At 69.9% G+C, this 55,385-nt stretch carries 59 protein-coding genes and 1 riboswitch (1 of these 60 running past the window's edge); of the genes, 28 read left to right on the plus strand and 31 right to left on the minus strand.

Annotated elements, in window-relative coordinates:
* A protein-coding gene (locus ACIBVP_RS11210; RefSeq protein ID WP_396105928.1) for a hypothetical protein crosses the window boundary here: on the plus strand, positions 1-37 show its end. 530 nt of this gene lie to the left of the window's left edge; 37 of the gene's 567 nt are visible here — the last part of the coding sequence; the start codon falls outside the window, past its left edge; it ends in the stop codon at positions 35-37.
* A 48-nt stretch (positions 38-85) separates the two neighbouring features.
* Here the strand turns inward: ACIBVP_RS11210 and thrC are convergent, their stop codons facing one another.
* The gene (gene thrC / locus ACIBVP_RS11215) at positions 86-1,345 is read right to left on the minus strand and encodes a threonine synthase (RefSeq protein ID WP_396105929.1); all 1,260 of its coding nucleotides are present in this window, start codon (positions 1,343-1,345) and stop codon (positions 86-88) included.
* An 11-nt stretch (positions 1,346-1,356) separates the two neighbouring features.
* Positions 1,357-1,488: riboswitch (SAM riboswitch) on the minus strand.
* Between the two features lie 146 nt (positions 1,489-1,634).
* Here thrC and holA point away from each other — a divergent pair.
* On the plus strand, positions 1,635-2,612 hold the full coding sequence (holA, locus tag ACIBVP_RS11220; protein ID WP_396105930.1) for a DNA polymerase III subunit delta: 978 nt from the start codon (positions 1,635-1,637) through the stop codon (positions 2,610-2,612).
* Positions 2,613-2,701: 89 nt separating this feature from the next.
* On the opposite strand, the gene rpsT is transcribed toward holA, so the two are convergent.
* From rpsT to ACIBVP_RS11240, 4 genes are all read right to left on the minus strand, one after another.
* Positions 2,702-2,962, minus strand: coding sequence for a 30S ribosomal protein S20 (rpsT, locus tag ACIBVP_RS11225; RefSeq protein ID WP_396105931.1), 261 nt, complete (start codon positions 2,960-2,962; stop codon positions 2,702-2,704).
* A gap of 128 nt (positions 2,963-3,090) precedes the next feature.
* Positions 3,091-4,467, minus strand: a complete 1,377-nt coding sequence (locus ACIBVP_RS11230; RefSeq protein ID WP_396105932.1) for an AAA family ATPase — start codon at positions 4,465-4,467, stop codon at positions 3,091-3,093.
* Positions 4,464-4,727, minus strand: coding sequence for a hypothetical protein (locus ACIBVP_RS11235; protein ID WP_396105933.1), 264 nt, complete (start codon positions 4,725-4,727; stop codon positions 4,464-4,466). Before ACIBVP_RS11235 ends, ACIBVP_RS11230 begins: the two co-directional genes overlap by 4 nt.
* Before the next feature lie 4 nt (positions 4,728-4,731).
* Positions 4,732-5,679 (minus strand): SPFH domain-containing protein, encoded by a 948-nt coding sequence (locus ACIBVP_RS11240; RefSeq protein WP_396105934.1) that lies wholly within the window; start codon positions 5,677-5,679, stop codon positions 4,732-4,734.
* 193 nt (positions 5,680-5,872) lie between these two features.
* Between ACIBVP_RS11240 and ACIBVP_RS11245 the strand changes: the two genes are divergently transcribed.
* The 7 genes from ACIBVP_RS11245 (at position 5,873) to ACIBVP_RS11275 (ending at position 12,255) form a co-directional block, all read left to right on the plus strand.
* On the plus strand, positions 5,873-6,727 hold the full coding sequence (locus tag ACIBVP_RS11245; RefSeq protein ID WP_396105935.1) for a formate/nitrite transporter family protein: 855 nt from the start codon (positions 5,873-5,875) through the stop codon (positions 6,725-6,727).
* Between the two features lie 15 nt (positions 6,728-6,742).
* The gene (locus tag ACIBVP_RS11250; RefSeq protein WP_396105936.1) at positions 6,743-7,579 is read left to right on the plus strand and encodes an EamA family transporter; all 837 of its coding nucleotides are present in this window, start codon (positions 6,743-6,745) and stop codon (positions 7,577-7,579) included.
* Between the two features lie 13 nt (positions 7,580-7,592).
* Positions 7,593-9,218, plus strand: a complete 1,626-nt coding sequence (locus ACIBVP_RS11255; RefSeq protein ID WP_396105937.1) for a circularly permuted type 2 ATP-grasp protein — start codon at positions 7,593-7,595, stop codon at positions 9,216-9,218.
* Positions 9,205-10,152, plus strand: a complete 948-nt coding sequence (locus ACIBVP_RS11260) for an alpha-E domain-containing protein (protein WP_396105938.1) — start codon at positions 9,205-9,207, stop codon at positions 10,150-10,152. Before ACIBVP_RS11255 ends, ACIBVP_RS11260 begins: the two co-directional genes overlap by 14 nt.
* Complete coding sequence (locus ACIBVP_RS11265; protein WP_396105939.1) at positions 10,149-10,991, plus strand: transglutaminase N-terminal domain-containing protein; 843 nt, start codon at positions 10,149-10,151, stop codon at positions 10,989-10,991. The genes ACIBVP_RS11260 and ACIBVP_RS11265 overlap by 4 nt, the downstream gene beginning before the upstream one ends.
* A 106-nt stretch (positions 10,992-11,097) precedes the next feature.
* Positions 11,098-11,637 carry a hypothetical protein gene (locus ACIBVP_RS11270; RefSeq protein WP_396105941.1) on the plus strand — a complete coding sequence of 180 codons (540 nt, stop codon included), beginning with the start codon at positions 11,098-11,100 and terminating at the stop codon, positions 11,635-11,637.
* 105 nt (positions 11,638-11,742) lie between these two features.
* Positions 11,743-12,255: a hypothetical protein gene (locus ACIBVP_RS11275; protein WP_396105942.1), complete on the plus strand. Its 513-nt coding sequence runs from the start codon at positions 11,743-11,745 to the stop codon at positions 12,253-12,255.
* A gap of 86 nt (positions 12,256-12,341) precedes the next feature.
* On the opposite strand, the gene ACIBVP_RS11280 is transcribed toward ACIBVP_RS11275, so the two are convergent.
* From ACIBVP_RS11280 to ACIBVP_RS11290, 3 genes are read right to left on the minus strand one after another with little or no spacing between them, the layout of a single operon-like run.
* Positions 12,342-13,265: a TAXI family TRAP transporter solute-binding subunit gene (locus ACIBVP_RS11280; RefSeq protein WP_396105943.1), complete on the minus strand. Its 924-nt coding sequence runs from the start codon at positions 13,263-13,265 to the stop codon at positions 12,342-12,344.
* A 53-nt stretch (positions 13,266-13,318) separates the two neighbouring features.
* The gene (locus ACIBVP_RS11285) at positions 13,319-14,665 is read right to left on the minus strand and encodes a sensor histidine kinase (protein WP_396105944.1); all 1,347 of its coding nucleotides are present in this window, start codon (positions 14,663-14,665) and stop codon (positions 13,319-13,321) included.
* Complete coding sequence (locus ACIBVP_RS11290; protein WP_396105945.1) at positions 14,665-15,318, minus strand: response regulator transcription factor; 654 nt, start codon at positions 15,316-15,318, stop codon at positions 14,665-14,667. The genes ACIBVP_RS11285 and ACIBVP_RS11290 overlap by 1 nt, the downstream gene beginning before the upstream one ends.
* 71 nt (positions 15,319-15,389) lie before the next feature.
* Here ACIBVP_RS11290 and ACIBVP_RS11295 point away from each other — a divergent pair, with 71 nt between their 5' ends.
* A complete protein-coding gene (locus ACIBVP_RS11295; protein WP_396105946.1) occupies positions 15,390-16,667 on the plus strand; it encodes an Nramp family divalent metal transporter in 1,278 nt (425 codons plus the stop codon).
* 88 nt (positions 16,668-16,755) lie between these two features.
* A complete protein-coding gene (locus tag ACIBVP_RS11300; protein WP_396105947.1) occupies positions 16,756-17,394 on the plus strand; it encodes a class I SAM-dependent methyltransferase in 639 nt (212 codons plus the stop codon).
* 22 nt (positions 17,395-17,416) lie between these two features.
* On the opposite strand, the gene ACIBVP_RS11305 is transcribed toward ACIBVP_RS11300, so the two are convergent.
* Positions 17,417-18,874, minus strand: a complete 1,458-nt coding sequence (locus tag ACIBVP_RS11305; RefSeq protein WP_396105948.1) for a phosphatidylserine/phosphatidylglycerophosphate/cardiolipin synthase family protein — start codon at positions 18,872-18,874, stop codon at positions 17,417-17,419.
* 107 nt (positions 18,875-18,981) lie between these two features.
* Between ACIBVP_RS11305 and lepA the strand changes: the two genes are divergently transcribed.
* Positions 18,982-20,826, plus strand: coding sequence for a translation elongation factor 4 (gene lepA / locus ACIBVP_RS11310; RefSeq protein WP_396105949.1), 1,845 nt, complete (start codon positions 18,982-18,984; stop codon positions 20,824-20,826).
* A 48-nt stretch (positions 20,827-20,874) separates the two neighbouring features.
* On the opposite strand, the gene ACIBVP_RS11315 is transcribed toward lepA, so the two are convergent.
* Genes ACIBVP_RS11315 through ACIBVP_RS11325 form a run of 3 tightly spaced genes read right to left on the minus strand, consistent with a single transcriptional unit; the run spans position 20,875 to position 22,102 of the window.
* The gene (locus ACIBVP_RS11315; protein WP_396105950.1) at positions 20,875-21,066 is read right to left on the minus strand and encodes a hypothetical protein; all 192 of its coding nucleotides are present in this window, start codon (positions 21,064-21,066) and stop codon (positions 20,875-20,877) included.
* The gene (locus tag ACIBVP_RS11320; RefSeq protein ID WP_396105951.1) at positions 21,063-21,590 is read right to left on the minus strand and encodes an RNA polymerase sigma factor; all 528 of its coding nucleotides are present in this window, start codon (positions 21,588-21,590) and stop codon (positions 21,063-21,065) included. The genes ACIBVP_RS11315 and ACIBVP_RS11320 overlap by 4 nt, the downstream gene beginning before the upstream one ends.
* Before the next feature lie 59 nt (positions 21,591-21,649).
* Entirely contained in the window at positions 21,650-22,102 is a 453-nt protein-coding gene (locus ACIBVP_RS11325; protein WP_396105952.1) for an NUDIX domain-containing protein, read from the minus strand.
* Between the two features lie 23 nt (positions 22,103-22,125).
* Between ACIBVP_RS11325 and ACIBVP_RS11330 the strand changes: the two genes are divergently transcribed.
* Both ACIBVP_RS11330 and ACIBVP_RS11335 read left to right on the plus strand, forming a co-directional pair.
* Positions 22,126-22,662, plus strand: a complete 537-nt coding sequence (locus ACIBVP_RS11330; protein ID WP_396105953.1) for a Uma2 family endonuclease — start codon at positions 22,126-22,128, stop codon at positions 22,660-22,662.
* A gap of 287 nt (positions 22,663-22,949) precedes the next feature.
* Positions 22,950-23,297: an MmcQ/YjbR family DNA-binding protein gene (locus tag ACIBVP_RS11335; protein ID WP_396105954.1), complete on the plus strand. Its 348-nt coding sequence runs from the start codon at positions 22,950-22,952 to the stop codon at positions 23,295-23,297.
* Here ACIBVP_RS11335 and ACIBVP_RS11340 read toward each other — a convergent pair.
* Both ACIBVP_RS11340 and ACIBVP_RS11345 read right to left on the minus strand, forming a co-directional pair.
* The gene (locus ACIBVP_RS11340) at positions 23,271-23,702 is read right to left on the minus strand and encodes an HD domain-containing protein (RefSeq protein WP_396105955.1); all 432 of its coding nucleotides are present in this window, start codon (positions 23,700-23,702) and stop codon (positions 23,271-23,273) included. The two genes, ACIBVP_RS11335 and ACIBVP_RS11340, sit on opposite strands and share 27 nt — an antisense overlap.
* Positions 23,699-24,661 (minus strand): zinc-binding dehydrogenase, encoded by a 963-nt coding sequence (locus tag ACIBVP_RS11345; RefSeq protein WP_396105956.1) that lies wholly within the window; start codon positions 24,659-24,661, stop codon positions 23,699-23,701. Before ACIBVP_RS11345 ends, ACIBVP_RS11340 begins: the two co-directional genes overlap by 4 nt.
* 69 nt (positions 24,662-24,730) lie before the next feature.
* Here ACIBVP_RS11345 and ACIBVP_RS11350 point away from each other — a divergent pair, with 69 nt between their 5' ends.
* Both ACIBVP_RS11350 and ACIBVP_RS11355 read left to right on the plus strand, forming a co-directional pair.
* Positions 24,731-24,973: a hypothetical protein gene (locus ACIBVP_RS11350; protein ID WP_396105957.1), complete on the plus strand. Its 243-nt coding sequence runs from the start codon at positions 24,731-24,733 to the stop codon at positions 24,971-24,973.
* Between the two features lie 18 nt (positions 24,974-24,991).
* A complete protein-coding gene (locus tag ACIBVP_RS11355) occupies positions 24,992-25,390 on the plus strand; it encodes a ribonuclease domain-containing protein (RefSeq protein ID WP_396105958.1) in 399 nt (132 codons plus the stop codon).
* Here the strand turns inward: ACIBVP_RS11355 and ACIBVP_RS11360 are convergent.
* From ACIBVP_RS11360 to ACIBVP_RS11425, 14 genes are all read right to left on the minus strand, one after another.
* Positions 25,380-26,153 carry an enoyl-CoA hydratase-related protein gene (locus ACIBVP_RS11360; RefSeq protein WP_396105959.1) on the minus strand — a complete coding sequence of 258 codons (774 nt, stop codon included), beginning with the start codon at positions 26,151-26,153 and terminating at the stop codon, positions 25,380-25,382. The two genes, ACIBVP_RS11355 and ACIBVP_RS11360, sit on opposite strands and share 11 nt — an antisense overlap.
* 19 nt (positions 26,154-26,172) lie before the next feature.
* Positions 26,173-29,358: a helicase HerA domain-containing protein gene (locus tag ACIBVP_RS11365; RefSeq protein ID WP_396105960.1), complete on the minus strand. Its 3,186-nt coding sequence runs from the start codon at positions 29,356-29,358 to the stop codon at positions 26,173-26,175.
* The gene (locus tag ACIBVP_RS11370; protein WP_396105961.1) at positions 29,355-29,984 is read right to left on the minus strand and encodes a hypothetical protein; all 630 of its coding nucleotides are present in this window, start codon (positions 29,982-29,984) and stop codon (positions 29,355-29,357) included. Before ACIBVP_RS11370 ends, ACIBVP_RS11365 begins: the two co-directional genes overlap by 4 nt.
* Positions 29,981-31,609 (minus strand): CATRA system-associated protein, encoded by a 1,629-nt coding sequence (locus tag ACIBVP_RS11375; protein ID WP_396105962.1) that lies wholly within the window; start codon positions 31,607-31,609, stop codon positions 29,981-29,983. The genes ACIBVP_RS11370 and ACIBVP_RS11375 overlap by 4 nt, the downstream gene beginning before the upstream one ends.
* Before the next feature lies 1 nt (position 31,610).
* Positions 31,611-32,180 (minus strand): TIR domain-containing protein, encoded by a 570-nt coding sequence (locus ACIBVP_RS11380; protein WP_396105963.1) that lies wholly within the window; start codon positions 32,178-32,180, stop codon positions 31,611-31,613.
* A 93-nt stretch (positions 32,181-32,273) separates the two neighbouring features.
* Positions 32,274-32,813, minus strand: coding sequence for a hypothetical protein (locus ACIBVP_RS11385; RefSeq protein ID WP_396105964.1), 540 nt, complete (start codon positions 32,811-32,813; stop codon positions 32,274-32,276).
* 70 nt (positions 32,814-32,883) lie between these two features.
* Positions 32,884-33,510 (minus strand): cyclase, encoded by a 627-nt coding sequence (locus ACIBVP_RS11390; RefSeq protein ID WP_396105965.1) that lies wholly within the window; start codon positions 33,508-33,510, stop codon positions 32,884-32,886.
* A 185-nt stretch (positions 33,511-33,695) separates the two neighbouring features.
* Complete coding sequence (locus tag ACIBVP_RS11395) at positions 33,696-34,463, minus strand: sirohydrochlorin chelatase (RefSeq protein WP_396105966.1); 768 nt, start codon at positions 34,461-34,463, stop codon at positions 33,696-33,698.
* Positions 34,460-35,740, minus strand: coding sequence for a sulfate adenylyltransferase subunit 1 (locus tag ACIBVP_RS11400; protein ID WP_396105967.1), 1,281 nt, complete (start codon positions 35,738-35,740; stop codon positions 34,460-34,462). The genes ACIBVP_RS11395 and ACIBVP_RS11400 overlap by 4 nt, the downstream gene beginning before the upstream one ends.
* Positions 35,740-36,651 carry a sulfate adenylyltransferase subunit CysD gene (gene cysD / locus ACIBVP_RS11405; RefSeq protein WP_396105968.1) on the minus strand — a complete coding sequence of 304 codons (912 nt, stop codon included), beginning with the start codon at positions 36,649-36,651 and terminating at the stop codon, positions 35,740-35,742. The genes ACIBVP_RS11400 and cysD overlap by 1 nt, the downstream gene beginning before the upstream one ends.
* On the minus strand, positions 36,648-37,340 hold the full coding sequence (locus ACIBVP_RS11410) for a phosphoadenylyl-sulfate reductase (protein ID WP_396105969.1): 693 nt from the start codon (positions 37,338-37,340) through the stop codon (positions 36,648-36,650). Before ACIBVP_RS11410 ends, cysD begins: the two co-directional genes overlap by 4 nt.
* Entirely contained in the window at positions 37,337-37,498 is a 162-nt protein-coding gene (locus ACIBVP_RS11415; RefSeq protein ID WP_396105970.1) for an Insertion element protein, read from the minus strand. Before ACIBVP_RS11415 ends, ACIBVP_RS11410 begins: the two co-directional genes overlap by 4 nt.
* Positions 37,495-39,168 carry a nitrite/sulfite reductase gene (locus ACIBVP_RS11420; protein WP_396105971.1) on the minus strand — a complete coding sequence of 558 codons (1,674 nt, stop codon included), beginning with the start codon at positions 39,166-39,168 and terminating at the stop codon, positions 37,495-37,497. Before ACIBVP_RS11420 ends, ACIBVP_RS11415 begins: the two co-directional genes overlap by 4 nt.
* A 105-nt stretch (positions 39,169-39,273) precedes the next feature.
* Complete coding sequence (locus ACIBVP_RS11425; RefSeq protein ID WP_396105972.1) at positions 39,274-39,405, minus strand: putative leader peptide; 132 nt, start codon at positions 39,403-39,405, stop codon at positions 39,274-39,276.
* Between the two features lie 84 nt (positions 39,406-39,489).
* Here ACIBVP_RS11425 and ACIBVP_RS11430 point away from each other — a divergent pair, with 84 nt between their 5' ends.
* Both ACIBVP_RS11430 and ACIBVP_RS11435 read left to right on the plus strand, forming a co-directional pair.
* Entirely contained in the window at positions 39,490-40,086 is a 597-nt protein-coding gene (locus tag ACIBVP_RS11430; protein WP_396105973.1) for a dihydrofolate reductase family protein, read from the plus strand.
* 118 nt (positions 40,087-40,204) lie between these two features.
* Entirely contained in the window at positions 40,205-41,083 is an 879-nt protein-coding gene (locus ACIBVP_RS11435; protein WP_396105974.1) for a hypothetical protein, read from the plus strand.
* 91 nt (positions 41,084-41,174) lie between these two features.
* Here the strand turns inward: ACIBVP_RS11435 and ilvD are convergent, their stop codons facing one another.
* Positions 41,175-43,019, minus strand: coding sequence for a dihydroxy-acid dehydratase (ilvD, locus tag ACIBVP_RS11440; RefSeq protein WP_396105975.1), 1,845 nt, complete (start codon positions 43,017-43,019; stop codon positions 41,175-41,177).
* Positions 43,020-43,033: 14 nt separating this feature from the next.
* The gene (locus ACIBVP_RS11445) at positions 43,034-43,480 is read right to left on the minus strand and encodes a PH domain-containing protein (protein ID WP_396105976.1); all 447 of its coding nucleotides are present in this window, start codon (positions 43,478-43,480) and stop codon (positions 43,034-43,036) included.
* A gap of 282 nt (positions 43,481-43,762) precedes the next feature.
* Here ACIBVP_RS11445 and ACIBVP_RS11450 point away from each other — a divergent pair, with 282 nt between their 5' ends.
* The 9 genes from ACIBVP_RS11450 (at position 43,763) to cimA (ending at position 53,728) form a co-directional block, all read left to right on the plus strand.
* Positions 43,763-45,604: an acetolactate synthase large subunit gene (locus ACIBVP_RS11450; protein WP_396105977.1), complete on the plus strand. Its 1,842-nt coding sequence runs from the start codon at positions 43,763-43,765 to the stop codon at positions 45,602-45,604.
* A gap of 7 nt (positions 45,605-45,611) precedes the next feature.
* Positions 45,612-46,118, plus strand: a complete 507-nt coding sequence (ilvN, locus tag ACIBVP_RS11455; RefSeq protein ID WP_396105978.1) for an acetolactate synthase small subunit — start codon at positions 45,612-45,614, stop codon at positions 46,116-46,118.
* A 39-nt stretch (positions 46,119-46,157) separates the two neighbouring features.
* Entirely contained in the window at positions 46,158-47,171 is a 1,014-nt protein-coding gene (gene ilvC / locus ACIBVP_RS11460; RefSeq protein WP_396105979.1) for a ketol-acid reductoisomerase, read from the plus strand.
* Between the two features lie 54 nt (positions 47,172-47,225).
* Positions 47,226-47,522 (plus strand): DUF397 domain-containing protein, encoded by a 297-nt coding sequence (locus ACIBVP_RS11465; protein ID WP_396105980.1) that lies wholly within the window; start codon positions 47,226-47,228, stop codon positions 47,520-47,522.
* 30 nt (positions 47,523-47,552) lie between these two features.
* Positions 47,553-48,230 (plus strand): hypothetical protein, encoded by a 678-nt coding sequence (locus ACIBVP_RS11470; protein ID WP_396105981.1) that lies wholly within the window; start codon positions 47,553-47,555, stop codon positions 48,228-48,230.
* Positions 48,231-48,488: 258 nt separating this feature from the next.
* Positions 48,489-50,087 (plus strand): phosphoglycerate dehydrogenase, encoded by a 1,599-nt coding sequence (gene serA, locus ACIBVP_RS11475; protein WP_396105982.1) that lies wholly within the window; start codon positions 48,489-48,491, stop codon positions 50,085-50,087.
* Positions 50,088-50,194: 107 nt separating this feature from the next.
* On the plus strand, positions 50,195-51,244 hold the full coding sequence (locus ACIBVP_RS11480) for a 3-isopropylmalate dehydrogenase (RefSeq protein WP_396105983.1): 1,050 nt from the start codon (positions 50,195-50,197) through the stop codon (positions 51,242-51,244).
* A 497-nt stretch (positions 51,245-51,741) separates the two neighbouring features.
* The gene (locus ACIBVP_RS11485) at positions 51,742-51,864 is read left to right on the plus strand and encodes a hypothetical protein (RefSeq protein WP_396105984.1); all 123 of its coding nucleotides are present in this window, start codon (positions 51,742-51,744) and stop codon (positions 51,862-51,864) included.
* A gap of 214 nt (positions 51,865-52,078) precedes the next feature.
* Positions 52,079-53,728 (plus strand): citramalate synthase, encoded by a 1,650-nt coding sequence (gene cimA, locus ACIBVP_RS11490; protein WP_396105985.1) that lies wholly within the window; start codon positions 52,079-52,081, stop codon positions 53,726-53,728.
* Here the strand turns inward: cimA and ACIBVP_RS11495 are convergent.
* Positions 53,701-54,357, minus strand: a complete 657-nt coding sequence (locus ACIBVP_RS11495) for a S1 family peptidase (protein ID WP_396105987.1) — start codon at positions 54,355-54,357, stop codon at positions 53,701-53,703. The two genes, cimA and ACIBVP_RS11495, sit on opposite strands and share 28 nt — an antisense overlap.
* Positions 54,358-54,460: 103 nt before the next feature.
* Between ACIBVP_RS11495 and ACIBVP_RS11500 the strand changes: the two genes are divergently transcribed.
* Entirely contained in the window at positions 54,461-55,231 is a 771-nt protein-coding gene (locus tag ACIBVP_RS11500) for a fumarylacetoacetate hydrolase family protein (RefSeq protein WP_396105988.1), read from the plus strand.
* Positions 55,232-55,385: the final 154 nt, after the last annotated feature.

The following is a 55,385-nucleotide window of genomic DNA, read 5'->3' on the forward strand; positions in this document are numbered from 1 at the left end:
GCCTGGGTTTCTGCGGAACCTGCTCGACGGGCTCTGACCACGCGTCTGGCCGGAGCCCGTCGAAGCAGGGTGTCGAGGGTGGGGCTCAGTCGGCCAGTGCCTGGCGGACGGCGTCCGCGGACGGCGGCACCGTCGCACGCGGGCCTACCTGGTCCTGTACAGCGTCGAGGGTCTTGAGGCCGTCACCGGTGATGAGGAGGACGGTCTCGGCGTCGGGGTCGAGCTGGCCGGTCTCGATGAGCTTCTTGGCCGTGGCCACGGTGACGCCACCGGCGGTCTCGGCGAAGATGCCCTCGGTCCTGGCCAGCAGTCGGATGCCCGCGACGACCTCCTCGTCGGACACGTTCTCGACCGCGCCGCCCGTGCGGCGGACGACGTCGAGGACGTACGGGCCGTCGGCCGGGGCGCCGATCGCGAGGGAACGGGCGATGGTGTCCGGCTTCACCGGCCTCACCACGTCGTGGCCCGCCTTGTACGCGGCGGCGACCGGTGAGCAGCCCGTGGCCTGCGCGCCGAACACGCGGTAGGACTTGTCGTCGACGAGGCCGAGGCCCGCCAGCTCGCGGAAACCCTTGTCCACCTTGGTGAGCTGCGAACCCGACGCGACCGGCACGACCACCTGGTCGGGGAGGCGCCAACCGAGCTGCTCGGCGACCTCGTAGCCGAGGGTCTTCGAGCCCTCCGCGTAGTACGGCCGGACATTGACGTTCACGAACGCCCAGTCCTCGTGCTCGGCGGCGAGTTCGGTGGCGAGACGGTTCACGTCGTCGTAGTTGCCGTCGACGGCGATCAGTGCGCCGTCGTACACCGCCGTCGTCAGCACCTTCGCCCGTTCGAGGGAGGACGGGATCAGCACGACCGACTCCCATCCCGCGCGGGCGGCGGCCGCGGCGACCGCGTTCGCGAGGTTGCCGGTCGACGGGCACGCGAGCACCCGGAAACCGAGCTGTCGCGCGGCGGCGAGTGCGACGCCGACGACGCGGTCCTTGAAGGAGTGGGTCGGGTTGCCGGTGTCGTCCTTGACCCACAACGACTTCACACCGAGTGCGGCAGCGAGTCGGTCGGCCTTGACGAGCCGGGTGAGGCCGGGCTCGGTGTTGGGGTGTGTGTCCACATCGGACGGAACGGGCAGGAGCCCGCGGTAGCGCCAGATGGACTTGGGGCCCGCCTCGATCTCCGCTCGGGTGACGTCACCGAACTCGTAGGAGACCTCCAGCGGGCCGAAACACTCGGCACACGCGAACTCCGCGGCGAGCGGGATCTGGTTGCCGCACTCGCGGCAGGTCAGGGCACGGGCGGGCCCGAGGTCGAGCGTGGTGGTGCCGGCGTCGGCGGTGATCGTCATCGCGAGGTCTCTCCTCATCTGTCCCGCGTGCGGGTCGGAATTGGCACCGTGGTCGTCGCCGTCCTCGCGGATGCGAATCGATGTGGCTGACGCCGGTTGCCGGGGCTTCTTCGGGCCGTTCCCTCTGCCCCTCTGGATGAGCGGTATGAAGTTGTCTTCCGGACACGTTACGGCACGACACCGTGACTCGGCCAATGTGAGGTCCATCATTCGAGAGCGGTTTCATCCGTTCTCGACGTCGTGGCGTGCCCGCCGACCCGGCAGCGGCGGGTGATGCGAGGATGGCGGTGTGAAGGCGCCCGCCGTGACCCCGTCCGCCCTGCAGCTCGTGCTCGGCGACGAGGAACTGCTGGTCGAACGGGCTGTCCACGCGGCGGCCGAGGCAGCGCGGCTCGCCGACCCGACGGCCGAGACGACCCGTGTGAAGGTGACCGACCTGACGGGGCCGGAACTCGCCGAGCTCGTCAGCCCGTCGCTGTTCGCCGAACGCCGGGTGATCGTGCTGGAGGGGGCGCAGGAGGCGGGCAAGGACATCGCCGCCTCGATCGCCGCCTACGTGAAGGAGCCCGCGGACGGGGTGCAGCTCGTGGTGCTGCACAACGGCGGCGGGCGGAAACCGGGCAAGGACCTGATCGCCGCGCTGAAGTCGGCGAACGCCCAGGTCGTCGAGTGTCCGAAGATCACCAAGCCGGGTGACCGGGAGGCGTTCGTCCGCAACGAGGTCCGTCGTGCCGGAGGCAAGACGGACATGGATGCGGTCCGCGAGCTGATCGAGTCCGTCGGGTCCGATCTCCGGGAGCTGGCGGCGGCGGCCGCACAGCTGGTCGCGGACACGAACGGGCAGGTCACCGTCGAGGCGATCCGCCGCTACCACCGTGGCCGCGCGGACGTGACGGGGTTCGCGGTCGCGGAGAAGGCCGTCACCGGCGACGTGACCGGCGCGCTGGAGATGCTGCGCTGGGCGATGCAGCTGGGCGTGCCGCACGTGCTCGTGGCCGACGCGCTGGCGGACGCGGTGCGCACGGTGGCCAAGGTGGCGGGCGCGGGACGTGCGGACCCGTTCCGGCTGTCGAGCGAGCTGGGAATGCCCGCCTGGAAGGTGCGCAAGGCGCTGGCCCAGTCACGTGGCTGGCACCCGGCCGGCCTGGTCATGGCCATGCAGGTGGTGGCGGACGTCAACGCGGACGTGAAGGGTGTCGCGGTCGACGCGGGCTACGCCCTGGAGCGGGCCGTGCTGAGGCTGGCGGAGGCCCGCCGCCGGGCCTGAACCGGGCGTTTGTGCAGGTCAAGCGCCGACGACTCGGTGCACGAAAAAGGGCGCGCCGGCCGGTGCCGACGCGCCCTTCGTGCTCTGGGTCAGAGCGCGTTCGCGCGCTTCGCCATGGCGGACTTCTTGTTCGCCGCCTGGTTGGTGTGGATCACGCCCTTGCTGGCCGCCTTGTCGAGCTTGCGGCTGGCATCCTGCAGGAGCTCCGCGGCCTTCGCCTTGTCACCGGCGTCGGCGGCCTCGCGGAACTTGCGGATCGCGGTCTTCACCGAGGACTTGACGGACTTGTTGCGCTGACGCGCCTTCTCGTTCGTCTTGATCCGCTTGATCTGGGACTTGATGTTGGCCATAGGGGACTGCTCCTCGATGTCGATCACGGAAGTCGTGGCCGCATCTGCGGTGACCCCACCTGTGACGGCGGGCTTCCTCCTGGGCGGAATGCCACACGGGCACGACCCCGTGAGACTACCAGGGGCCCTCAGTGGCCTCCCAGGATGCTCCTGGTCAGCGCCTGCCGCTCGTCCATCAGCCCCGCCAGCGCCGTGCTCAGCGTCGCCTCCGTCATCTCCTCGCTGCCCGCCTCGACCTGCTCGAGGACCGCTCGGCGGACCAGTTCCTTGATGAAGCTCGCCGTCACGCCCTCGGTCGCCGCGACGACCTCGTCCGCGCGGGGCAGGTTCAGCGTCGTCGCCCGCGCGTACAGGCGGAGCAGGCGTTCCCGGCACTCGGCGTCCGGCTTCGGGACCTCGACAGCCAGGTCGATGCGGCCCGGCCGCTCCGTGAGGGCCCGCTCCATCGCCTCCACGCGGTTGGTGGTCAGGACGAAGGTCACATCCGCTTCCGAGCCGATGCCGTCCATCTCGTTCAGCAGCTCGAACAGGACCGGGTTGCCGTCCATCGACATCGTGCGGTCCTTGGCGATCAGGTCCACGTCCTCGACCACCACGATGGACGGGGCCAGCCTCCTCGCCAGCGACGTGGTGGCGCGCAGGAAGCGGATCATCGCGGCGCCGCTCAGCACGAACACCGTGCTCTCCGGCGCCCGGCTGAGCAGGTAGCGGACCGTGTGGGTCTTGCCCGTGCCGGGCGGGCCGTAGAGGAGCAACCCTCGTTTGAGGTGCTGGCCGTGGGCCTTCAGCGCCTCGGTCTGCTCCTCGCCGCGGACCACGTGGCGCTCGATGGAGCTGAGCACCCCGTCCGGCAGGACCACGTCCTCGGCGTCCAGCTCCGGTCGCGGCAGGAACGTCAGCAGCTGGTTGTGGCGGTGTTCGCTCGTGCCGAAGGCGAGCACCTTGCCGCGGAAGAGGTCCCGCTCCCGCATCAGGCGCTCGACCTCCTCGCGGACCGTTGCCGCCGTGGCGCGGTCGGCGGCCAGGAGCTGCAGGTGGCAGCGCTCCTCGCCGCGGTCCTCCTGCGCTCCCTGTACCGCCAGGACGACCGGTGTGCCGTCCGGCGCCGTCGTGCAGACCAGGCCGAGCTGGACGGCCTCCGTCGACGTCTCCGGGCCGGTCGCGACCGTGGTGTAGTCGACCGCACCGAGCTGGTACATCCGGCCCGCCGACGCGTCGGCCAGCATGTCGATCACTGTGTTGAAGCGTCTGTTGCCCGCGATCCCGAACCAGGTCGTCTCGGGGGTGTGTGCCGCGAGATAGGCGTCCACGCCGCGCTGCAGGTTCACGTGCTCGAACGCCGGTAAGTGCAGGGCGACGTTGGGGATCTCGGTCAGCGGGCAACCAAGGTGGTCGGTGATCTTCCTGATCAGCGGCGGGTCGGCGGCACCGTCGAGAGCGTGCTGCGCCGACTCGAACACCGCCTTCACGGACAAGGCCAGTTCACGTGCGTCGGTGACGTTCACGTCCCCACAGTGCCCTGGCCACCGCCCTCGCCGCTTCCGGGAACTTCACCCGTTTCGGCCAGGGGATCTTCCTTAGGGGGCCTGCCGCGCCGTGGCGGCTTGCCCGCGTTGTCGGGCAGTCGCCCCGCCTGCGACAACGCCCGCCGGAGCAGGAACTCGATCTGCGCGTTGGTGCTCCGCAGCTCGTCTCCCGCCCAGCGGGCGACCGCGTCGTGGATCGCGGGATCCAGACGCAGCAGGACTTTCTTGCGCTCCGGCACGGCCTCAGTGGTACAGCGAACCGGTGTTCACGACGGGCTGGGTGTCGCGGTCCGAGCACAGCACCACGAGCAGGTTGCTCACCATCGACGCCTTGCGCTCCTCGTCCAGGTCGACCACGTCCTGGTCGGCCAGTTCCCGCAGTGCCAGCTGCACCATGCCGACCGCGCCCTCGACGATGCGCTGCCGGGCCGCGACCACCGCGCCGGCCTGCTGGCGGCGCAGCATCGCACCCGCGATCTCCGACGCGTAGGCCAGGTGCGTGATGCGTGATTCGATCACCTCGACGCCCGCGGCCTCGACCCGGGCCGCGATCTCCGCGGACAGCTTCTCGGTGATCTCCGACGCGTTCTCCCGCAGCGACAGCTGGTCGATGCCGTGCGCGTCATACGGGTAGCTGGTCGCGATGTGCCGGACCGCGGTCTCCGCCTGGATGGTCACGAACTCGTCGTAGTCGTCGACCTCGAACACCGCGCGGGCCGTGTCGGTGATCCGCCACACCACCACGGCGGCGATCTCGATCGGGTTGCCGTCCGCGTCGTTGACCTTGGTCACCGCCGTCTCGTGGTTGCGGATCCTGGTCGAGATGCGCCGCCGGAACGTGAACGGGTTGACGAAGCGCAGACCGTCCGTGCGCACCGTGCCGACATAGCGGCCCAGGAACTGCAGCACCCTGGCCTCGCCGGGCGCCACCATGATCAGGCCGACGTTGAGGATGACCGCGCCGATGACCAGCACGGCGGACAGCGCGATCAGCACGATGCCCGACGTGCGCGGATCGGTGTCCGAGCCGGTCAGCCGGAGGATGCCGATGACGAGGAGCGCGGTCCCGCCGAGGTAGGCGAGCGTCACGAGGCCGAGCACGGGCAGCCCCGAGCTGCCGAAGGCCACGCGTTCACGCACGTGGGGAGTGGGCATGGGTGGTGTGTCGACGACGAGTCCGGTCGCGTTCATGGCAGTCCCCTCAGAGGCACGCATCTAGCAAAGTGATATCACTTTAGCGCACTGTCGAGTCCCTGTGCGAGCCCGCCGGGCGATGCGTCGGACGTCCGTGTCGCGCCGAGGTGAACGATCACGCCCGGATCGCCGAAGTTCCGTGTGAACCCGACGTGATCCGATCACCATTCCGACCCGAGGAGCGACCTCCATGTCCTACGTCAACCCGGCCGAACTCGTCCGCACGATGATCGACGCCGGCGAGGCCAAGGCGTTCATGTCCACGCGTGACACCATCATCCGGGCGTTCATGGCCGGTGCGATCCTCGCGCTCTCCGCCGCCTTCGCCGTCACGGTCACCGTGCAGACCGGCAACGCGCTCGTCGGGGCACTGCTGTTCCCGGTCGGGTTCTGCCTGCTGTACCTGCTGGGCTTCGACCTCCTGACCGGCGTCTTCACACTCGTGCCGCTCGCGTTGATCGACAAACGACCCGGGGTGCGGTTACGCACGGTCCTGCGCAACTGGACGCTCGTGTTCGTGGGCAACTTCGCGGGCGCGCTCGTCGTCGCGCTCATGATCGGGGTGATCGTGACCTACGCGTTCACGGTCGAACCGAACGCGGTCGGGCAGCGGCTCGGCGAGATCGGGGAGAGCAGGACCGTCGGCTACGCGGACCACGGCGCCGCCGGGATGCTGACGCTGTTCATCCGCGGCGTGCTGTGCAACTGGATGGTCTCCACCGGTGTCGTGGCCGCGATGATCTCGACATCCGTGTCCGGCAAGGTGATCGCGATGTGGATGCCGATCCTCGTGTTCTTCTACATGGGGTTCGAGCACTCGATCGTCAACATGTTCCTGTTCCCGTCCGGGCTGATGCTCGGCGGCGACTTCTCGATCGGCGACTACTTCCTCTGGAACGAGATCCCTACCGTGATCGGCAACCTGGTCGGCGGGCTCTCGTTCGTCGGGCTGACGATGTACGCGACCCACGCGCGGACCGGCCCGTCCCGCAACGGCACGGTCTCCCCGACCGCCGAAAACCCGGTGAAGGGCACGGTCGGGTAGTGACAGGGTGGGGTGGTGCACCCGGCCGCGATCCTGCTCGTGCTCAGCGCGGCGGTCGCGCACGCCGGGTGGAACCTCTACGCCAAACGGGTACCGGACGGCGGCGCGCTCTTCGTGTGGCTCGCCGCCGTCTGGAGCGTGGTGTTCCTGGTGCCGTTCGCGGCGGTGATCGTCGTCCAGAACGGGCTGGCGGCGTCCTGGTGGCTCGCGTTCGGGGTCAGCGGTGTCATCCACCTCGGGTACTTCGTGTTGCTGCAGCGGGGATACCGGGTCGGGGACCTGTCCGTCGTGTACCCGCTCGCCAGGGGGACCGGGCCGCTGCTGTCGGTGGTGGCTGCGGTCTGGCTGCTCGGGGAGCGGCCCGGTGCGGTCGCGCTCGCGGGGGCGGCGGCGGTGATCGCCGGGGTGTTCGTGATCGGCGGGCTGAAGACGGGCGGCGGCGCCGGGTACGGGTTCGCGACCGGTTCGCTCATCGCCACCTACACGCTCTGGGACGCCCACGCCGTCACCGCGCTCGCCACCCCGCCGGTGCTGCTCATGTGCGGGTCCGCGCTCGTCGAGTCGGTGCTGCTCGCGCCCTACGCCATGGCCCGCCGGGACACCGTGGCGCGGATCTGGCGCGACCACCGCGTGCCGGTGCTCGCGGTCGCGATCCTCTCCCCGCTCGCCTACGTGCTCGTGTTGTTCGCGATGCGGCTCGCGCCGGTCAGCCTGGTGGCGCCGGCCCGCGAGCTGTCCATCGTGGTCGGCAGTATCGGCGCGTGGCTGCTGCTCGGCGAACCGAACCCGTTGCGGCGGCTCACCGGGGCCGTGATCGTCCTCGCGGGGGTGGCGGCGATCGCGGTCAGCTGAGTAGTTTCTGCTGATGGAGAGATCAACCCGGGCACGCACGACCCCCGCCGGGCTGTTCGACGGCTACCTCGACCCGAAGCGGCCGCACGCGGGCGCCTACGACGAGATGTTCGCCCCCGACGGCACGGTCCGGCAGGCCTACCGGCGGCTCCACGACCAGCTCGCCAAGTCGGTGCCGGCCGAACTGGGCGCTCGTGCCGAGGCACTGGACCGGGCACTCGTCGACCAGGGCATCACGTTCTCGCTGTCGGGGCAGGAGCGGCCCTTCCCGCTCGACCTGATCCCGAGGGTGATCACCGCGTCCGAGTGGGCCCGGCTGGAACGCGGGATCGTGCAGCGGGTCAAGGCGCTCGAGGCGTTCCTCGCCGACATCTACGGCGACCAGCAGATCGTCCGCGACGGCGTGCTCCCGAAACGCCTGATCACCTCCTGTGCCCACTTCCACCGCCAGGCCGCGCGCCTCGTCCCGCCGAACGGGGTGCGCATCCACGTCGCCGGTATCGACGTCGTCCGCGACGAGGACGGCGTGTTCCGCGTCCTCGAGGACAACCTGCGCAGCCCGTCCGGTGTGTCCTACGTGATGGAGAACCGGCGGACCATGGCGCGGGTCTTCCCCGACCTGTTCGCCAAGCACCGGGTCCGCGCGGTCGGTGACTACGCCGTGCACCTGTTGCGCGCGTTGCGTGCGGCGGCCGCGGCGAACGTCGCCGACCCGAACGTCGTCGTGCTCACCCCGGGCGTGCACAACTCCGCCTACTTCGAGCACTCGCTGCTGGCCAGGCAGATGGGGGTCGAGCTGGTCGAGGGGCGTGACCTGTTCTGCCGCGACAACACCGTCTACATGCGCACCACGCAGGGCGAGCAGGTCGTCGACGTGATCTACCGGCGCATCGACGACGACTTCCTCGACCCCGTCCAGTTCCGGCCGGACTCGGTGCTCGGGGTCGCGGGCCTGCTCAACGCGGCCCGCGCGGGCAACGTGGTGATCGCCAACGCGGTCGGCAACGGGGTCGCCGACGACAAGCTCGTCTACACCTACCTGCCGGACATCCTGAAGTACTACCTGGGCGAGAGCATGCTCCTGCCCAACGTGGACACGTTCCGCTGCTGGCTGCCCGACGAGCGGCAGCAGGTGATGGACCGGCTCGCCGAGCTGGTCGTGAAACCGGTGGAGGGGTCCGGCGGCTATGGGATCGTGTTCGGCCCCAACGCGAACGCGCGTGAGCTGGCCGCGTTGCGCCGGCGCATCCGCGCCAACCCGAGGGGCTGGATCGCACAGCCCGTGGTGCAACTGTCGACCGTGCCGACCAAGGTGGGCCAGAAGCTGCGGCCACGGCACGTCGACCTGCGGCCGTTCGCCGTGAACGACGGCACCTCGGTGTTCGTGCTGCCCGGCGGGCTGACCAGGGTCGCGATCCCCGAGGGCAGTCTCGTCGTCAACTCCTCGCAGGGCGGCGGGTCCAAGGACACGTGGATCCTCGCGCCCCGGTCGTCCACCGCCGACGCCGAGCTGGCCGGTACCGGGCTCGGGGAGGCGCAAACGGTTGCGGAGGTCGCGCCGGAGCGTGGACCGGAGCTGACCAGCGGACAGCAACAACAGCAGCAACAGCAGCAGGGGGTGGACGATGCTCGCCCGTAACGCGGAGTCGCTGTACTGGATCGGCCGTTACGTGGAACGGGCCGACGACACCGCCCGCATTCTCGACGTGTCGGTCCACCACCTGCTCGAGGACGCGACCGTCGACGCCGACGCGACCAGCCGCCGGCTCCTCGGCGTCCTCGGCATCACCCCACCCGACGGCCAGCCCCTCGATGTGCGGCCGCTGACCGACCTCGTCGCGTTCTCCCGCGACCACGCGGGCTCGATCGTCTCGTCGATCTCCAGCGCACGCGAGAACACCCGCGTCGCGCGGGAGGTCGTGTCGACCGAGCTGTGGGAGTGCATCAACGCGATGTGGAACGCCGTGCCCGAACGGCAGCGCGCCGCGAAACGCCTCGGCCCGCACGAGTTCTTCTCGTTCGTCGAGGAACGTGCCGCGATGTTCGCCGGGCTCGCCGACTCGACCATGAGCCGCGACGACGGGTGGCGGTTCCTCGTGCTGGGCCGGTCCGTCGAGCGTGTCGACATGATCGTGCGGCTGCTGCTGTCACGGGTGGGGGACAAGCCGTCGTCGCCGGGCTGGGTGACGGTGTTGCGGTCCGCCGGTGCGCACGACACGTACCTGCGGACCTACCGCGGCGCACTGGACGTCAGCCGGGTGGTCCAGTTCCTGTTGCTGGACCGGCTTTTCCCGCGTTCTGTCTTCCACGCACTGCGGCAGGCCGAGGCCTGTCTGGAGCAGCTGGACCTGCGGCCGACCGTGCGTGTCGGTGCCAAGGCGGAGGCGATCCGGTTGCTGGGCAAGGCACGCAGCGACCTGGAGTTCCTGCGTCCGGCGGAGCTGCTCGACGACCTGCCCGGCCGGTTGACGTCGCTGCAGAAGACCGTGCGTGACGTCGGTGAAGCCGTTGCGCTGCAGTACTTCCACTCCGTGCCGTGGGTGGCGTGGACGAACGCGGGGGTCTCGCTGTGAACTGGCGCGTCAGGGTGGTGCACACGACCGGGTACCGGTACGCGGCGCCGGTCACCCAGTCCTACAACGAGGCCCGGCTCACGCCACGCAACAACCGGTGGCAGAACCTCGTCGTCAGCCGGGTCGAGACGACGCCGCCGACCAGGACCTACCGCTACACCGACTACTGGGGCACCGAGGTCACCGCGTTCGACCTGCACGCCCCGCACACCGAGCTGAAGATCGTGTCGTCGTCGGTGGTGGAGACCGGCGACGGCGGCGCGCCCGGCGACGGGGTCAGCTGGGCGGAGCTGCGGTCATCGGACGTGATCGACCGGTACGCCGAGTACCTCGAACCGACGAACTACGTGCCGAAGAACCGGGAGCTGGCGGCGGTCGCGCGCGAGCTGCGCAAGGGACGCAGGCCGGTGGACGCCGTGCTCGCCGTGTCGGAGTGGGTGCACGACAAGCTCACCTACCAGCGCGGCACGACCGGGGTGCACTCCTCCGCGGTCGACGCGTGGCAGGCCCGTGAGGGCGTGTGCCAGGACTACGCACACCTGACGCTCGCGTTGCTGCGGTCGATCGGCATCCCCGGCCGGTACGTGTCGGGCTACCTGCACACCAAACCGGACGCGGCGATCGGCGAGACCGTCAACGGCGAGAGCCACGCGTGGATCCAGGCGTGGACCGGTGACTGGTGGGGCTTCGACCCGACCAACGACATCGAGATCGGGCCGAGGCACATCTGGGTGGCGAGCGGGCGGGACTACGCGGACGTGTCGCCGGTGAAGGGCACGTACTCGGGTGGCGCCGCCACGGCCATCGAGGTGTCGGTCGACGTGACCCGGCTCGCGTAGTACTCCCGGCGGAGTAGCGGGCCGGTAGGTTTTACCGCCCTGTGCGTAGAACGGATCGGCCCGTCGGTCCGACGTTTTTCCGCGCCGTGCCGCCGACCATGGAGGCATGACTGAGAGCGACAACCGACGGTTTCTCTGGCGGGCGGGGGCGGCGATCGCGGTCGTCGGTGCGATGAGCATCGGTGCGATCGGTATCGCGTCCGCGTCCGGTGACGACACGCCCGCGGCCGCACAGCCGTCCGAGCCCAAGGCGGACGACGACGACTGGCACGGTCCGTGGCGTGGTGGTCCGTGGATGGGCGGGTTCGGCGGCGGGTTCGGCGGTGACTTCGGCGACGTGCTGGGCGCGGACGTCGACGGGATCCTCCACGGCGAGGTGGTGCTGTCGAAGGAAGGCGGCGGCACGCAGACGGTGCAGGTGCAGCGCGGTGCGGTGACAGAGGTCAGCGCGACCGGGGTGACGGTGAAGAGCAGCGACGGGTTCACGACGGCGTACGTGGTGAACAAGGACACGAAGGTCAAGGCCGACAAGGACGAGATCGGGTCGGTGGCGAAGAACGAGGAGGTGCTCGTGGTCGCGCCGAAGTCGGGTGACAAGCACACGGCGACCGTGCTGCTGGACCTGACCGACCTGGGCTGGAAATAACCAGTGCCCCGTTCAGGCGAGGTGGGCACGGATAGCCGACCCATCCCACCTGGACGGGGGCACTAGCCAGCGGGTTCGGCTCCCGCACCGTTGATACGGTTCGTCATGCCGATCGCATGGAGAGCTGCCTCCGAATCGTTGGAGCAGTTGCTGCGGAAGCGAGGCGTCCAGCCCGCCGCGGTCACCGATGTCGAGGAGGCGTGGCGTGCGTTCGTCGAGTTCTCGCAGACGGAGATCGGCGGGGTTGCGCCGGCCGACGAAGGCGGCGACGGATTCATCATTCAATGGGGCCGGCGTTCCTGGAGCGACAATCGCCTCATCCTGACGCTGACCAGACAACTTGCTGTGGTTGACCTCGGCGACCGGGATGATCCCGGCTGGCAGGCGGAACTGTGGCACGTCGAGTTGGAGATCGCTTTCGACAACGAGCCGGCGCTGGTCGCCCTCGAGCCCGGTCTGGACGCTCTCGACACGGGGTTCAGGTTCGATCCGATCGGCCCGCTGCGAGCGGCGGCGCTGGCCGAGTCGCGTGTCCAGGCGCAGCGGCAGCCACTCGTCAGGGCGTTGTGGACCGCGATTCCGGTGAACAGCGAGTTGAGGTTCGAATGCGCGTGCTGAGCCGGTCGCATCTGACAGCCCGCCGCTGAGGGGCTGTTCGAGGGTGGTGATCCGTCGGTGGAGTTGCTGGACGTCGCTGGGCGTGCCTAGCCGCGTAGTTCGCGGTACGCCGCCGCGGCACCGGGGTGCATCGGCAGTGGTGCGGTCGCGATGAGCGAGCGCTGGTCGAGGTACTGCGTGCCGAGTGCCTGCGGCGGCACCAGCCGGGACGCGCGGGTGACCAGCACCCGCACGACCGCGGCGGCGACGTCCGTGGGCAGGTCGCGGTGGCTGACCAGCAGGTTCGGCACGCCGATGGTGTCGACCGGGTGGCCGTAGCCGCCGTCGGGGACCGCGACGTGCTCGTACACCGCGCCGTACGCGGCCTGCAGCGCGGGGAGCTGGTCGGTGAGGTCGACCAGACGGATGGGGCGGCGCCGGTGCAGGTCCGCGAGCGCGGGCGTCGGCACCCCGCCGGACCACAGGATGGCGTCGACGGTGCCCGCCGCGAGTTCCGCGACGGCGTCGGCGAGCGGGTGGTGGTCGACGTCGGCGGTGATGCCGGACCCGGCGATCAGCCGGTCGCCGAACAGGGCGGCGCCGGACCCCTCGGCGCCCAGGGAGATCCGCTTGCCCGCGAGGTCGGTGACGGACTCGGCCGGGCTGTCGGCGGGGACGACGAGCTGCATGTAGTTCTCGTAGACGCGGCCGAGCGCGCGGAGCGGGACGGTCGTGGTGAACGGGGTGCGGCCCGCGTAGGCGGCGGACGCGGCGTCGGCGAGCGTGAGGGCGAGCTCAGCTTCGCCGTTCCTGACGAGTGTCAGGTTCTCGACCGAGCCGGTGGTGCTGATGACCGTCGCGGTCGTCTCGGCGGCGAGCAGTTCGGCGAACTCCTTGTAGAAACCGCCGGGTTCGCCAGCCGCGATCCGGAGCGTCTGCTGTGGACTGTCGGTGCAGGCCGTCGCGACGAGGGCGGTGGCCGCCGTGAGGAGGAACGTGCGGCGGGTCGGCCTCCGGCCCCCGGGTGCCACGCTACCGGAGGAGTACGACGGTTTCGGGCGAGCGGTGCCGGGTTGTCCACAGGTCATGGCGCGGTCCGGAGGGTGATGTCGACGGCCAGGCCGCCGCGGTCGCCGCCGCGGACGGTGAGGTGGCCGCCGTGGGCGGTGGTCAGGCGTTCCGCGATGGCGAGGCCCAGGCCGGAGCCGGGGGTCGCGGTGGTGGCGCGCCAGAAGCGTTCCGTGAGGCGCCGCAGGTGCTCCTCCGGGACGCCGGGGCCGTCGTCGTCGATGGTCACCGTGGTCTCGCCGTCGGTGCGCCGGGAGCTCCAGCGGACCGTGGCGCCCTCGCCCGCGTACTTGATCGCGTTGTCCAGCACGACGTCCAGCACCTGTGCCAGTTCGGACTCCGCGCAGCGCACGGGAAGCGTCGCCGGGGTTTCTCCTTCGAGACGCACGGACACCGCGGCCGCCGCTTCGTGCCACGCCTCGACACGGTCGGCCAGCACGGTCGCCGCGTCGCAGGTGGCGTCGGTGGCGGACGCGGCGAGGTCGGTGGCGATGCTGTCCGCGGACGCGAGGGTCAGCATGCCGTCCAGCAACGCTTCGAGACGGTCGAGCTCGCGGACCATCGGGTCGTAGGCGGGATCGGTCACCGCGGCGGTGTCGATGCGCAGCCGCAGCGCGGCCAGGGGGTTGCGCAGCTGGTGGGACGCGTCCGCGACCAGTTGTCGTTGCCTGCCCGCGGACTCGGCGAGCGCGTCGGACATCTGGTTGAACTCCTCGGCGAGCCCCCGCAGCTCGGGCGGGCCGGTGGCGACGTCGACGTGTGTGCGTTCGCGGCCCGCCGCCACCGCGTGCACGCCGTCGGCCAGTTGCGCGACCGGTCGCAGGAGCCAGCTCGCGATCCGCAGCACGAGCAGCACGCACGCGGCGGCGGCGAGCAGCGCCGCCAGCAGCACGACCGCCCACCGGAAGCGGATGTCCGCCACGGCCCGCGCCACCGACGAGCGCAGCACGATCGCACCGGTCACGCTGGTGCCCGTGCCCACCGCCTGCGCGAACAGCACCGTGCCGTCGGACCACGGGCGCAGGTCGTGCGGCGCCTGCCGGGGCTGGTTGCGCAACGCGGCGTCGATGGCCGCGGCCACGTCGGGGTTCGTCGCCCGCATCCCGGCCTCGATGACGACGCGGCGGCGGGCGTCCACGACCACCACGCCGTCGCCGTAGAGCGTCGTGTGCGCGCGGACCTCGGTGACCAGTTGGGTGCGGTTCTCCTGTGCGAGCGCGGCGAACCGGGCCGCGTCCGCGGTGCGGGACAGCACGAACTGCTGGGTCCGGTTGGCCGCGGTCGCCAGCAGCAGCGGCACGGCGAACCCGGCGACCGCGACCACCGCGAACGCCAGCAGCACCGCCAGCAACCGCCGCCGCACTAGCCCTCCAACCGGAACCCGAACCCGCGGATCGTCGCCACGAGTCCGGGACGGCCGAGCTTCGCACGCAGCCCGGTCAGGTGCACGTCCAGCGACCGGGACACCGCCAGGTACGCGTCGCCCCACACCTCGTCCAGCAGCCGCTGCCTGCTGACCGCCACACCGTGGTTGCGGGCGAGGACGGCGAGGATGTCGAACTCCTTCGCGGTCAGCTCGATCTCGGCGTCGTCGGTGGTGACGCGGCGGGCGTCCAGGTCGATCTCCACGTCCCGGACACGCACCACCGCGTGTTCCTCGGCCGGGCGGGCGCGGCGGGTCACCGCGTGGATGCGGGCCAGCAGCTCGGCGAGCCGCACGGGCTTGACCAGGTAGTCGTCGGCGCCGAGGTGCAGGCCGCGGACCACGGACCGCTCGTCGCCGCGCGCGGTCAGCACGATCACCGGTGTGGTCGCCACGCGGCGCAGTTTCCGCAGCACCTCCAGGCCGTCCACGTCCGGCAGGCCGAGGTCGAGCAGCACCAGGTCGGCGTCGTGGTGGCGGGTCAGCGCGTCCTCGCCGCGGGTGAGCCGCTCGGTGAGGTGGCCGTGCGCGCCGAGAGCGCCGACGACCGCGTTCGCGACACCGTCGTCGTCCTCGACGACCAGGACCTTCACCGGGCGACCTCTTTCCTAAGCGACCGTTAAGTCTGGCTCGGCCGGTAGTGAACCGAGGTTACGTTCTCGGCATGTCGAGTGAAGTGGACCACACCGTGGTGGCCGCGCCCCAGGACTGGCGTGCCCGGCTCAAGCAGATCGGCCCCGGCATCATGGCCGCCGCGACCGGCGTCGGCGCCGGTGACCTGGTGGCGACGATGGTCGCCGGCTCCAAGTACGGATACACGCTCCTGTGGGCGGTGATCATCGGCACGGCGTTCAAGCTGGCGCTCGGCGAGGCGGTCGGGCGCTGGCACCTGACGTCGGGGCAGACGATCCTGTCCGGCTGGCGCACCCTCGGCAAGTGGGCGCTGTGGTACTTCGGCGTGTACGCCGCCGTGTGGGGCTTCGTGTACGGCGCCACCGCGATGTCCGCGTCCGGCCTGCCACTGAACGCGCTGTTCCCGTTCCTGTCGGTCCGGTACTGGGCGATGCTGTGCGGCCTCGCCGGGTTCCTCCTCGTCTGGTACGGCAGGTACGCCCTGCTCGAGAAGGTCATGACGGCGCTCGTCGGCGTCATGTTCGTGACCGTCGTGGGCACCGCGGTCCTCGTGACCCCGAACCTGGGTGACGTCGCGTGGGGACTCGTGCCACGGCTGCCCGACGGTTCGCTCGTGTACGTGCTCGGCCTGGTCGGCGGCGTCGGCGGCACCATCACGATGGCCGCCTACGGCTACTGGACGATCGCGAAGGGCTGGCGCGGCCCGTCGTGGCTGCCGATGATGCGCACCGACAACGCGGTCGGCTACGTCACGACCGGCGTGTTCGTGATCGCGATGCTGATCGTCGGTGCCGAGCTGCTGGCCGGCCAGGAGGTCGTCACTGGCGACAAGGGCCTGCTGAACCTCGGCGACACGCTCGCCGCCGACTACGGCGAGTGGGCCAGGATCCCGTTCCTCGTCGGGTTCTTCGCGGTGTCGTTCACCTCGGTGATCGGCGTGTGGAACGGCGTGAGCCTGTTGTTCGCCGACTGGTGGCGGACGTTGCGGGCGCCCGCTGACCGGGTGGACGAGAAGGTGTCGAACAGGCAGCTGGAGCGCAGCCGCGCCTACCGCGGGTACGTGCTGTGGCTGACGTTCCCGCCGATGGTGCTGCTGTTCCTCGACAAGCCGTTCCAGCTGACGGTCGCCTACGGGGCACTCGGCGCGTTGTTCATGCCGTTCCTCGCGGGCACGTTGCTGGTGCTGCTCAACTCGCGCCGGGTGACCGCCGAGGGACGGTCGCGGTGGCTGTCGAACACGGTGCTCGTCGCGTGCCTGGTCTTGTTCGCCTACCTCGCCTACGACCAGCTGGTGGGCCTGTTCGAGTAGAGCCCGGGGGGATGGTGGCTGGACCCGGTCAGGCGATGACCGGGTCCAGCGCGTCCGACAACGCCGCTTCCCGGGCTACCGTTGAGCCATGACTGGCTGGGCCGGGAGCCGGCTCGCGGCGCGGGTGTACGACTTCGGGGTCGAGCGCGAATGGCTCGCCCGGCCGGCCGGTGCCGTGCTGTGGGGCACCGACACCCGCCTGATGTACGAGACGATCCGGACCATCGGGGCGATGCCCGCCGGGTCGGCGGTCCTGGACGTGCCGTGCGGCGGCGGCCCGGCACTGCGCGGGATGCGCCCGGGACAGGACCTTCGGTACGTGGCCGCCGACATCTCACCCGTGATGCTGTCCCGCACACGCGCGCGGGCCGCTCGCCTGGGCCGGGCCATCACCGCGACGGCCGCGGACATCACCCGGCTTCCGTTCGCGGACAACAGGTTCGACCTGTGTCTGTGCTTCAACGGACTGCACTGTCTTCCGGATCCGGCTGCCGCTGTGCGGGAGATCTCCCGGTGTCTGAAGGACGGCGCCCGGTTCGTCGGGGACACGATCGTGCGCGGTGCGGGGATCCGGCAGGATCTCGCGATCCAGGCGTTTCACCGGATCGGGTTGTTCGGGCCTGGTCGCACGCTGGACGACGTGGAGCGCTGGTTTTCCGGCGCTGGGATGCGTGTGGACCGGCTGGAGCTGTCCGGGGCCGTGGCCCATTTCGCGGCGACTCGCTGAGTCGCGGGTCCGCGTGCGGTGATCAGCCGTCGACCAGGAGGCCGCGCAGCGGGCCCTGCAGTCGTGCCGCCCGTCGCGAGACGCCGGGCAGCATGATGAGGCGGTGCGTGCGGCGCTCGCCCCTGGCCTCCAGCGCGGCCTGCTCCTCGGCGATCGGCCGCCACCGGTGGTCGACGATGTCGGTGGGGTCGCCGCCCAGCTCCTCGGCCGGGCACCGCAGGTGTTCCGACCACAGGCGCAGCCGGGTCGCGCGGATCAGCTCCCGGTCGTCGGTCGCCACGTTGACCTCGGTGTCGTTGAACAGCGAGTGCTCGTTCAGGTTCGCCGACCCGATCGTCATCCACTCGTCGTCGACGATGCCGAGTTTCGCGTGCACGTAGACCGGCGCCGACTCGTCGCCTTCGTGCGTGCTGATCGTGGTCGCCAGCAGCCTGCCGTCGCCGCCGTCGGCGTCGAGCAGCCTGCTCAGCTGGCCACGGGTGGTGTCCGCACCGTTGCTCGGCTTGCGCGGCAGCAGCAGGACCACGCGGAACCTCTCGTCCGGCGGGTCCCGCAGCTTGTCGATCAGCACCTCGGCGATCTCCGGCGACCACAGGAACTGGTTCTCCAGGTACACGAGCCGCCGCGCGGACCGCAGCGCGCGCAGGTACGCGTCGAGGATCGTGAACTCGCCCCGCGGCGCGAAGTCGTAGGTCTTGTCGGGGACGGTGCGGAGCAGTTGGACGCTCGTGCCGCCCGCCCGCGCCGGGACCGTCGGCTCCGGTATGTCCTCGGCCGCCACCTCCGCCCACCGCTGCCGGAAGTGCCGTGCCACGTCCGCGACCACCGGCCCCTCAAGCCGGGTCATCAGGTCGTGCCAGCAGATCGGGCGGCTCGGCGGGTGGTCGGTGCTGTCGTGCCGGTCGCCCTCCAGCGCCGTGAAGTCGACGCCGCCGACGAACGCGACCGTGTCGTCGATCACCACCAGCTTCTCGTGGTGGCAGTGCAGGGTCCGCTCGCGGGCGTCCAGCACGCACCGGACGGACGAGTTCTCGGTGAACTTCCGCTGCTCGGCCCGCACCAGCCGCCGGGTCGGCTGGAACGCGGGCACGGGCGGGCCCGCCCACAGCAGCAGCCGCACGTCGACACCGCGCCGCGCGGTCGTGGCGAGCAGGTCACGCAGCGTGGGCGCGTCGTCCTCGCGGGTCAACCGGAAGTCCGGGCTCGCGTGCCAGTTGGCGATGTGCACGTGTGACCTGGCGTTCCTGACGGCCTGCGCGATGGCGGGCAGGGCCTCCTCGCCGTCGACCAGCACGTCCACGCGGTTGCCGTGGCGGATCGCCGCCCGGCCGCCGAAGCGGTCCGTCATGCCGGTCGGTTCGAGGACCTCGCCCCAGCCCAGGTGCCGCAACCGGCGTTCGTGGTGGGCGCGGAGGACGTGCTCGAGTCCGTCGCCCAGGCGCTCGTCCACCTTGTCCAGCAATGAGCGAAAGGTGTTCACAAGTACCATGGCACTACAGTTCGACGTGGTTCGCCGAACGAGGGCGCAGGCGGTTCCGGGGCACGTGGGACGATGTGTGGTACCCGTAGACACCGCGAGGAACCTGAGTGACCACTTTCGCCGACACGACGTTCACGAACCCTGAGCTGATCAGGAACTTCTGCATCATCGCGCACATCGACCACGGCAAGTCGACCCTCGCCGACCGGATGCTGCAGATCACCGGTGTGGTCGAGGAGCGCCTGATGCGGGCCCAGTACCTGGACCGCATGGACATCGAGCGTGAACGCGGCATCACGATCAAGGCGCAGAACGTGCGACTGCCGTGGCAGGTCGGCGGCCAGGACCACGTGCTGCACATGATCGACACGCCCGGCCACGTCGACTTCACCTACGAGGTGTCGCGCGCGCTGGAGGCGTGCGAGGGCGCGATCCTGCTGGTCGACGCCGCGCAGGGGATCGAGGCGCAGACGCTCGCCAACCTGTACCTCGCGATGGAGAACGACCTGGAGATCATCCCGGTCCTCAACAAGATCGACCTGCCCGCCGCGGACCCGGAGAAGTACGCCGAGGAGCTCGCGCACATCGTCGGCTGCGAGCCGTCCGATGTGATGCGCGTCTCGGCGAAGACCGGTCTCGGGGTGCGGGAGCTGCTGAACGAGATCGTCCGCCGCGTGCCGGCGCCCGAGGGCAGGGCCGACGCCCCGACCCGCGCGATGATCTTCGACTCCGTGTACGACACCTACCGCGGCGTCGTGACGTACATCCGTGTCGTGGACGGCGAGATCACGCCGCGCCAGCGGATCAAGATGATGTCGACCGGCGCCACGCACGAGCTGCTCGAGGTGGGCATCATCTCGCCGGAGCCGAAGCCGTCGAAGGGGCTCGGCGTCGGTGAGGTCGGGTACCTGATCACCGGTGTGAAGGACGTGCGCCAGTCGAAGGTCGGCGACACGGTCACGGCCGAGAAGCGCGGGGCCACCGAACCACTCGCGGGCTACCAGGAACCGAAGCCGATGGTCTACTCCGGACTGTATCCGGTGGACGGTTCGGACTACGCGGACCTGCGCGAGGCGCTGGACAAGCTGCGCCTGAACGACGCGGCGCTGAGCTACGAGCCGGAGACGTCCGCCGCGCTAGGCTTCGGTTTCCGCTGCGGCTTCCTGGGCCTGCTGCACCTGGAGATCGTCCGCGAACGCCTCGAACGCGAGGCGGGCCTGGACCTCATCTCCACCGCCCCGAACGTCGTCTACCGCGTCGTGCTCGACGACGGCACCGACGCGGAGGTGACGAACCCGTCGGACTGGCCGGAAGGCAAGATCGCGGAGGTCTACGAACCGGTCGTGAAGACGACGGTGATCGCGCCGAGCGACTACATCGGCGCGATCATGGAGCTGTGCCAGTCGCGGCGTGGCCAGCTCGGAGGCATGGACTACCTGTCGACGGACCGCGTGGAACTCCGGTACACCATGCCGCTGGGCGAGATCATCTTCGACTTCTTCGACGCGCTGAAGTCCCGCACCCGCGGCTACGCGTCGCTGGACTACGAGCCAGCAGGCGACCAGAAGGCCGACCTGGTGAAGGTCGACATCCTCCTGCAGGGCGAACCGGTCGACGCCTTCTCCGCGATCGTCCACCGCGAGGCCGCGTACGGCTACGGCACGAAGATGGCGTCGAAGCTGCGCGAGCTCATCCCGAGGCAGCAGTTCGAGGTCCCGATCCAGGCGGCGATCGGCGCCCGCGTCATCGCCCGCGAGACGGTGCGCGCGATACGCAAGGACGTGCTCGCCAAGTGCTACGGCGGTGACATCACCCGTAAGCGCAAGCTGCTGGAGAAGCAGAAGGAAGGCAAGAAGCGGATGAAGATGGTGGGCCGTGTGGAGGTCCCCCAGGAAGCCTTCGTCGCCGCCCTGTCCACCGACGAGTCCCCGGACAAGACGAAGAAGAAGTAGCGCGGAGCGGTGTACCGGCGTCGACCAGACGCCGGTACACCGCCGTCGCTATGCCGGTGTACCCGGGATCAGCCATGCGATGTCGAGCCGCTGGTCCGCGAGCCGGGGTTCGCGGCCCGGCCGAAGGCGCAGGCCCACGGCCGTCGCGTCGGCGAGTACCTCCGGCGGCACCGGGTCGACCCGGCGCAGCAACGCCGCCAACGCAGCCAGCAACCGCAGGTCACCACGGGTGAACGTCATTCCGGACCACCTCCGAGGATGAGCAGCTTGCGGCGCAGCGTGTCCAGGCAGCGCCCCCTCGTCTGGCCGATGCTGTTCACCTTGATCCCCAGCGCGCGGCTGAGCTGCACGTACGTCATCTCCGGCGCGTGCGCCAGCAGCCCGAGCAGCTCCCTGCACCGCGCGGGGAGCGTGCCGAACGCCTGCCACAGCAGCCTGTCCCGCGCGTTGCGGAACACCGTGGGCTCCTCGTAGGTCTCGACCTCGATCTCGTCGAACGGGACCTCGCGTCTGCCCTGCAGCATGATCCGCAGGCACTCGCGGCGGGCGGTGGTCGCCAGCCAGCCCGCGAGCCGGTCCGGGTTGCGCAGCTTGGGCAGGTGTTCGGCGAGCGCCGCCCACGTGTTCTGCGACGCGTCGGCCGCGTCCGCGCCCCGTAACCGGTGTGCCCGCGTCACCGACCAGATGACGGGCGCGTGCCGGTTGACCAGTTCGTGCCAGGCGTCCTCGTCACCGCGGGCGGCCCGGTGGATCAGCTCCTGCATGCGACCTGTGACGGCGCCCGCGGCCCGCCGGACCCACGGGTCGCTCGAAATGAGTAGGACTACCCAGCGTGCGCGATCCCGTGCTCCAGGTACACGGTCCGGCCCTGCTCCTGCGCGCGCACAGCGGCCCGCATCCGCCGTTCCAGCCGGGGGATCAGCCGGTGGAACGCCTCGTCGGGCGACAGGAACGCGTACGACCTCAGTTCCTCGGCCTGCAGCCGGATCGCCGCGATCTCGCTGACCGTGAGCGTCCCGCCGTCGAACACGAACAGCACCCGGTCGCCCTGCGTCGGGTGCGGCGCCCAGTCGACGACCAGCAGCGCGCCGGGCTCACGGACCAGGCCCAGCTCCTCGGTCAGCTCGCGTGCGCACCCCTGCGACGGCGTCTCACCGACCTCGATGATGCCGCCGGGGATCTCCCAGTGGTCCTTGTACGTCGGTTCGAGCAGCAGGATCCGGCCCTGCTCGTCACGGATCAGTGCGCCCGCCGCGCTGAGGATGGTGTTGTGCACACCGGCAGTGCACCATGAGCGACATGGGGCGGCCGTTCACGGTGGACGATCTCGACTTCATGCCGGACGACGGCAACGTCTACGAGCTGATCGACGGCGTGCTGTTCGTCAGCCCGCCACCCGGCAGGCGGCACCAGCGGGCACTGGTCCGGCTCGGCGAGCTGCTCGACGAGACGTGCCCGGAGGAGCTGGCCGTGCTGTGGCCGCCGTACGTCGTCCGCCCGTCGTTCGACACGGAGCTGCGGCCGGACGTGCAGGTGGCGTGGGACGACGACATCGACGGCGAGGTCGTGTACGACGCGCCGGAGCTGGTGGTGGAGGTCGTCGACCCGGCCAGCACGATCAACGACCTCAACAACAAGAAGGCCGCCTACGAGCGCATGGGCGTGCCGCACTACTGGGTCCTCGACCCGGCCCGTCCGTCGATGCTGGTGTACGCGCTGGTGGACGAGGCGTACGAGCAGGTCGCCGAGGTCGTCGCGGAGGAACCCTTCGAGACCGAGAAGCCGTACCCGGTCCGGATCGTGCTCACCGACCTGCTCGGCCGTCACCCTTCGTGATCCTGTGCTGGAGAGGCATTGCCCTGGCGGTTTCGAGGTGTTGCCGGGGCCGTTCGCTGTCCGGCCGTCGGACATGACGGAGCTACAGCCCGATGCCCTGGTCGGACGTTCAGCGGATTTCACTGAGGAGTGTCTGCCGGTCGCTCCGGTGCTGGCCGTCGAGGTGAAGGACACCGACGTGCTGTCGGTGGACCAGCCGTTCCCCGTGCGGATCGTGCCCCGCGATCTGCTCGGCAGCTGGCCTCGTAGGTCACTTTCGTCCAAGACGGGGGCGTTACCGTCGTGGCATGGACGTGATCGAGCGCCTCCGGGCGTTGTGCACGGCCCTGCCGGAGGTGACCGAGAAGGTCAGCCACGGGGAGCCGGCGTGGTTCGTGCGCAAGCGGATGTTCGTGATGTTCGCCGACCGGCACCACGACGACCGGGTCGGGTTCTGGTGTGCGGCGCCGCCGGGGGCGCAGGAGGCGCTGGTCGACGGCGAACGGTACTTCCGTCCGCCCTACGTCGGCCACCGCGGCTGGCTCGGGGTCCACCTGGACGTCGAGGTCGACTGGGACGAGGTCGGTGAGATCGTCGAGGACGCCTACCGGACCGTCGCGCCGAAGACGCTAGGCGCCCAGCTGGCGCAGCGCTGACGTGTACTTGGCGAGCAGCCGCTCCTGCGTCGCCTTGTCCAGCCGCGACATGCGGTCCGGGGACATGTTGTCCGCGATGTCCGCACGCTTCACCGCCAGCGCGATCCGGTTCTCCGCCACCCGTGCCAGGTACGCCTCCTGGTCCTCGCCAGGGCGCTTGCTGATCGCCGCGATCGCGTCGAGCACCTCGGCGGGGCAGCCCGCTTCACGGAGGTCGTCGATCGTCACGGTCGTGTCCTCGACGACGTCGTGCAGCACCGCCGCCATCCGTTCGCGCTCGTCACGCAGTGCGCCCATCACCCGTAACGGGTGACCGATGTAAGGCCGGCCCGACTTGTCGAGCTGGCCCTCGTGTGCACGGCGTGCGACCTGGATGGCGTCGTCGAGGGTGAACGTGCGCTTCATCGGGTGAAAACGATCTTTCCCGCGGTTTCTCCGGCCAGCATCTGCTCGAACCCGTCCTTCGCCTCGGTCATGGGCAGCTCGGCGCCGATCGCCGGGCGCAGGCCCTTCAGGTCGCAGAACGCCAGGAGGTCGGCGAGCTCTTCCCTGTTGCCCATCATCGAGCCAACCACGCGGATCTGCATGAAGAACAGCCGCTGAAGGTCGGCACTCGGGTCGGGGCCGCTGGTGGAACCGGATACGACGAGCGTCCCACCGGGCTTCACCGACTTCATCGAGTGCGCCCAGGTGGCCTTGCCGACCGTCTCGAACACGGCGTCGACCCGCTCGGGCAGCCGTGCGCCGGACTCGAACGCCGCGTCGGCGCCCAGCGACATGGCGAGCGCGCGCTTCTCCTCGGTCCGCCCGGTCACCCACACCCGCATGCCGGCGGCCTTGCCGAGTGTGACCAGCGCGGTCGAGACCCCGCCGGACGCGCCCTGCACCAGCATCGTCTGGCCCGGCCGCATGCCGGAGCGGGAGAAGAGCATCCGGAACGCGGTCAGCCACGCCGTGCCCATGCACGCGGCCTCGGCGAACGACAGCGACGCCGGTTTGGGCAGCACGTTGCGCGCGGGCACGACGACCTTCTCCGCGAAGGTGCCCTGGTACTTCTCGGTGAGCAGGTTGCGCTTCGGGTCGAACGTCTCGTCACCGAAGGACGTGTCGCCGATCACACCGTGGATGACGACCTCGGTCCCGTCACCGAGCACGCCAGCGCCGTCGCAGCCCAGGATCATCGGGAACTGGTCGGCCTTGATCCCGACACCCCGCAACGTCCACAGGTCGTGCATGTTCAGGCTGCCCGCCCGCACGTCGACGGCCACCCAGCCGTCGGGGACCTCGGGCTCGGGTCGCTCGCCGACCCGCAACGCGTCGAGCGGGCTGTCCGGGTTCGGCTCTGCTGCGTAAACGGCGAACATGGTCCGTCACGTTACCCAGTCAGGGCATCTGGCGGACTAGGGAAGTGGTACAGGTCTACTCTCGTAGTCATGGTGGCGGAGTGGTGGAACAGCGTGGAGTTGTGGGTGTCCGGCCTTGCGTTCCCGCTCCAGTTCGCCCTCGTGATGGTGCTGCTGGGGCCGTTCTGCGTGGTCCTGGCCTGGGCGATCGACCGCGCCGTCGACCACGCGTCCACCTGGTTCGGCCCGGCGCCCGGTGACGAGGCGCCGATCGGCGCCGAGGACGGCGACGACACGCGCAGGGTGGATCTGGTCGACTCGGCCTCGCGGTGACTCCATAGGGTGAGGCCCGTGGGGTCATCCAGACGCATCACGGTCGCCCTGGTCGGGCTCGTCGTACTCGTGCTGGCCGGCTGGTTCGTGCAGTCCCAGCTGACCGACGAGCCACCGGCGCCGACCACGGGCATGCGCGAACAGGCGCTGTCCGACCTGCCCGCCGAGGCCGCCGACACGTGGCGGCTGATCGAGCAGGGCGGCCCGTTCCCGTTCCCCGAGGACGACGGCAAGGTGTTCGGCAACCGCGAGGGTCTGCTGCCCGAGCAGGACCGCGGCTACTACCACGAGTACACGGTCCAGACACCCGGCAGCGACGACCGCGGCGCCCGCAGACTGGTCACCGGTGCGGCGGACGAGGTCTACTACACCGGCGACCACTACGAGTCGTTCGTGAAGGTCGACGTCACCCGTTAGGGACCCACGCCGGCGGCCGCTTCTCCGCGAACGCCCGGATCCCCTCCTGCCCCTCGTCGCCCGCGAAGAAGCCGGCGGACAGCTCCAGCATGTCCCCGAAGTCGTCGGCGAGGTCGGCGGCCCTGGTACGTCGCAGCATGTCCTTGGTGGCCGCGAGCGCCGTGGGCCCGCCGAGCGCGAGCATGCCGGTGTACCGGTCGACCTCGGCGTCCAGCGCCTCGGCGGCGACGGCGGAGTTGAGCAGCCCGATCTCGACGGCCCGCCGCGCGTCGAACTTCTCCCCGGTGAGGAACAGCTCGTGCGCGGCCCGCGGCAACAGCCGCGGCAGGACGGTCACGGAGATCACCGCGGGCACGAGCCCCAGCCGGACCTCGGTGAACGCGAACGTCGCGGAGTCCACGGCCACCGCGATGTCCGCGGCGGCGACGATCCCCACCCCACCGGCCCGGGCAGGCCCGGCAAGCTTCGCGACGACGGGCTTCGCGCTGGTCCAGATCTGCGTGAGGATCTCGGGGAACTCGTTCACCCCGGCCGTGCTCGAGTTCGGGTCCCCGGCCTCCTTGAGGTCCATCCCGGCACAGAACACCGGCCCGGTGTGATCGAGCAGGATCACCCGAACGCCGTCGTCGCCCGCCGCGGCGGCCAGGTGGTCCCGCAACTCCCGCCGCAACCGCGCGGACAGGGCGTTCCGGTTGTGCGGCGAGTCCAGGGTGATCCTGGCGACGCCCTTGTCGACCGTGTAGTGCACCAGCTCGTCAGCCATGGTCGGAAGCGTAAACCAATCACCGGTGATTGTTCCGGGCTCGGTCGAGCACCTCCTCGAGACGCAGCGGGCTGGCGGGGTGGTGGGACAGGCACAGCGGTGACTCGATGCGCCGGAACGCGAACGTGTCGCCGGTGACGTAGAACTGGCCGCGCCGCAGTCCCGAGATGTCGTCGAGCGTGCTGCCCTTCGCCCTGGCCATCTCGTTCGCGGCGGCGATCTGCGCCGGGCTGTTCAGCCGGCCGAAGAACTGGGTGGTGGCGTTGCCGGTGATCTGGTTGTGCAGGCCCTTCGGTGCCTGGGTGGCGAACAGGAGCCCGAGGCCGTACTTGCGCGCCTGCGAGGCCAGCACGATCGTGCTGCGGGTGCTGGCGGTCAGCCCGGCCGACGGCGCGAGCGTCTGTGCCTCGTCCATCACGAGCAGCCCGCCGAGCGGCCGGTCACCCGCCGGGTTCCGCTTGATCCACGCGAAGATCTCCATCTGCAGCTGGTTGACGAACGCCTGCTTCTGCTCGTCGGCGGGCAGCCCGACGAAGCTGACCACCGAGACACGGGCACGCTTGCCCGGCGCAGGCGTGAACAGCACGGCCGGGTCCGCCGGCTCGCCCGCCCCCGCGAAGAGCGGGTCGTTGACCATCGCTGCCTTGAGGTTCTCGGCCAGGTCGGCGGCGATCGCGTGTGCGCTGCCGAGGCGGCTCACCCCGTCCGGCAGGTCGGAGAGCATGTCGATGAAGCTGAGCATGCCGCGCGTGCCCTTGCGCGCGTAGTGGGTGAGCGCCTCCCGCAACACCGCCTTGCCGCGGACGGCCTTGTTGGCGGCGCCGGTGACCTTGGCGTGCGGTGCCAGGGCGGCGACGGCCACCTCCACGGCGGCGGTGAACTCGTCCTCGTCGTCGAGCACCCCGGCGAAGTCCGGCAGCGGGTGGAAGCTCAGCGGCCGCCCGCCGGCCCGGCCGGGCGTCCAGACCACGACGTCGGTGTTGTCGAGGTAGTCGCGTGCCGCGTCGGCGTCCCCGGGCCCCCAGCCGTCGGGCGGCGCGGGCCACGGGTCCCCGAGCCGGGCGAGGTCGTTGTTGGGGTCGAGGACGATCGCGGACACCCCGCGCCGTGCGCACTCCTCGACGATGCGCCTGATCAGCACGGTCTTCCCGGATCCCGACCCGGCGAACACCACGGCGTGCTTGCGCAACGACTCCAGTTCGACGGCGACGGGCTGGTCGACGCCGAGGGTGATCGCGGTGGGGGATTCGGTGCGCGCCTGGGAGGTGGGTGTGGCGGGGCGTTGGGTGCCGGTATGCGGTGGGACGGGCGCCTGGGGTGCGGCATGACGACCGTTGGTCGAGGGAGCTGTGGGGGTGTCGGGATCGGCGTCCGGCCACGGGGACTGGCGCGGCGGTGGGGTCGTCGGGAGGAGCGTCGAGAACAGCGCCGAACTGCTCGCGGGCTTGCGGGCGACGAGCCATTCGCGCAAACCGTAGCTCTGGGTCGTGAGCATCTCGGTCAGCGCGCCGAACGTGCGGAGATCGTCGTGGCTGATGTGGACGTCTTTGCCGCCCTTCTCATGGAACTCGTTGAGTTCCTGCGTGGTCTTCGCGCCTTTCGACCACGGGCGGTTGCGGATCAGGACCAGGTGCCGGTTGTTCGCGTTGCCCCGCACACCAGCAGCGGACCGGGCGTTGCGGATCCGGTGCAAGGCGGAGATGGGCTGAGCCGCGGCGATGGCCCGGAAGGTCCAGTGCTCCTCGATGTCGAACTCCTCATCGAGGGTGCGCCGGATCGACGCGTGCACCACGGGCTTCCCCTCCGGTGCCGGATCGGCCTTCCACACCATGTCGTCGTTGCCGACCTCGGTGATCCACGACCGCAGGGCGGCCGACAGGTACGCGGGCATCACCCGGTCCTCGATCTGCTCGTCGAGCGGTGCTGACACGTCGACCTCGGCCTGCAGCTGAGCGAACTTCTCGTCCAACTCGGCGAAGTACGCGGGCTCCGGTCCGGTCGGCGGCTCGCTCACCACGATCGTGGGTCCGGTGTCGAACGACGTCAGCTCATGGATCTCCCCGCGCAGACAGGCCTCCACGTGCGCGTCGATCCGCTTGAGCAGTTCCCGGGCCCGGTAGGTGTCCCACGCGGCCCCGAACGCTTCCGGCGACACCGGCCAGGTCGGGTGTGGAGGCGTGAACCCGATGTTGGCGTACGGCACGCCGAGCCACTTCCGCACGAACTCCCGGCCCTGTTCCGGGTCGACGATCCGGTCGAGCGGCCGCGTGGTGCGGAACCGGTCCGGCACCGAGTCGACGGCCTTGTCCGCCAGCAGGTGCCACGAGTTCGGCAGGCAGGCGACGAGCGAGAGCGTGCGCCGGGTCCGCTCCCGCAGCTGCATCAGCCCGTCCGCGAGCAGCGACAGCTCCACCGCCACCCGTGCGTCGTCCTCGGCGTGCAGCGGCGTCTCGGTCGACTTGGCGACAAGGGTGTCGAGTTGGTCGACGGCGATCACACTCGCGCCGGTGAGCGCCAGCAGCTGGAAGATCTCCTGAGCGATCTCGTGCGGCTGCTTGATCACCGGGCGGATACCCCACTTGTCGCGGTCCTCCCGCTCGGGTTCGTCGAACCCGTCGAAGTAGTCCTCACCGATGTCGGACTTCGTCATGTCCGGCGACGCGAACAACACCAGCGCCCTGGCCGTGTCCGCGCACCTCTTGCCGACCGCGCGGTCGAGGCGGAACAGATCGGTGACGAACGTGTCGAGGTCGTCGACGGAAACCCGTTTGTCGCCGACGATCGCGTTCGCAACGGCGTCCCGCGTGCCCGCCAGCGCGCAGAGCCTGCGCAGGAATCGCGTCAGCTGGCGCTCCCCGTCGTCGGCCCTCAACAGCCCGGCCAGGACATGCTGCACGACGTCCGACCAGAACACGCTGCCCGTGCTGAGTGCCACCAGGAAGAAGTAGCCGTCCTGGCTCTGCACCTCACGGCGGACCCAGCCGAGAAGGTGGGTCTTGCCGACGCCCTTCTGGCCCTGGAGCACGAGCCCGATGGGGCTCGGCCCGTTGCTGTCGATCGCGTCCTTGATGCCCGCGCGGACCGCGCGCTCCGCGTCCTCGTGGAGGCCGTCGACGTGATACGGGGAGGTGCTCCAGACGTCGTCCGGGGTCTCCGCCCAGTTGAACCGGAGTGCGGCGAGTGCCTCCCTCGGATCCCGCGTCATGATTCCTCGATCGCGATCATGTGGTTCTCGTCGCCGCCGATCCGCACCGCCGCGGCGCGATCCTCAGCCGTCACCCCCTTGCGGTCGGGGTTGGGCGCGAGCGTGATCTCCTGCTTGCGGCCCAGTGCCTTCAGCACGTCGTCGACGTCCTCCTTCGCGGCGCCGTTCAGCAGCGGGCGCAGTTTGGTGAGGTGCACCCAGTCGCCCGGCTTCGCCGCGAGCTTGCGGTAGGCGGTCCGGATATGGGTCTCCAGGCCGGAGCCGGGGCCAGGCTCGTCCCCCGGCTGGAACACGTCCGCGAGCTGGCGGTTCTCCCGGTTCATGAACCGGTCGAGGCTGTTGAGGACGGCGAAGAACGCGTAGCCGTAGTAACCCGGTCGCGCGGGACGTTCCGCGGTGAACTCGGTCCGGCAGCGGACCCAGCCCTTGTCGGTGAGGTCGTGGACGTAGGGCTTGTTGCCCTCGCGGGTACTGCTGACGAGGCCGAGACGGTTGAGGCGCCTGCGGACGTCACCGGTGATGCGGATGCCGGTGACCTCCTCCAGCTTCGTGTTGTCGATCTCGCGTGCCACCGCCATCAGCGTGAGCAGCGCCGAGATGTCCTGACTGGTGAGCCGATCGTTCATCGATTACTCATTTCCCTTATTCGCCAACCGAGTCTGCTGAGCAAGGCTGTGACCAGATCCGCCACGTTCCCGGGGATCGCGACGCGACCGTTGTCCTGGACAGCGGGCGCGATGACGGCTTCTAGCTCCGCGACCAGGACACGCATCCGCTTGACGTCACCGTCTCGGGTGGCGTTCGCCATGGCGCGCACGGTGCGTTCCACCACGTGCCAGCCGGTGTAGGTGAGCAGCGCCGTCCTGCTTCGTTCGGCGGTCGCGGACGCGTCCGTGTACACCTGGGCCGGGTCGGCCCTCGGCGCTGGGACCGGGTTGTCGCCCACCACCTCCGCGTGGAGGTTCGACGCGACCAGGGGGCCCAGTTCCAGGTGCCGCAGGTTGCGGAGGAAACCGGGCAGAACCCGGGGATCCGTCGCGGACGTCAACACCGGGAACAGGCGGCGGTCGGTGTCGGCGGCGAGGGTTCTGCGCAGGAACCACTCCGCCTCCGCGGTCTGCCAGCGGCTCACCTGGCCGTCGATGACCAGGCACAGGTGGCGGGCGGCGTCCTGCGCGTGGGCGAGGAAGTCGACGTCGCCGGACAGCGAGCTCTCCGCCCGCACGCCCAGCGCACGCAGGTCCCGGACCAGCGCGGTCGCGGGGCCGAGGGTCGAGCGCGGGGTGCTCACCAGGATGTCGACGGCGAAGTCGCGGGGCTGGCCGCGCGCGGCCGTGACGAACGCGTCCCTGTTGTCCGCCAACAGGTCGCTGCGGTCCAGCTTGTGCGCCACCACCGCGGCGATGGTCTCCAGCGCGTACGCGATCTGGTTCGCCGACGGCACCCGCTCGGCCAGCACCGGGAGTTGTTCGCCGAAGCTCCAGTACGACACGTACGGCAGCGTCAGGTGCCGCAGCATGAGCGACGGCGACACGTTGTGCACCAGCCAGTTGCCGAACAACGGCGTGGTCAGCTCGGTGCACGTCCGGTACCACGACTCCGCCCGTTCGTACTCGACCCGGCTGTCGAACCGGGACAGCACCGGCAGCGCGGTGAGCTGCGGCCGGTCGTACGGCATCCGGTCACGGGCCTTGTCCGCGCGCCGCACGACGTCGAGCGCACCGCCCACGCTCTGGTCGTTCGCCGTGAACAGCACGACCAGGTGGTCGGGGAGGTGCGCGGTGCAGATGCTCGCGATGTCGGCGAACCCGGTGCGGCTGTCGATGAGCACGAAGTCGTACGCCTCGGTCCACTCCGCGCGGCACAGTTCCAGGGCGTCGGCGAAACCCTGGGCGTACAGGGCGGCCCAGTCGATGCTCTGGACACGCCGGGCGTAGTCGTCCTCGTGCTGGCCGCCCGCCGCGAGCAGGTGGACCGTGCCCGGTTCGTCGAGTTCCAACTCGGTGATGTAGGCGCTCGACGGCTGTTGCGCGCTGGCCGCGAAGTCGTCGACGAGGTCGATGATCCCGGTGGTGGGCGGGGACTTCAGCAGCGGCTTGAAGTACGCGGGCAGTCCGGGCGCCTCCAGGTCCCAGTCGATGGTCAGGACCCGGTATCCCCACCGTGCCAGCAGGATCGCGATGTTGCTCAGCGCGAAGCTGCGCCCGACACCGCCCTTGAACGAGTAGAAGGTGACGACCGTGCCCGCCATGTCAGAACCTCGGCAACGGCGTCATGCCCGGCATGGGTGGGTCCGGCCGTTCGATCGGCCAGTCCGGCTTCCACGGCGGCACCCGGTCGATCCGCTTGGCCAGCTCGATGGCAACGTCCTCGATCTCCTGCAGAAAGTCGATCCACCGAACGGTCTGTTGGAACACGGGGTCGGGGTGGTTCCACTTCTTGAGATCCCGCCAAGATCTTTCCCGTGCGAAGCTCGGGAAGTTGTCGGAATCGGAGAACAGCACCGGATAGATCAGTCCGGAGTGGTCGAGCAGCTTCTCGCGTGCTGCCATGCTGTGCCATTCCGCGAGGCACCACCGCGACCGGAAGTACTGCGGAGAGAACACCGGCACGAGAATTCTGGTTCGGTTCAGGGCCTCGCCGAGCTGGTCCGGCCAGACGCTCCCCACTTCGATGCCCTCGTCGATGAACACCTTCGGATCGTGACGGAGGTGGTCGGCGAGATGATCTTTCAATCGCGGGTGGAAGTGGTTGCGCACCCATTTGTAGGGATTGCCGTCACGGCGATAGCTGATGAAGACATCGAATTCGTAGTCGGACACCGCGTGTCGTCGCCCCTTCGACCCGAATGATGGTGCCGTCCGAGCATAAGCGACAGATGTGCGGAAATAGTTGACAAATAAAGGACAGCTGAATCAGTGGTCAGGCGTGTACCTGATCGGGACGTAGTCGTACTCGCCAGGGCCGTTCCACGTGTACTCCTGGTGTTTGACCGGGGTGGCGCCGAAGTCGTAGGCGACGTAGGTCGTCCGGGCGGCGTTGGTCCAGTGGTCGAACAGGCGGACGTGCCTGCCCCACGCGAGGAGTGCGTCGCCGGTGCGGAGTTCGTCCTTCGTGATCACGCGCGAGACGTCCGTGAGGTCGTGTTCCAGGCCTTCGCGCGGGGTGGCGTAGCTGACGCGCAGGCCCCAGACCATGGACACGAACCCCGAGCAGTCGGTGCGGTAGTACGGCTGGTGGCAGCCGCCGAGTACGCCGCCCCAGTCGGTGCGGGCGTAGCCGGTGTCGGCGCGGAAGCACGCGTCCTGGTCGTACACCGGGCTCGCGCGGAACCACTCCCGGGCCCTCTCGATCATCGGGCGGACGTCGTCGGTGTACGGGATGGTGTCGGCGGCCGTCACGCCGCCCGCGATCAGTGCGGCGGCCGCCGCCACGGTCCATCTACCCCAGTTCACCTGCGCATTCTACGCAGGGGGACGGTCCCCCTGCGCCGTCGCAGGGGGACCGTTCCTCATCCGCGCCCGGTCAGCCGATGGTGGTCGACGTGAGTACCGGGTTGGGGTTGGGGAAACACGACGTCGGGACCGAGACGTTGCCGATGAACGTCGACACGACCGCGGTGAACGTCAGGCCGGGGTCGTCGTAACTGGTGCCGTAGAGCGTGGACTCGATGGCACCTGAAGCCCCCGCCGTCAGGTGCGCGGTGATGGTCGGCAGTTCGAACGAGGCGCCGCCCGCGATCGGGCCGGCGAAGGACACGGTGACGATGCCGCCGGACTCCGACCAGGTGGGTGTGCTGCCCAGGCCGGAGCCACCGGTCAGCGTCACGCCGGTGAGCGTCGAGTTGGTCGGGACGGGGACCTTCAGCGTGAAGTCGCGGACTTCCCTGACCGTGTAGCCCGCCGCTTCGGACGGGACCTGGTTCGGCGCCGGGTCGACGACGATGTCGAGGGCGCCGCTCGGGGAGACGGTCGCGGGGGCCGTCGCGTCGACAGTCTGGTTCAGCGTCATGTACTCGGCGCCGAACGGTGTGTCGCCACGGCAGTCGAAGACGATGTCTGTCGTCGCCGCGGCGGCGGTCGGCGCGATGACGGCGGAGGCGGCCACGGCGGCGATGACGGCCGCGGCGGTTTTGAGCAGGGTAGACCTCATTGTCCTCACCTTGGAAACGTTGCAGGGTAAGTGTTTCCGGTACCGGTGATGCCCAGGCACTTCCTTGTCTACTGCCGAGTAGCCTTTACGTCAACCCCTTCACGGTTACCGATAGTGCACGATTGACTGCGAACCGGGCGCCGCCCAATGGTCGAACCGGCGCGACTGAGCGGAGTAACTCCAGGTCAGGCGGCTGCGACGGCGGCGGTGGCCAGGTACCGGTCCACGATCAGCGATGCCAGTTCCGGCGCCGCGCCCATTGGGTCCGCCACCACCGCGTTCCCCGCCAGCGCCGCCGCCCGGTCCGGCAACCGGCCCGGTGCGAGGAACCACGACGCCACCGCGATCCGGCGGGCACCCGCCGCGCGCAGCGACGCGACCGCCGCCGGCACGTCCGGGTCCGCGGTCGACGCGAACGCCGCCCGCACCCCCGCCACCGGGAATCGGCGGGCCCACGACGCGGCCACGTCGGCCACCGCCGCGTTCGCAGGCGCGTGGGAGGAACCGGCACCCGCCAGCACGATCCCCAGCGACGGGTCGTCGAGCCGGACGCCCGCCTCGGTGAGCCGCCGCAGCGCCACCGACGACAGCCGCTCGTCCGGGCCGAGCACGTCCGACACCGAGATCGTGAGCCGGGGGAACCGGGCGTGCGCCTCGGCGACCAGCGCGGGCAGGTCGACCCGCGCGTGGAACGCCGAACCCAGCAGCAGCGGCACGATCACCGCTTCCCGGTGCCCCTCACCGGCGAGCGTGGACAGCACGTCCGGCAGTCGCGGCGCGGACAGGTCGAGGAACGCGGTACGCACGTCGAGACCGGGCTCGGCCGCGCGCAGGACGTCCAGCAGCGCGGCGATGGTCGCGGCGGACCGCGGATCGCGGCTGCCGTGCGCCACGGCGACGAGCGGCGCGCGCGGAAGCCCGAACGCATCCGCGTGCGGAAGGGAGGACGTCACTGGTTCCTGTCCAGCAACGGGAGCGGAGCCCCGACCAGCCCCGCCGCGAGCGTCGTGCCGTCGGCCGGGTCGATCACCAGGAAGGCGCCGGTCCGGCCGCGGCTCGAGTAGCGGTCGACCGGGATCGGCTCCGCCGTGCGCAGCGACACCTGGCCGATCTCGTTGAGGGACAACGTCTCCGGGTCCTCGTGGGTCGCGAGCTTCTGCTCGTCGAACCGCGTGCGCAGCTCCGTGACCATCGCCGGGACCGTCTTCGCGCCCGACTTGACGAGGACCTTCTGGTTGTGCCGCAACGGTTTGTCCGCGAGCCACGCAAGCGTCGCGGACAGTTCGTCGGTCAGCTCGGGCGCCTCGGTCGCCGCCGCGATCACGTCCCCGCGGGAGATGTCGACGTCGTCGGCGAGCAGCAACGTCACCGAACGCCCCGCCACCGCCTCGGGCAGCGCGCCGTCGTGGGTGTCGATGCGCTCGACCCTGGTGCGCAGGCCCGCGGGCAGCACGACGACCTCGTCGCCGGGCCGCACCGTGCCCGCCGCGACCTGGCCCGCGTAGCCCCGGTAGTCGGGGTGGGCCGAGGTGCGCGGCCGGATCACGTACTGCACGGGGAACCGGAACGGCGCCTCGTGCGGGTCCTGCTCGACCGGCACGGACTCCAGGTGGTCCAGCAGCGTGGGGCCCACGTACCACGGCGTCCGCGGCGACTTCTCGACCACGTTGTCGCCGCGCAGCGCGGAGACGGGGATCGCGAGTACCGCGCCCAGCGGGTAGCCAAGCGAGGTCGCGTGTGCGGTGAACTCCTTGGCGATCACCTCGAACGCGCCCTCGTCGTAGTCCACGAGGTCGATCTTGTTGACCGCCAGCACGAGCCGGGGCACGCCAAGCAGCGCGAGGACCGCGGCGTGGCGGCGGGTCTGCTCGACCACGCCCTTCCGCGCGTCCACCAGCAGGATCGCCAGCTCGGCCGTGGACGCGCCGGTGACCGTGTTGCGGGTGTACTGCACGTGCCCCGGGGTGTCGGCGAGCACGAACGTCCGCTTGTCGGTGGCGAAGTAGCGGTATGCCACGTCGATCGTGATGCCCTGCTCGCGTTCCGAGCGCAGCCCGTCGACCAGCAACGACAGGTCCGGGGTGGACAGTCCCTTGTCGACGCTCGCCCGGTGCACGGCGTCGAGCTGGTCGGCGAGCACGGACTTCGTGTCGTACAACAGACGGCCGACGAGCGTGCTCTTGCCGTCGTCGACGCTCCCAGCAGTGGCGAGCCGCAACAAATCGGACATCAGAAGTAGCCCTCCCGCTTGCGGTCTTCCATGGCGGCCTCGGAAAGCCGGTCGTCCGCGCGGGTCGCGCCGCGTTCGGTGAGCCGGGACGCGGCGACCTCGGCGATCACCTCGTCGAGCGTCGTGGCGGTGGACTCGACCGCGCCGGTGCACGAGCCGTCGCCGACCGTGCGGTACCGGACGGTCTTGCGCACCTTGGTCTCGCCGTCGCGCGGGCCACCCCACGGGCCCTCGGCGAGCCACATGCCGTCGCGCTGGTAGACCTCGCGCTCGTGCGCGTAGTAGATCTCGGGCAGCTCGATGTTCTCCCGCTGGATGTAGCGCCACACGTCCAGCTCGGTCCAGTTCGACAGCGGGAACACGCGCACGTGCTCACCCGGCCGGTGCCGCCCGTTGTAGAGGTTCCACAGCTCGGGGCGCTGCCTGCGTGGCTCCCACTGGCCGAACGCGTTGCGCAGGCTGAAGATCCGCTCCTTCGCGCGGGCCCGCTCCTCGTCCCGGCGGCCGCCGCCGAACACCGCGTCGAACCTGTTCTCCGTGATGGTGTCCAGCAACGGCACGGTCTGCAGCGGGTTGCGCGTGCCGTCGGGACGTTCGGTGAGGCGGCCGTCGTCGATCCAGTCCTGCACCTTCGCGACGACCAGCCGCAGCCCGTAGCGCTCGACGACGCGGTCGCGGAAGTCGATGACCTCGTCGAAGTTGTGCCCGGTGTCCACGTGCAGCAACGGGAACGGCACCGGTGCGGGCCAGAACGCCTTCACCGCGAGGTGCAGCAGCAGCGTGGAGTCCTTGCCGCCGGAGAACAGGATCACCGGCCGGTCGAACTCGCCCGCGACCTCGCGCATGATGTGGACGGCCTCGGATTCGAGGCGCCCCAACGAGTCCAGGGTGGGTTGGATCGTCGCGGTCATCCGTGCAACCCGCATTCCGTCTTGGCGAGGCCGGCCCAGCGGCCGCTGCGGGCGTCCTGCCCCGGCAGCGGTTTCGCGGTGCACGGCGCGCAGCCGATGGACAGGTAACCCTCGGAGACGAGGGGGTTCTCGAGAATGCCGTTCGTGTCGATGTACTCGCGGAACTCCTCGTCGGTCCACGGTGCGATCGGGTTGACCTTCACCAGGCCGTTGCGGTCGTCCCACTGCACGATCGGCGTGTTCGCGCGGGTCGGCGCGTCGACGCGGCGCACGCCGGTCACCCACGCGTCGTAGCGCGCGAGCGTCCTCTGCAGCGGCACCACCTTGCGCAGGAAGCAGCACTGCGTGGGGTTCGTCCGGTTCAGCGGTCCGAACTCGGCCTCCTGGTCGGCCACCGACTGCTCGGCCCGCGCGTTGACGATCCGCACCGACGGGTAGGTCACCTCGACCGCGTCGCGGGTGCCGATGGTCTCGGCGAAGTGGTAGCCGGTCTCCAGGAACAGCACGTCGACATCCGGCTTCGCCCTGACCGCCAGGTCGATCAGCACCGCGTCCTGCATGTTCGACGCGACGATGAACCGGTCGCCGAACGTCTCCGCGGTCCACGCCAGAGCCTCCGTCGCGGTGGCGTCGGCCAGGTCCTTCGCCGCTCGCTCGGCCAAGTGCCGGAAGTCGGTCGCGGTGGTCACCGGGTCACCTCTTCTTTCGCAAGGTTCAGGCCCACGAACTTGACGGTGAACACGCGGCGGCAGCCGCCGCACAGCCACGCCGCGTGGGGTTCCTCCTGCGGGCGAAGGTCCTCGTCGCCGCAGTACGGGCAGTAGAAGGGGGTCGCGCGCTCGGTCATGTGAGGTCCGCCTCGTCGGCACGCGCCACCCACTGCGGGAAGCGCTCGTCCGGCTTGCGGTCCGCCACGTAGTTGCGCACGACGCGCTCCACGTAGTCCGGCAGATCCTCGGCGGTCACCTTGTGGCCGCGCAGTTTCCGGCCGAACCCGGCGTCGAGGCCGAGCCCGCCGCCGAGGTGCACCTGGAAGCCCTCGACCTGGTTTCCGTCGCCGTCGGTGACGATCTGGCCCTTCAACCCGATGTCCGCGGTCTGGATGCGGGCGCAGGAGTTGGGGCAGCCGTTGATGTGCACGCTGATCGGCGTGGTCACGTCGCCGGTGATGTCCTTGAGCCGGTCCTCCAGCGCTGACACCAGGTTCGCCGCGCGGGCCTTGGTCTCGACGATGGCGAGCTTGCAGAACTCGATGCCGGTGCAGGCCATCACCCCGCGCCGCCACGGCGACGGATCGGTCTGCAGGCCGAGACCGGCGAGCGCCGTCTTCAGCCGGTCCACTTCGGACCGCGCGACGTCGAGCACGATCAGCTTCTGCAGCGGCGTGAACCGCACCCGGTGTGAGCCCGCCTTCTCGGCCGCGTCGGCGACCGCGACGAGCGTGCTGCCGGACACCCGGCCCGCGATGGGCGCGGCGCCGACGTAGAAGTTGCCGTCCTTCTGCTCGTGCACACCGATGTGATCGCGCGGCTGGTCGGGCACGGCGGGCGCGGGACCGTCGATGAGCGGCCGCTTCAGGTACTCGGTCTCCAGCACCTCCCGGAACTTCGCGGCGCCCCAGTCCTTGACGAGGAACTTGAGGCGTGCGCGGTTGCGCAGGCGGCGGTAGCCGTAGTCGCGGAAGATGCCGATCACACCGGCCCACACCTCGGGCACCTCGTTGAGCGGCACCCACGTGCCGAGCCGCTGGCCGATCATCGGGTTCGTGGACAGGCCGCCGCCGACCCACACGTCGAAACCGGGGCCGTGCTCTGGGTGTTCGACACCCACGAAGGCGACGTCGTGCACCTCGTGCGCCACGTCCGGCAGCCCCGAGATCGCCGTCTTGAACTTGCGCGGCAGGTTCGCGAACCGGGGATCGCCGACGTACCGGCGCCGGATCTCGTCGATCGCCGGTGACCCGTCGAGCACCTCGTCCACGGCGATGCCCGCGACGGGGGAACCGAGGATCACCCGCGGGCTGTCGCCGCACGCCTCCATGGTGGTGAGGCCCGCGTCCTCCAGCTTGCGCCAGATCGTCGGCATGTCCTCGACGCGGATCCAGTGGTACTGGATGTTCTGCCGGTCGGTGATGTCCGCGGTGTCCCGCGCGTAGTCACGCGACACCTCACCGATGACGCGGAGCTGGTCGGTGGTGACGGCGCCGCCGTCGATGCGGACCCGCAGCATGAAGAACTCGTCGTCCAGCTCCTCCGGTTCGAGGGTGGCCGTGCGGCCGCCGTCGATGCCGGGCTTGCGCTGGGTGTAGAGGCCGTACCAGCGGAACCGCCCGCGCAGGTCGGCCGGGTCGATGCCCGCGAAACCCGTGTGGGCGTAGATGTTCTCGATGCGGGCGCGGACGTTGAGCGGGTTGTCGTCCTTCTTGCTGCGCTCGTTGGGGTTGAGCGGCTCGCGGTAACCGAGCGCCCACTGCCCCTCACCGCGCTTCTGGCGTTTCGTGGTGGGAGTTGGCGACACCCGTCGACCTCCGAGGTCTGGGCACCCGCGCACGCGGACGACGTCGGGAGGTCGCCGGCGCACCCGAGCGCCGGCGTACGAGAAATAGATGACGGCGGCGGCGGGTTACCGCCGGCACATCGCGCTGGAAACCCGAACGAAGTCCACGTGACGCCGGGCCACGAGGAGCAGTTCGGTAACAGCGGACATGACCTCAGCGTGCCACGCGTCCAGGGGGTGGTCCACCGGCATCCGCATCGTGAGAACCTGTGACGCAGGTCACTGTCGAGTCCGGTCGGCCTCGTTCGACGCACCGGCATCGAGACCAACAGGAGGTTGCGGATGGCTACGTCAGTGTTGTTCATGTCGATGTCGGTCGACGGCTACATCGCGGCGCCGAACGACCGCCCGGACAACCCGGGTGGCGACGACTTCATCCGTCTGCACGAGTGGGGGCTCACGCCGGACGGGCAGGACTTCCGGACCTCCGGCCCCGCCGGGGAGCTGATGGCCGAGGTGGGCTCGACCGGCGCGGTGGTCGCCGGGCGGCGGACCGTGGAGCAGGTCGACCACTGGGGCGGCGACCACCACGGCCGCGGCGTGCCGATCTTCGTGCCGAGCCACCGCCCACCCGGCCCGACGGTGGTGAACTACCCACTGGTGACGTACGTGTCCGACGGGATCGTCAGCGCGATGGAGCAGGCGAAGGCGGCGGCCGGCGGCCGGGACGTGCTGGTGCAGGGCGCCTACACGGCGCGGCGGGCGATCGAGGCCGGGGTGCTGGACGAGATCCAGATCCACCTGGTCCCGGTGCTGTTCGGCGGCGGGCGGCGGCTGTTCGACGTGCTGCCGTCGCGGGTCGAGCTGGAGGTCCTCCGGGTGGTCGACACCCCGGAGGCGACCCACCTCCGCTACCGGGTCACCGACAAGGGCGCCTGACCGCGATCACCGGCAATTAGCACGCAATTGCCGCGTCGAAACGGGTCGCGTGGTTGCTGGGGGCATCCCGCTGACGATAACGTCATCCATATCGACTGATCTGAGGGGGAAGATTCACGTGCGATGGAAGATTCCGGCCGGCGTTCTGTTGGTACTCGCACTATTGATCCCGGCGACATCGGCGGCGGCGCAGGCAGAATCGTCAAGACTGGACGAGACAACGTGCCAGGAGGTCGTGTACACGGATATCCGTGAGTTTTTCGTCATCGACGTGGGCACCGCTTCTGATCTTGAGATCCGGGTATTGGCCAACCAGATTTCGGCGGTGGCCAGGGCTGAGTCGTTGACCGGGTTGTTCGAGGCTGTGCAGGATGTGCTGCGGTTCGGGACTCCTGATGAGATCCGCGCTTTCCTCCAGGGTGCTTGGGAGATTGCCTGGACGATCGATCTGCGGGGTGAGGTGCTCAGGACGAAGGGGGATCCGAATGCCGGCGTCAATGTGCAGGCCGCCGCGCAGGAAGCGCTCAACAACGGTTCCGTCGACGCGTTCCTGACCTATCTCAATCACGGGTTGTATGTCGCACGCGCGCTCGACGCCGGATGGACTCTGGTGGAGTACACGGATATCCGCGAGCTTTTCGTCATCGACGTGGGCACTGCCTCCGATCTTGAGATCCGAGTGTTGGCCAACCAGATTTCGGCGGTGGCCAGGGCTGAGTCGTTGACCGGGTTGTTCGAGGCTGTGCAGGATGTGCTGCGGTTCGGGACTCCTGATGAGATCCGCGCTTTCCTCCAGGGTGCTTGGGAGATTGCCTGGACGATCGATCTGCGGGGTGAGGTGCTCAGGACGAAGGGGGATCCGAATGCCGGCGTCAATGTGCAGGCCGCCGCGCAGGAAGCGCTCAACAACGGTTCCATCGGCGCGTTCCTGACCTACCTCAACCACGGGCTGTACGTCGCCCGTGCGTTGGACGCCTGCGCGGCTCAGCCAGCGTAGTCACGCAGCACAGGCACCGGCAGCCGCCGAGCACCCCGGAATCCTCCGGGGTGCTCGGCGGTGTCACGTGCCTGGTGGGGCAGGCCGCGCGTCAGCGGTTGACGTCGCGGACGGCGCCCTGTGAGGCGTCCGTCGCCAGCCTGGCGTAGGCCCGCAGTGCCGCGGTGACCGGCCGCTGCCGGTCCACCGGCTGCCACGGCCGCTCGCTCGACTCCATCTTCGCGCGCCGGTCGGCCAGCACCTGCGGGTCGACCAGCAGTTCCAGCCGCCGCTCGTGCACGTCGATGAGGATCCGGTCACCGTTCTCGACCAGGCCGATCGTGCCGCCGCCCGCGGCCTCCGGCGAGATGTGCCCCACCGACAGGCCCGACGAACCACCTGAGAACCGGCCGTCGGTGATCAGCGCGCACTTCTTGCCGAGTCCGGCGCCCTTCAGGAACGCGGTCGGGTGCAGCATCTCCTGCATGCCCGGCCCGCCCGCGGGCCCCTCGTACCGCACGACCAGCACCTCGCCCGGCTGGATCTCCTTGCTCAGGATCACCGACACCGCCTGCTCCTGGCTCTCGACGACCCGTGCGGGCCCCTCGAAGCGGAACAGCTCCTCGTCGATCCCGGCCGACTTGATGATCGCGCCGTCCTCGGCCAGGTTGCCGCGCAGCACGGCGAGACCGCCCTCGGCCGTGTACGCGTGCGCGAGGTCGCGGATGCAGCCGCCCGCCGCGTCCGTGTCCAGCGACTTCCAGCGGTTCCCCGTGGAGAACGCCTTCGTCGTCCGCACCCCGCCGGGCGCCGCGTGGAACAGCTCGACGGCCTCCTCCGACGGCGACGAAGCCCGGATGTCCCACTCCGACAGCCACGCCTCGAGCGACGGCGAGTGGATCGTGCGCACGCCCTCGTTCAGCTTCCCGGCGCGCCACAGCTCACCGAGGATGGCGGGGATGCCGCCGGCCCGGTGCACGTCCTCCATGTGGTAGTCCGAGTTCGGCGACACCTTCGACAGGCACGGCACGCGCCGCGAGATCGCGTCGATGTCGGCCAGCGTGAAGTCGACCTCGCCCTCGCGGGCGGCGGCGAGGATGTGCAGGACCGTGTTGGTGGACCCGCCCATCGCCATGTCGAGCGCCATCGCGTTCTCGAACGCCTCCCGCGTCGCGACCGACCTCGGCAGCACCGAGTGGTCGTCGTCGCCGTAGCAGCGCTTGGCCAGCTCCATCACCGTCGTGCCCGCCCGCTCGAACAGGGCCCGGCGTGCCTCGTGCGTGGCGAGCGTCGAGCCGTTGCCCGGCAGCGCGAGGCCCAGGGCCTCGGTGAGGCAGTTCATGGAGTTGGCGGTGAACATGCCGGAGCACGACCCGCAGGTCGGGCACGCCGACTGCTCGACCGCGGACAGCCCGAGCTCGTCGACCTTGTCGTTCGCCGACGCCGCGATGGCCGTGATCAGGTCGGACGACGGGTGCGCGACACCGTCGACCACGACCGCCTTGCCCGCCTCCATCGGCCCGCCCGACACGAACACGGTCGGGATGTTGAGCCGCATGGCCGCGTTCAGCATGCCCGGGGTGATCTTGTCGCAGTTCGAGATGCACACGAGCGCGTCCGCGGCGTGCGCGTTGACCATGTACTCGACGCTGTCGGCGATGATCTCCCGCGAGGGGAGCGAGTAGAGCATCCCGCCGTGCCCCATGGCGATGCCGTCGTCGACGGCGATCGTGTGGAACTCGCGGGCGGTACCACCCGCCGCGCGCACCGCCTCGGCCACGATGTCGCCGAGGTCACGCAGGTGCACGTGCCCCGGCACGAACTGCGTGTAGGAGTTCGCGATGGCCACGATCGGCTTGCCGAAGTCGCTGTCGGTCATGCCGGTGGCACGCCACAGGGCCCTGGCGCCCGCCGCGTTGCGGCCGTGGGTGGTGACGCGGGAACGGAGCTCAGGCACGGCTCCTCCAACTTCTATTCAGCTTTGGCTTCTTCCCGGGACTCGGCGGGCTCCTCCTCGGGCGCCTCGGCCGGGGTCTCGGTGGGGTCGTCCAGCCGCCCGCCGCTGATCAGCGACAGCGCGGGGAGGTGGCGCGTGCGGACGTTGGGCAGCGGGAGTTCCTTCCCGGCCTCGTCGACGGCACGTACCCAGGACCGTTCGGACACCTTCAGCGCACGCACGTCCGACCACGGCAGCACGTGCCTGCCGAACAGCGTCCGCGCGACCAGCTTCTCGCCGTCCGCGGTGGTGCGGACCCGCAGGATCCAGGCGATCGCGACGACCGGGATGACGTAGATGGCGGCCAGGCCCGGCGCGGCCCACGCGAACGGGGTGGCGGTGATGGCGAACAGCAGCGCACCCAGCACGGCGGTCGCCGGGATCTTGAACACAAGCCGTGACGGCAGCTGCGGAACGGTCACGCCTACATCGTGCCACGTCGCGAAGCATGCGGGTCGGGCACCGGGTCTCTCATCATCCGAGATCACAATCCCGCAGAGTTGACGCCCTACGCCGATCGCACTAACGTCTGCAAGCGTGCCCCAGCAGACCGGTCTCGTACTTCCCCAGCGCGTTCGACGCTGAGGAAGTCAGCTGCGTCGAACGCGCGACCCTCGTACGGCCCATCGTGGTCGACGGGGGTTTTTTCGTGTGTGAGGCCAGTTCGAGAGCCTGGTAGAGACCCCGACAAGAGGCTGAAGCCGATGACCAGTGCGACACAGCGGACGACTCCGGTCGCCGCGACGCCAGGGCCCCGTCCCGGCGGCCCCCGACCCAAACCAGCACCGCCGACCGGCACGCCGGTCCGCGTGACCGGCGCACAGTCGCTCGTCCGGTCGCTCGAGGCGGTAGGCGTCGAGGTGGTGTTCGGCATTCCGGGCGGGACCATCCTCCCCGCCTACGACCCGCTCCTGGACTCGACGAAGGTCCGGCACGTCCTCGTCCGCCACGAGCAGGGCGCGGGCCACGCCGCAACCGGGTACGCGCAGGCCACCGGCAAGGTCGGCGTGTGCATGGCCACCTCCGGTCCCGGCGCCACGAACCTGGTCACGCCGCTCGCCGACGCCAACATGGACTCCGTCCCGGTCGTCGCCATCACCGGGCAGCAGACCAGGGCCCTCATCGGCACCGACGCGTTCCAGGAAGCGGACATCTGCGGCATCACACTGCCGGTCACCAAGCACAACTTCCTCGTGACCGACCCCGCGGACATCCCCAGGACCATCGCCGAGGCGTTCCACATCGCGAGCACGGGCCGGCCCGGGCCGGTGCTCGTCGACATCCCGAAGGACGTGCTGCAGGAGAACACGTCCTTCTCGTGGCCGCCCGAGATGCGCCTGCCCGGCTACAAGCCGACCACCCGGCCGCACGGCAAGCAGGTGCGCGAGGCCGCGAAGCTGATCACGGGCGCGAAGCGGCCGGTGTTCTACGTCGGCGGCGGGGTGCTGAAGGCGAACGCGTCGGCCGAGCTGGCCGAGCTGGCCGAGCTGACCGGCATCCCGGTGGTCACGACGCTGATGGCCAAGGGCGCCTTCCCGGACTCGCACCGCCAGCACCTCGGCATGCCGGGCATGCACGGCTCGGTCGGCGCCGTGGCCGCCATGCAGCGCTCCGACCTGCTGATCGCGCTGGGCGCCCGGTTCGACGACCGCGTCACCGGCCAGCTGTCGACGTTCGCGCCGGACGCGGCCGTCGTGCACGCCGACATCGACCCGGCGGAGATCTCCAAGAACCGCCGCGCGGACGTGCCCATCGTCGGCGACTGCAAGGAGATCATCGCGGAGCTGATCGCCGCGGTGCGCACCGAGATCGCGGACGGCGGCAAGCAGGCCGACCTGGCGAAGTGGTGGCAGCAGCTCGACACGTGGCGGGACACGTTCCCCCTGGGCTACGAGTGGCCGGAGGACGGGTCGCTGTCGCCGCAGTACGTCATCGAGCGGATCGGCCAGATCGCCGGCCCGGAGGCCGTCTACACCGCGGGCGTCGGCCAGCACCAGATGTGGGCCGCGCAGTTCATCAAGTACGAGAACCCGGCGACGTGGCTGAACTCCGGTGGGCTCGGCACGATGGGCTACGCGGTGCCGGCGGCCATGGGCGCCAAGTTCGGCGTGCCGGACAAGGTCGTGTGGGCCATCGACGGCGACGGCTGCTTCCAGATGACCAACCAGGAGCTGGCCACGTGCGCCATCGAGGGTGCGCCGATCAAGGTCGCCGTGATCAACAACGGCAACCTGGGCATGGTGCGGCAGTGGCAGAACCTCTTCTACTCGGAGCGGTACTCGCAGACCGACCTGGGCACGCACAAGCACCGCATCCCGGACTTCACCCTGCTGGCGGAGGCGCTCGGCTGCGCCGGGCTACGCTGTGAGTCCAAAGAGGACGTCGACGCCGTCATCCACCGCGCCATGGAGATCAACGACCGCCCGGTGGTGATCGACTTCGTGGTCGGCAAGGACGCACAGGTGTGGCCGATGGTCGCCGCCGGTACCGGCAACGACGAGATCATGGCAGCGCGCGGCATCCGCCCGCTGTTCGACGAGGACTGATGTATCGATGAGCACACACACTCTGTCAGTTCTGGTCGAGAACAAGCCGGGTGTCCTCGCGCGCGTCGCGGGCCTGTTCTCCCGGCGTGGCTTCAACATCGAGTCGCTCGCGGTGGGCCCGACCGAGCACGCCGACGTCTCCCGCATGACCATCGTCGTCGCGGTGGACGAGCTGCCACTCGAACAGGTGACCAAACAGCTCAACAAGCTCGTGAACGTCATCAAGATCGTCGAACTCGACCCCCAGGTGTCGGTGCAGCGGGAGCTGCTGTTGGTGAAGGTCCGCGCGGACGCCACGGTGCGCACGCAGGTGCTGGAGACCGTGCAGTTGTTCCGCGCCAAGGTGGTCGACGTGTCCCCGGAGGCGCTGACGGTCGAGGCGACCGGCACCGTGGACAAGCTCGAGGCACTGCTGCGGATGCTCGAGCCGTACGGCGTGCGGGAGATGGTGCAGTCCGGCATGGTCGCGATCGGCCGCGGTCCGCGCTCCATCACCGCGACGGGCGTCCGCTAGTTTTTTCGAGAATTTCTGAGGAAGGAAGTACACACCAGCATGGCTGTCGAGATCTTCTACGACGACGACGCTGACCTGTCCATCATCCAGAACCGTCGGGTTGCCGTCGTCGGCTACGGCAGCCAGGGCCACGCGCACGCGCTGTCCCTGCGCGACTCGGGGGTCGAGGTCCGGATCGGGCTGCCGGAGTCGTCCAAGTCGCGGGCCAAGGCCGAGGAGGAGGGCCTGACCGTCCAGACCGTCGCGGAGGCCGCCGCGTGGGCCGACGTGATCATGATCCTGGCGCCGGACACCAAGCAGCGCACCATCTACGCCGAGGAGATCGCGCCGAACCTCAAGGACGGCGACGCGCTGTTCTTCGGGCACGGCTTCAACATCCGCTACGGCCTCATCACCCCGCCGTCCAACGTGGACGTGGCGATGGTCGCGCCGAAGGGCCCCGGTCACCTGGTGCGCCGCCAGTTCGTGGACGGCAAGGGCGTGCCCTGCCTGATCGCGATCGAGCAGGACGCGTCGGGCTCGGCCCAGGCGCTGGCCCTGGCGTACGCGAAGGGCATCGGCGGCTCCCGCGCGGGCGTCATCAAGACGACGTTCAAGGAGGAGACCGAGACCGACCTGTTCGGTGAGCAGGTGGTCCTCTGCGGCGGCACGACCGCGCTGGTGCAGGCGGGCTTCGAGACGCTGGTCAACGCGGGCTACGCGCCCGAGGTGGCCTACTTCGAGTGCCTGCACGAGCTGAAGCTCATCGTCGACCTCATGTACGAGGGCGGCATCGCGCGCATGCGGTACTCGATCTCCGACACCGCGGAGTACGGCGACGTGACCCGCGGTCCGCGCGTGATCACCGACGCCACCCGCGAGGAGATGAAGAAGATCCTCACCGAGATCCAGGACGGCTCCTTCGCCAAGGAGTGGGTGGGCGAGGACGACGCCGGCCGCCCGAACTTCCAGAAGCTGGTGGAGCAGGGCGAGCAGCACCCGATCGAGGAGGTCGGGAAGAAGCTGCGCGGCCTGATGTCGTGGGTCGACCGCCCGATCACGGAAACCGCCTGATCGTCGGAGTCCCGGTGGCCACCGCGCTGGTGGCCACCGGGTACTTTGGTTGCCATGAGTGACGAACCGACCACCCGCGAGTCGGCCCCGATCTTCGACGACAAGGCGCACGTGCGGGGCAAGCTCGACCTGACCACGGCCGAGTGGCAGCGTGCCGCCGAGCCGGACGCCGATCCGAACGGCGAGTACGTGGAGATCGCGTTCGTCCCGCACACGGACGGCAACACCTACATCGCCATGCGCAACTCGAAGTTCACCGGCCCCAACGACACGGTCCTGGTGTTCACCGAGTCGGAGTGGGACGCCTTCGTGGAGGGCGCCAAGGCGGGGGAGTTCGACGAACCCTGGTGACGTGGTGCCACGGTCGCCGATAATCCCGGTGTGACCTCACCGCAGCGCCGCACGTACCCCAGGCTCGCCATCGTGTGGATCATGTGGTGGAGCGCGTGGTCGTTGATCTTCGTCGTGGCCGTCTTCGCGGAAGTCGCCGACTCCGATCCGGATCTGTTCGAAATCATCGGCGGCCTCGTCGCCGCCGTCCTCACCGGCGTCCTCGCCGGGGCCAGGGTGGTCGCGAACCGTGGTCCGGTTGCGGCGGCCGCGCCCGCGCGCGCCCTTCCCGCGGCCTTGCCCCGGCTCCCGGGAAACACCTCGGCGGCGCGGGAACCCGTGCAACGGCTCGCCGGGGCGGAGACCGCGTTGCGAACCTTGTTGACGCAACTCCGTGGCGCCTCGGTGCCCGGCGAGGTCGTCGACGCCGCGCGGCGGACCGCGGCCGAGACCGCGGACCGGCTGCGCGTGCTCGCCGCCAAGGTCGAGGCCGTCGAGGTCGCGGTCGCGCACTCACCGGCGGGCCAGCGAGCCGGACTCGAGGACGGCATGCGGAACCTGCTCGGCCACCTCGAGAGCGGGCTGAACGGTTACCAGGAACTGGTCGCCGCCGCCGGGCACCTCGTGCTCGCCGACTCGGCGAACCCGGTGCCGGACGGGCTGGTCGAGGCGACCGACAACCTCGCGGGCCTCGCGTCGGCACTGCGCGAGCTGTCCGACAGGAAATGATGTTCCGGATTGTGGAACATCATTTCTCCTCGACGACTCCGCCCGCGCCCATGATGTGGGACAAATCGAGGGTGACCTGCGGGGAAATCGGGCATCCCGGCCCGAAACTCTCCCCAAGTGGGTGAAACCACCGCGAATGGCGCTGTCGCCTGGCTCACCAGGTGGAGAAACGATTCAGCGGACCTCCTAGACTGCCCTCGGTTGGTTACAGCGCTGTAACCGCGCCCCCAACAGTCGCGCAATCCTGGAGCCCGCGTCGTGACCCAGCAGACTCGTCCCGTTGTCCTCATCGCCGAGAAGCTGGCGCCCTCGGTAATCGACGTGTTCGGAGACGAGGTGGAGGTCCGCCACGTCGACGGCACCGACCGCCCCGCACTCCTCGACGCCGTCACCCAGGCGGACGCCCTTCTCGTGCGGTCCGCCACGAAGGTGGACGCCGAGGTGCTCGCCGCCACCACCCGACTGAAGGTCGTCGCCCGTGCGGGCGTCGGGCTCGACAACGTCGAGGTCCCGGCCGCCACCGCCCGCGGCGTGCTCGTCGTGAACGCACCGACCTCCAACATCGTCTCCGCCGCCGAGCACGCCGTCGCGCTGCTGCTGGCCACCGCGCGCCAGATCCCGGCCGCGCACGCCACGCTGCAGGACCACGAGTGGAAGCGCAGCAAGTTCTCCGGCGTCGAGATCAACGGCAAGACCGTCGGCGTCATCGGCCTCGGCAAGATCGGGCAGCTGTTCGCGCAGCGCCTCGCCGCGTTCGGCGCCGAGCTGATCTCCTACGACCCGTACGCCTCCGCCGCCCGCGCCGCGCAGCTGGGCGTCGAGCTGGTCACCCTCGACGAGCTGCTCGCCCGCGCCGACATCATCTCCATCCACCTGCCGAAGACCCCCGAGACCAAGGGCCTCATCGGCGCCGACCAGCTCGCCAAGGTCAAGCCGGGCGTGATCATCGTCAACGCCGCGCGTGGCGGTCTGATCGACGAGCAGGCGCTCGCCGACGCCGCGCGCGACGGCCGCATCGGCGGCGCGGGCGTGGACGTGTTCACCACCGAGCCCACCACCGAGAGCCCGCTGTTCGGCCTCCCGAACGTCGTGGTCACCCCGCACCTCGGTGCGTCGACCGCCGAGGCGCAGGACCGTGCGGGCACGGACGTGGCCCGTTCCGTGCTGCTGGCGCTGCGCGGCGACTTCGTGCCCGACGCGGTGAACGTCGCCTCGGGCGGCGCCGTCGGCGAGGAGGTCCGGCCGTACCTGCCGCTCACCCAGAAGCTCGGTCTCGTGCTGTCGGCGTTCTCGTCGGCCGCGCCGTCGTCGGTGGCGATCGAGGTCCGCGGCGAGCTGTCGAACGAGGACGTCTCGGTGCTGTCGCTCGCGGCGCTGCGCGGCGTGTTCTCCGGTGTCGTCGAGGACCAGGTCACGTTCGTCAACGCGACGCGGATCGCCGAGGAGCTGGGCGTCGACGTCACGCTGAACAAGGAGGCCGAGTCCCCGAACCACCGCAGCCTGGTCACGCTCCGCGCGGTCTACCCCGACGGTGACACCCTCACCGTCAGCGGCACGATCAGCGGCATCGCCGAGGTCGAGAAGGTCGTCGAGGTGCACGGCCGGTCGTTCGACCTGCGGGCCGAGGGCGTGAACCTGCTGCTGGAGTACGAGGACCGCCCCGGTGTCATGGGTGTCGTCGGCACGCTGCTCGGCAAGGTCGGGATCAACATCGAGGCCGCGCAGATCAGCCAGACGAGTGGCGGCGAGGACGCGGTCATGATTCTGCGTGTGGACCGCCCCGTCGACCCCTCTGTGCTGGAGTCGATCGGCGCCACCGCACGTGCCTCGGTCATCCGCATGGTGGATTTCGGCTGATTTTCCCGGCCGCGACACCACCTAGTCGGGTGGCCAGCACCGGCGATCAGTGGTCATCCCGGTAACCTTCACGAATCTGTCAGAGCCTGATACTCCGGGAGGTGTGCATGCGGCTCGCGGTGATCCCAGGCGATGGGATCGGGCCGGAAGTGATCGCCGAGGCGCTCAAAGTGCTGGGCGAGGTGGTGCCGGACGTCGAAGTCACCAAGTACGACCTCGGTGCGACCCGGTGGCACGCGACCGGTGAGCTGCTTCCGGAGTCGGTGCTCGGCGAACTGCGCCAGCACGACGCGATCCTGCTGGGTGCGGTCGGCGACCCGTCGGTGCCGAGCGGCATCCTCGAGCGGGGACTGTTGCTGCGCCTGCGGTTCGAGTTGGACCACCACGTGAACCTGCGCCCGGCCAGGCTCTACCCGGGTGTGCAGAGCCCGCTCGCCAACCCCGGTGACATCGACATGATCGTCATCCGGGAGGGCACGGAGGGCCTGTACGCGGGCAACGGCGGTCTGCTGCGCAAGGACACCCCGCACGAGATCGCGACCGAGGTCAGCGTCAACACCTCGTACGGAGTTGAGCGGGTGGTGCGGGACGCGTTCGCGCGTGCGGTCGCACGGCCGCGCAAGCACCTGACCCTGGTGCACAAGACGAACGTGCTGACCCACGCCGGTTCGTTGTGGTCGCGGGTGGTCGAGGAGGTGTCGCTGCAGCACCCCGATGTCACGGTGGCCTACCAGCACATCGACGCCGCGACCATCCACATGGTGACCGACCCGAGCCGCTTCGACGTGATCGTCACCGACAACCTGTTCGGCGACATCCTCACGGACCTGGTGGCGGCGGTGACCGGCGGCATCGGTCTCGCGGCCAGCGGCAACATCGACATCACGAGGCGGAACCCGTCGATGTTCGAGCCCGTGCACGGCAGCGCGCCGGACATCGCGGGCCAGGGCATCGCGGACCCGACCGCCGCCGTGCTGTCGGTCGCGCTGCTGCTCGACCACCTCGGCGAGCACGAGGCGGCACGGCGGATCGAGGCGTCGGTGGCGTTCGACCTGGCGACGCGCGACCACCCGTCCCCTGGCAACACGTTCGCAATCGGCGACCGCCTGGCGGCGCTGGTGTCGTCGAACAACCCGACGACGAACGTCGAACTGTAGGTCTCGTTCGCGAAACGGGCGCCCCGGCTTTCGGCCGAGGCGCCCGTTTCGCGTTGGCCTCCGGCCCCCGGTTGCCAGCCTCTCACGAGGCACCGACACGACCGTCCGCGACGGGATGGGTTGTCCACAGGCACCGGTTCTGTCGGTGGTGGCCGTTACGCTGGATTTCGGGGGGCCGACGGCCGCGGTTCGGTGACGGATCGCGTGGTTCGTGCCGTGCCGGGACAGCCTGCCCGCATGGGTTCCTGGGGGCGGGTTCCGGTGGTCGCGGCCGTCGGCTTGGTGCTGGCCGGGTGTGTCGTGGGTGGTCCCAAAGCACAGGGCACCGCTGAGGCCGATGAGCAGGTCGAGACACTGGCCATCGCGATCAGTTGGCCGCGGCAGTACTCCGCGGAGGGGTTCGCGCGTGCCGCTCTCGCCACCCGACTGGGCCGCAGGCCGAGGAACTCGTCGACGACGTCAACACCAACCTCGGCCCGGACGACCCTCCGCCGACGGTGACGGTGCGCGGTGACGACGTCTCGGTCGCGATCGTCGCCGGAACCGAGTGCCTGCTGGGCACACGTATCGGGGGTGTCGTGCGGACCTCGCGCCCGCCGGTCGCGGAGTGCGTGCCCTGATCCCGGGATGTGGGAGATGCGGCCCATAAGTTGGTAGCGCGCCCCGCCGTGTGGCAGCATGCCAGCGTGACCACCTCCACCGTGATCATTATCGCCGAGCGCGTCGGGTAGCCGAGCTACACACCCGACGCGCTGACCTCTCGCATCCTGCGGGAGGTTTTTTTGTTGCCTCACAACGACATACTTCGCTCCACCTCAACGAAAGGCACCCGTCGTGAACCGCACGACCCCGGCCGGAACCCCACTCGGTGACTCGTTCCACGTGTTCGACACGACCCTGCGGGACGGCGCGCAGCGGGAGGGCATCACCTACTCCGTCGCCGACAAGCTCGCCGTCGCGCGGTTGCTCGACGAGGTCGGGGTCGGGTTCATCGAGGGTGGCTGGCCGGGTGCCATGCCGAAGGACACCGAGTTCTTCGCACGGGCCCGGGAGGAGCACTTCAGGCACGCCGTGCTCGTCGCGTTCGGTTCGACCCGGCGGGCCGGCACCACCGCCGACCGGGACCCGCAGGTGCGGGCGCTCCTCGACTCGCAGGCGCCGGTGGTCACGCTCGTCGCCAAGTCGGACCGGCGGCACATCGAACGCGCCCTGCGTACGGACGTCACCGAGGCGTGCGCGATGGTGCGGGACACGGTCGCGTTCCTGACCGGAGAGGGCCGGCGCGTCTTCCTCGACGCGGAGCACTTCTTCGACGGGTTCGCCCACGACCCGGACACCGCGCTCCGCGTCCTCACCGCGGCGGTCGAGGCCGGGGCCGACGTCACCGTCCTCTGTGACACCAACGGTGGCCAGCTGCCACTGCAACTCGCCGACACCGTGGGGGAAGTCATCGCCCGCACGGGTTTCCGCGTCGGCATCCACTGCCAGGACGACACGGGCTGCGCTGTCGCCAACAGCGTGGCCGCAGTACAGGCGGGCGCAACGCACGTCCAGTGCACCGCCAACGGCTACGGCGAACGGGCAGGCAACGCCGACCTGTTCGCCGTGGTCGGCAACCTCGTCACGAAGCTCGGTATGCCGGTGATCCCGGCCGCCTCCGTGCCCGAGCTATCGCGGGTCTCGCACGCGCTTGCCGAGATCGCGAACATCGCACCCGACACCCACCAGGCCTACGTCGGGTCGTCGGCCTTCGCCCACAAGGCGGGGCTGCACGCGAGCGCGATCAAGGTGGATCCGTTGCTGTACAACCACATCGATCCATCTGTCGTCGGCAACGACATGCGGGTGCTGGTGACCGAGATGGCCGGCCGGGCCAGCCTCGAGCTGAAAGGCAAGGAGCTCGGGGTCGACCTGGCCGGCCAGCCGGCCGCGCTCACCTCCGCCGTGCGCAAGGTGAAGGAGCTGGAGGCGCACGGCTGGTCGTTCGAGGCAGCCGACGCGTCGCTGGAACTGTTGCTGCGCAAGGAAGTCGCCGCGTCGTCGGATGTCGCCGAGGACACCACTGCGGACGCTCCACCGTTCCGGCTCGAGTCCTACCGGGTCATCCTCGACCACCGCATGGACGGCGAGATCGTCTCCGAGGCCACGGTGAAGGTGCACGTCGCCGACCAGCGCGTCATCGCGACCGCGGAAGGGAACGGGCCGGTGCACGCGCTGGACGCCGCGCTGCGCAGGGCACTCGAGCCGCACCTGCCGTGGCTGACGGCCGTCAGGTTGTCCGACTACAAGGTCCGCATCCTCCCCGGTGCTGCGGGCACGGACGCGGTCACCCGCGTCCTGGTCGAGTCAAGCGACCACGAACGCGAGTGGACCACGGTCGGGGTGCACGGCAACATCGTCGAGGCGAGCTGGCTCGCGCTCTGCGACGCACTGGTGCACAAGGCGATGCGCGTCGCTCAGCCGGTGACGAGCGTCAGCCCGTAGACCGCCAGGATCCGGTTCACCGGGAAGAAGTAGCTGGTGCCGGCCGTGGTGCAGATGCCGGAACCGCCGCCGAACGGCACGCCCTGCGCCTGGTCGTCGGTCACGTAGGCGACGCTGCGTGGCTGCGGGCAGATGTTCGTCCTGGTCAGGCCGCTGATCGTGCCTTCCGGGTACGAGATCGTCACGTTCTTCGCGGTCACCATGCCGCACGTGATGCCCGAGGAGTGGCTCAGCAGGCACACGCGCCCGCCGACCGGCGTCTCCTTCGACCCGGCGATCGGGTGTCTGCCGCCCGCGTCGATCCAGCCGACCACGTCCCACGCGTCCGTGTTGCGGACCGCGACGACGACGTAACCACCGTCGAGCCCGCCGACGATCGAGCCGACGAGGACGTTGTCGCCGCTGTACAGCAGCGTCGAGGTCGTGGTGCCGCAGCCGTCGCCAGCGATGAGGTACTCGCGGCCGCCGTCGGTCGCCGCGAACGCGACGGTGCACCGGGCGTCGGCCGGGCCCAACGGGTTGAACAGGACGCTGCCGCCCCCGATCGGGACGGGGGCCGCGGCGGCGGTGCCGGGCAGGCCGAGAAGGCACGCGAACAGCGCGGTGAGTGAGGCGATGAGTCGCCGCATGGGAGTACTCCTTTGTACGCAGGGTGTATTCGACACAACCAGGAGTGGTGGGGTGTGCCTATCCGGCAACCGGGCGACCCCGCGCGTTTCGTAGGCTGGGTTCGTGCGTATTGCTCGAATTGCTCATCCGGGTGGGGTCGCGTTCGTCACGATCGACGGGGACGGTGACGATCTCGTCGCCCGTGAGGTGGCCGACCACCCGTTCGGCACGCCGACGTACACCGGCAAGTCATGGCCGATGGCCGACGTGCGGGTGCTCGCGCCGATCCTGCCGTCGAAGGTCATCTGTATCGGGAAGAACTACGCGGACCACGCCCGCGAGATGGGTGGCGAGCCGCCCGCCGACCCGGTGATGTTCCTGAAGCCGTCGACGTCGGTGATCGGCCCCAACGCGGCGATCAAGCTGCCGGCCGACTCGTCCAGAGTGGACTTCGAGGGCGAGCTGGTCGCGGTGATCGGCCGCCCGTGCCGGGACGTGCCCGCCGCACAGGCCGCGTCGGTGATCCTCGGCTACACGATCGGCAACGACGTCACCGCCCGTGACCAGCAGAAGGCCGACGGCCAGTGGACGCGCGGCAAGGGCCACGACACGTTCTGCCCGCTCGGCCCGTGGATCAACACCGACGTGGACCCGGCAGACCTGTCGATCAGCACGTCGCTCGACGGCGTGGTCAAGCAGGACTCACGCACGTCACTCCTGCTGCACGACGTACCGAAGCTGGTCGAGTGGGTGTCCCGCGTGATGACCCTCCTGCCCGGCGACGTGATCATGACCGGCACCCCGGCAGGCGTAGGCCCGATGACAGCGGGCCAAACGGTCTCCATCACCATCGAGGGCCTGGGCACCCTGACCAACCCAGCAGAACCCCGCTAACCCAAAAAACAACCCCCGCGAGTCGCGCCCCCAAACATAGCGAGTCGCGCCCCCAGGCATAGCGAGTCGCGCTCCCAGGCACAGCGAGTTGTGGGGGGGTGTTGCAAGGAGCAGAACACCGCCGGGGACCAAACCACACAACAGGGGGGATGAG

This window comes from Actinophytocola sp. NPDC049390 (genome assembly GCF_044466355.1).
Lineage (GTDB): Bacteria > Actinomycetota > Actinomycetes > Mycobacteriales > Pseudonocardiaceae > Actinophytocola.

Bases quoted from the DNA above. Each gene is read 5' to 3' on its own strand.
- thrC (WP_396105929.1), bottom strand. From the start codon at position 1,345: ATGACGATCACCGCCGACGCCGGCACCACCACGCTCGACCTCGGGCCC.
- rpsT (WP_396105931.1), bottom strand. From the start codon at position 2,962: ATGGCCAACATCAAGTCCCAGATCAAGCGGATCAAGACGAACGAGAAG.
- ACIBVP_RS11240 (WP_396105934.1), bottom strand. From the start codon at position 5,679: ATGAACGCGACCGGACTCGTCGTCGACACACCACCCATGCCCACTCCC.
- ACIBVP_RS11245 (WP_396105935.1), top strand. From the start codon at position 5,873: ATGTCCTACGTCAACCCGGCCGAACTCGTCCGCACGATGATCGACGCC.
- ACIBVP_RS11255 (WP_396105937.1), top strand. From the start codon at position 7,593: ATGGAGAGATCAACCCGGGCACGCACGACCCCCGCCGGGCTGTTCGAC.
- ACIBVP_RS11260 (WP_396105938.1), top strand. From the start codon at position 9,205: ATGCTCGCCCGTAACGCGGAGTCGCTGTACTGGATCGGCCGTTACGTG.
- ACIBVP_RS11270 (WP_396105941.1), top strand. From the start codon at position 11,098: ATGACTGAGAGCGACAACCGACGGTTTCTCTGGCGGGCGGGGGCGGCG.
- ACIBVP_RS11275 (WP_396105942.1), top strand. From the start codon at position 11,743: ATGCCGATCGCATGGAGAGCTGCCTCCGAATCGTTGGAGCAGTTGCTG.
- ACIBVP_RS11295 (WP_396105946.1), top strand. From the start codon at position 15,390: ATGTCGAGTGAAGTGGACCACACCGTGGTGGCCGCGCCCCAGGACTGG.
- ACIBVP_RS11300 (WP_396105947.1), top strand. From the start codon at position 16,756: ATGACTGGCTGGGCCGGGAGCCGGCTCGCGGCGCGGGTGTACGACTTC.
- ACIBVP_RS11315 (WP_396105950.1), bottom strand. From the start codon at position 21,066: ATGACGTTCACCCGTGGTGACCTGCGGTTGCTGGCTGCGTTGGCGGCG.
- ACIBVP_RS11320 (WP_396105951.1), bottom strand. From the start codon at position 21,590: ATGCAGGAGCTGATCCACCGGGCCGCCCGCGGTGACGAGGACGCCTGG.
- ACIBVP_RS11330 (WP_396105953.1), top strand. From the start codon at position 22,126: ATGGGGCGGCCGTTCACGGTGGACGATCTCGACTTCATGCCGGACGAC.
- ACIBVP_RS11335 (WP_396105954.1), top strand. From the start codon at position 22,950: ATGGACGTGATCGAGCGCCTCCGGGCGTTGTGCACGGCCCTGCCGGAG.
- ACIBVP_RS11340 (WP_396105955.1), bottom strand. From the start codon at position 23,702: ATGAAGCGCACGTTCACCCTCGACGACGCCATCCAGGTCGCACGCCGT.
- ACIBVP_RS11345 (WP_396105956.1), bottom strand. From the start codon at position 24,661: ATGTTCGCCGTTTACGCAGCAGAGCCGAACCCGGACAGCCCGCTCGAC.
- ACIBVP_RS11350 (WP_396105957.1), top strand. From the start codon at position 24,731: ATGGTGGCGGAGTGGTGGAACAGCGTGGAGTTGTGGGTGTCCGGCCTT.
- ACIBVP_RS11360 (WP_396105959.1), bottom strand. From the start codon at position 26,153: ATGGCTGACGAGCTGGTGCACTACACGGTCGACAAGGGCGTCGCCAGG.
- ACIBVP_RS11365 (WP_396105960.1), bottom strand. From the start codon at position 29,358: ATGACGCGGGATCCGAGGGAGGCACTCGCCGCACTCCGGTTCAACTGG.
- ACIBVP_RS11370 (WP_396105961.1), bottom strand. From the start codon at position 29,984: ATGAACGATCGGCTCACCAGTCAGGACATCTCGGCGCTGCTCACGCTG.
- ACIBVP_RS11375 (WP_396105962.1), bottom strand. From the start codon at position 31,609: ATGGCGGGCACGGTCGTCACCTTCTACTCGTTCAAGGGCGGTGTCGGG.
- ACIBVP_RS11390 (WP_396105965.1), bottom strand. From the start codon at position 33,510: ATGAGGTCTACCCTGCTCAAAACCGCCGCGGCCGTCATCGCCGCCGTG.
- ACIBVP_RS11400 (WP_396105967.1), bottom strand. From the start codon at position 35,740: ATGTCCGATTTGTTGCGGCTCGCCACTGCTGGGAGCGTCGACGACGGC.
- cysD (WP_396105968.1), bottom strand. From the start codon at position 36,651: ATGACCGCGACGATCCAACCCACCCTGGACTCGTTGGGGCGCCTCGAA.
- ACIBVP_RS11415 (WP_396105970.1), bottom strand. From the start codon at position 37,498: ATGACCGAGCGCGCGACCCCCTTCTACTGCCCGTACTGCGGCGACGAG.
- ACIBVP_RS11425 (WP_396105972.1), bottom strand. From the start codon at position 39,405: ATGCGGATGCCGGTGGACCACCCCCTGGACGCGTGGCACGCTGAGGTC.
- ACIBVP_RS11430 (WP_396105973.1), top strand. From the start codon at position 39,490: ATGGCTACGTCAGTGTTGTTCATGTCGATGTCGGTCGACGGCTACATC.
- ACIBVP_RS11450 (WP_396105977.1), top strand. From the start codon at position 43,763: ATGACCAGTGCGACACAGCGGACGACTCCGGTCGCCGCGACGCCAGGG.
- ilvN (WP_396105978.1), top strand. From the start codon at position 45,612: ATGAGCACACACACTCTGTCAGTTCTGGTCGAGAACAAGCCGGGTGTC.
- ilvC (WP_396105979.1), top strand. From the start codon at position 46,158: ATGGCTGTCGAGATCTTCTACGACGACGACGCTGACCTGTCCATCATC.
- ACIBVP_RS11465 (WP_396105980.1), top strand. From the start codon at position 47,226: ATGAGTGACGAACCGACCACCCGCGAGTCGGCCCCGATCTTCGACGAC.
- ACIBVP_RS11480 (WP_396105983.1), top strand. From the start codon at position 50,195: ATGCGGCTCGCGGTGATCCCAGGCGATGGGATCGGGCCGGAAGTGATC.
- ACIBVP_RS11495 (WP_396105987.1), bottom strand. From the start codon at position 54,357: ATGCGGCGACTCATCGCCTCACTCACCGCGCTGTTCGCGTGCCTTCTC.